This is a genomic window from Pseudomonas sp. C2.3V, from assembly GCF_058536325.1.
Window position 1 is genome coordinate 3386982 of record NZ_JBZUBN010000001.1, and the last position, 57671, is coordinate 3444652.

Annotated in this window: 47 protein-coding genes (2 of these 47 cut by a window edge); 14 read left to right on the forward strand and 33 right to left on the reverse strand. The window is 57.8% G+C overall.

Annotated elements, in window-relative coordinates:
* The 18 genes from AC4LF3_RS16215 to AC4LF3_RS16300 all read right to left on the reverse strand — a co-directional run.
* Positions 1–356 carry the 5' end (the start) of a type IV pili methyl-accepting chemotaxis transducer N-terminal domain-containing protein gene (locus AC4LF3_RS16215; RefSeq protein ID WP_010795628.1) on the reverse strand. It extends 424 nt beyond the left edge of the window, so the window shows 356 of its 780 coding nt (coding positions 1–356); the start codon lies at positions 354–356; its stop codon lies off the left edge, out of view.
* Between the two features lie 303 nt (positions 357–659).
* A complete protein-coding gene (locus AC4LF3_RS16220) occupies positions 660–899 on the reverse strand; it encodes a hypothetical protein (RefSeq protein ID WP_019364850.1) in 240 nt (79 codons plus the stop codon).
* 155 nt (positions 900–1054) lie between these two features.
* On the reverse strand, positions 1055–2077 hold the full coding sequence (locus tag AC4LF3_RS16225; protein WP_019364849.1) for an ABC transporter permease: 1023 nt from the start codon (positions 2075–2077) through the stop codon (positions 1055–1057).
* Positions 2078–2178: 101 nt separating this feature from the next.
* Positions 2179–3747: a sugar ABC transporter ATP-binding protein gene (locus AC4LF3_RS16230; RefSeq protein ID WP_425281463.1), complete on the reverse strand. Its 1569-nt coding sequence runs from the start codon at positions 3745–3747 to the stop codon at positions 2179–2181.
* Between the two features lie 62 nt (positions 3748–3809).
* Positions 3810–4721, reverse strand: coding sequence for a sugar ABC transporter substrate-binding protein (locus tag AC4LF3_RS16235; RefSeq protein WP_491835798.1), 912 nt, complete (start codon positions 4719–4721; stop codon positions 3810–3812).
* A 581-nt stretch (positions 4722–5302) separates the two neighbouring features.
* On the reverse strand, positions 5303–5437 hold the full coding sequence (locus AC4LF3_RS16240) for a hypothetical protein (RefSeq protein ID WP_475256848.1): 135 nt from the start codon (positions 5435–5437) through the stop codon (positions 5303–5305).
* A 291-nt stretch (positions 5438–5728) separates the two neighbouring features.
* A complete protein-coding gene (locus AC4LF3_RS16245; RefSeq protein WP_491835800.1) occupies positions 5729–6664 on the reverse strand; it encodes a sugar ABC transporter substrate-binding protein in 936 nt (311 codons plus the stop codon).
* A 100-nt stretch (positions 6665–6764) separates the two neighbouring features.
* On the reverse strand, positions 6765–6890 hold the full coding sequence (locus tag AC4LF3_RS16250) for a hypothetical protein (RefSeq protein WP_269669590.1): 126 nt from the start codon (positions 6888–6890) through the stop codon (positions 6765–6767).
* Positions 6891–7113: 223 nt separating this feature from the next.
* Entirely contained in the window at positions 7114–8136 is a 1023-nt protein-coding gene (locus AC4LF3_RS16255; RefSeq protein WP_491835802.1) for a Gfo/Idh/MocA family protein, read from the reverse strand.
* A gap of 141 nt (positions 8137–8277) precedes the next feature.
* Positions 8278–9135, reverse strand: a complete 858-nt coding sequence (locus AC4LF3_RS16260) for a sugar phosphate isomerase/epimerase family protein (RefSeq protein WP_122041734.1) — start codon at positions 9133–9135, stop codon at positions 8278–8280.
* Between the two features lie 62 nt (positions 9136–9197).
* Entirely contained in the window at positions 9198–10208 is a 1011-nt protein-coding gene (iolG, locus tag AC4LF3_RS16265) for a bifunctional inositol 2-dehydrogenase/D-chiro-inositol 1-dehydrogenase (RefSeq protein WP_491835805.1), read from the reverse strand.
* A gap of 95 nt (positions 10209–10303) precedes the next feature.
* Positions 10304–12241 (reverse strand): 3D-(3,5/4)-trihydroxycyclohexane-1,2-dione acylhydrolase (decyclizing), encoded by a 1938-nt coding sequence (gene iolD, locus AC4LF3_RS16270; RefSeq protein ID WP_491835806.1) that lies wholly within the window; start codon positions 12239–12241, stop codon positions 10304–10306.
* 90 nt (positions 12242–12331) lie between these two features.
* Complete coding sequence (locus AC4LF3_RS16275) at positions 12332–13174, reverse strand: TIM barrel protein (RefSeq protein ID WP_491835807.1); 843 nt, start codon at positions 13172–13174, stop codon at positions 12332–12334.
* A gap of 50 nt (positions 13175–13224) precedes the next feature.
* Complete coding sequence (locus AC4LF3_RS16280; RefSeq protein WP_491835809.1) at positions 13225–14727, reverse strand: CoA-acylating methylmalonate-semialdehyde dehydrogenase; 1503 nt, start codon at positions 14725–14727, stop codon at positions 13225–13227.
* 76 nt (positions 14728–14803) lie between these two features.
* Positions 14804–16270, reverse strand: coding sequence for a sugar porter family MFS transporter (locus AC4LF3_RS16285; protein WP_239382571.1), 1467 nt, complete (start codon positions 16268–16270; stop codon positions 14804–14806).
* Positions 16271–16414: 144 nt separating this feature from the next.
* Entirely contained in the window at positions 16415–17224 is an 810-nt protein-coding gene (iolB, locus tag AC4LF3_RS16290) for a 5-deoxy-glucuronate isomerase (RefSeq protein ID WP_491835811.1), read from the reverse strand.
* 11 nt (positions 17225–17235) lie between these two features.
* On the reverse strand, positions 17236–18147 hold the full coding sequence (gene iolE, locus AC4LF3_RS16295; protein ID WP_122041727.1) for a myo-inosose-2 dehydratase: 912 nt from the start codon (positions 18145–18147) through the stop codon (positions 17236–17238).
* 53 nt (positions 18148–18200) lie between these two features.
* Positions 18201–20144, reverse strand: coding sequence for a bifunctional 5-dehydro-2-deoxygluconokinase/5-dehydro-2-deoxyphosphogluconate aldolase (locus tag AC4LF3_RS16300; protein WP_491835813.1), 1944 nt, complete (start codon positions 20142–20144; stop codon positions 18201–18203).
* 320 nt (positions 20145–20464) lie between these two features.
* Between AC4LF3_RS16300 and AC4LF3_RS16305 the strand changes: the two genes are divergently transcribed.
* A complete protein-coding gene (locus tag AC4LF3_RS16305) occupies positions 20465–21610 on the forward strand; it encodes an acetyltransferase domain-containing protein (RefSeq protein ID WP_491835815.1) in 1146 nt (381 codons plus the stop codon).
* Between the two features lie 58 nt (positions 21611–21668).
* Here AC4LF3_RS16305 and AC4LF3_RS16310 read toward each other — a convergent pair whose 3' ends face one another.
* Entirely contained in the window at positions 21669–22184 is a 516-nt protein-coding gene (locus AC4LF3_RS16310) for a dihydrofolate reductase (protein ID WP_010795645.1), read from the reverse strand.
* Positions 22185–22290: 106 nt separating this feature from the next.
* Here AC4LF3_RS16310 and AC4LF3_RS16315 point away from each other — a divergent pair, with 106 nt between their 5' ends.
* Entirely contained in the window at positions 22291–23688 is a 1398-nt protein-coding gene (locus AC4LF3_RS16315) for a DUF2868 domain-containing protein (protein ID WP_491835817.1), read from the forward strand.
* A 72-nt stretch (positions 23689–23760) separates the two neighbouring features.
* Positions 23761–25140, forward strand: coding sequence for a DUF3482 domain-containing protein (locus AC4LF3_RS16320; RefSeq protein ID WP_150346677.1), 1380 nt, complete (start codon positions 23761–23763; stop codon positions 25138–25140).
* Positions 25141–25143: 3 nt separating this feature from the next.
* On the opposite strand, the gene AC4LF3_RS16325 is transcribed toward AC4LF3_RS16320, so the two are convergent.
* Positions 25144–26097 (reverse strand): LysR family transcriptional regulator, encoded by a 954-nt coding sequence (locus tag AC4LF3_RS16325; protein WP_074822273.1) that lies wholly within the window; start codon positions 26095–26097, stop codon positions 25144–25146.
* Positions 26098–26260: 163 nt separating this feature from the next.
* Between AC4LF3_RS16325 and AC4LF3_RS16330 the strand changes: the two genes are divergently transcribed.
* Both AC4LF3_RS16330 and AC4LF3_RS16335 read left to right on the forward strand, forming a co-directional pair.
* Positions 26261–26413 (forward strand): hypothetical protein, encoded by a 153-nt coding sequence (locus AC4LF3_RS16330; protein ID WP_156913089.1) that lies wholly within the window; start codon positions 26261–26263, stop codon positions 26411–26413.
* 64 nt (positions 26414–26477) lie between these two features.
* Positions 26478–28682, forward strand: a complete 2205-nt coding sequence (locus AC4LF3_RS16335) for an FUSC family protein (RefSeq protein ID WP_491835820.1) — start codon at positions 26478–26480, stop codon at positions 28680–28682.
* Between the two features lie 5 nt (positions 28683–28687).
* Here AC4LF3_RS16335 and AC4LF3_RS16340 read toward each other — a convergent pair whose 3' ends face one another.
* Complete coding sequence (locus AC4LF3_RS16340) at positions 28688–29581, reverse strand: DMT family transporter (protein WP_491835822.1); 894 nt, start codon at positions 29579–29581, stop codon at positions 28688–28690.
* Between the two features lie 179 nt (positions 29582–29760).
* Complete coding sequence (locus AC4LF3_RS16345) at positions 29761–30555, reverse strand: thymidylate synthase (RefSeq protein ID WP_010795651.1); 795 nt, start codon at positions 30553–30555, stop codon at positions 29761–29763.
* A 386-nt stretch (positions 30556–30941) separates the two neighbouring features.
* Here AC4LF3_RS16345 and tkt point away from each other — a divergent pair, with 386 nt between their 5' ends.
* From tkt to AC4LF3_RS16365, 4 genes are all read left to right on the forward strand, one after another.
* Positions 30942–33035 carry a transketolase gene (tkt, locus tag AC4LF3_RS16350; RefSeq protein ID WP_312509480.1) on the forward strand — a complete coding sequence of 698 codons (2094 nt, stop codon included), beginning with the start codon at positions 30942–30944 and terminating at the stop codon, positions 33033–33035.
* The gene (locus AC4LF3_RS16355; RefSeq protein WP_491835825.1) at positions 33035–35857 is read left to right on the forward strand and encodes a bifunctional transaldolase/phosoglucose isomerase; all 2823 of its coding nucleotides are present in this window, start codon (positions 33035–33037) and stop codon (positions 35855–35857) included. The genes tkt and AC4LF3_RS16355 overlap by 1 nt, the downstream gene beginning before the upstream one ends.
* A 25-nt stretch (positions 35858–35882) precedes the next feature.
* Positions 35883–36860: a phosphogluconate dehydrogenase (NAD(+)-dependent, decarboxylating) gene (gene gnd / locus AC4LF3_RS16360; RefSeq protein WP_010795654.1), complete on the forward strand. Its 978-nt coding sequence runs from the start codon at positions 35883–35885 to the stop codon at positions 36858–36860.
* A gap of 90 nt (positions 36861–36950) precedes the next feature.
* The gene (locus tag AC4LF3_RS16365) at positions 36951–37763 is read left to right on the forward strand and encodes an HAD family hydrolase (RefSeq protein WP_491835828.1); all 813 of its coding nucleotides are present in this window, start codon (positions 36951–36953) and stop codon (positions 37761–37763) included.
* Between the two features lie 46 nt (positions 37764–37809).
* On the opposite strand, the gene AC4LF3_RS16370 is transcribed toward AC4LF3_RS16365, so the two are convergent.
* From AC4LF3_RS16370 to AC4LF3_RS16405, 8 genes are all read right to left on the reverse strand, one after another.
* Complete coding sequence (locus AC4LF3_RS16370) at positions 37810–38703, reverse strand: ABC transporter permease subunit (RefSeq protein ID WP_010795656.1); 894 nt, start codon at positions 38701–38703, stop codon at positions 37810–37812.
* The gene (locus tag AC4LF3_RS16375) at positions 38700–39596 is read right to left on the reverse strand and encodes an ABC transporter permease subunit (protein ID WP_010795657.1); all 897 of its coding nucleotides are present in this window, start codon (positions 39594–39596) and stop codon (positions 38700–38702) included. Before AC4LF3_RS16375 ends, AC4LF3_RS16370 begins: the two co-directional genes overlap by 4 nt.
* Positions 39593–40747 carry a polyamine ABC transporter ATP-binding protein gene (gene potA, locus AC4LF3_RS16380; protein ID WP_074822258.1) on the reverse strand — a complete coding sequence of 385 codons (1155 nt, stop codon included), beginning with the start codon at positions 40745–40747 and terminating at the stop codon, positions 39593–39595. Before potA ends, AC4LF3_RS16375 begins: the two co-directional genes overlap by 4 nt.
* A gap of 175 nt (positions 40748–40922) precedes the next feature.
* A complete protein-coding gene (locus AC4LF3_RS16385) occupies positions 40923–41993 on the reverse strand; it encodes a polyamine ABC transporter substrate-binding protein (protein WP_051370210.1) in 1071 nt (356 codons plus the stop codon).
* A gap of 450 nt (positions 41994–42443) precedes the next feature.
* Entirely contained in the window at positions 42444–43541 is a 1098-nt protein-coding gene (locus AC4LF3_RS16390) for a polyamine ABC transporter substrate-binding protein (protein ID WP_010795661.1), read from the reverse strand.
* A gap of 217 nt (positions 43542–43758) precedes the next feature.
* Positions 43759–45129: an aspartate aminotransferase family protein gene (locus tag AC4LF3_RS16395; RefSeq protein WP_491835831.1), complete on the reverse strand. Its 1371-nt coding sequence runs from the start codon at positions 45127–45129 to the stop codon at positions 43759–43761.
* A 46-nt stretch (positions 45130–45175) separates the two neighbouring features.
* Positions 45176–46534: a glutamine synthetase family protein gene (locus AC4LF3_RS16400; RefSeq protein ID WP_010795663.1), complete on the reverse strand. Its 1359-nt coding sequence runs from the start codon at positions 46532–46534 to the stop codon at positions 45176–45178.
* 86 nt (positions 46535–46620) lie between these two features.
* The gene (locus tag AC4LF3_RS16405) at positions 46621–47373 is read right to left on the reverse strand and encodes a gamma-glutamyl-gamma-aminobutyrate hydrolase family protein (RefSeq protein ID WP_010795664.1); all 753 of its coding nucleotides are present in this window, start codon (positions 47371–47373) and stop codon (positions 46621–46623) included.
* A gap of 279 nt (positions 47374–47652) precedes the next feature.
* Between AC4LF3_RS16405 and AC4LF3_RS16410 the strand changes: the two genes are divergently transcribed.
* The 5 genes from AC4LF3_RS16410 (at position 47653) to AC4LF3_RS16430 (ending at position 53231) form a co-directional block, all read left to right on the forward strand.
* A complete protein-coding gene (locus tag AC4LF3_RS16410; RefSeq protein ID WP_074822246.1) occupies positions 47653–49029 on the forward strand; it encodes a glutamine synthetase family protein in 1377 nt (458 codons plus the stop codon).
* A 143-nt stretch (positions 49030–49172) separates the two neighbouring features.
* On the forward strand, positions 49173–50228 hold the full coding sequence (locus AC4LF3_RS16415; RefSeq protein ID WP_491835834.1) for an extracellular solute-binding protein: 1056 nt from the start codon (positions 49173–49175) through the stop codon (positions 50226–50228).
* 137 nt (positions 50229–50365) lie between these two features.
* Positions 50366–51028, forward strand: coding sequence for a TetR/AcrR family transcriptional regulator (locus AC4LF3_RS16420; protein ID WP_491835836.1), 663 nt, complete (start codon positions 50366–50368; stop codon positions 51026–51028).
* A gap of 219 nt (positions 51029–51247) precedes the next feature.
* Complete coding sequence (gene aguA / locus AC4LF3_RS16425) at positions 51248–52357, forward strand: agmatine deiminase (protein WP_010795668.1); 1110 nt, start codon at positions 51248–51250, stop codon at positions 52355–52357.
* Between the two features lie 193 nt (positions 52358–52550).
* Positions 52551–53231 (forward strand): type 1 glutamine amidotransferase domain-containing protein, encoded by a 681-nt coding sequence (locus tag AC4LF3_RS16430; RefSeq protein WP_491835837.1) that lies wholly within the window; start codon positions 52551–52553, stop codon positions 53229–53231.
* A 99-nt stretch (positions 53232–53330) separates the two neighbouring features.
* On the opposite strand, the gene AC4LF3_RS16435 is transcribed toward AC4LF3_RS16430, so the two are convergent.
* The 3 genes from AC4LF3_RS16435 to AC4LF3_RS16445 form a co-directional block, all read right to left on the reverse strand.
* A complete protein-coding gene (locus AC4LF3_RS16435; RefSeq protein WP_491835838.1) occupies positions 53331–54641 on the reverse strand; it encodes an OprD family porin in 1311 nt (436 codons plus the stop codon).
* Positions 54642–54967: 326 nt separating this feature from the next.
* The gene (locus AC4LF3_RS16440) at positions 54968–56284 is read right to left on the reverse strand and encodes an OprD family porin (RefSeq protein ID WP_491835839.1); all 1317 of its coding nucleotides are present in this window, start codon (positions 56282–56284) and stop codon (positions 54968–54970) included.
* Between the two features lie 276 nt (positions 56285–56560).
* Positions 56561–57671, reverse strand: partial view of an OprD family porin gene (locus AC4LF3_RS16445; protein WP_407362286.1) — the 3' portion only. Its footprint extends 239 nt past the window's final position; the window shows 1111 of its 1350 coding nt (coding positions 240–1350); its start codon lies beyond the right edge, outside the window; it ends in the stop codon at positions 56561–56563.

Below are 57671 nucleotides of genomic sequence, written 5' to 3' on the forward strand. Positions count from 1 at the left end.
ACGCCCAGCATGGCGACGGCCTGATCCTTGTCAGGATTAGCCTGAACCAGCTGCTTGTATTCCTGCCAAGTCTTCTCTATCTCGCTGAGTTTGCTGCGAATTTCAGTATTCGGTGCGAACTCGACAAGTAATTTGTGATGGTTGTCGAACAGTGTAACGGTGTCCTTGAGCTGCTTGGCTGCAACGTCTACGCGAACACCGGACCCCATCATCAGGTAATCTTTGGCCATGCGTTGGCCCAGCGTGCGCTGAAGGCCAGCCATGTTCATCGCTTCTTCAGGGGTAATGGCCGCCCAGCAAGAGGCACTAACAAGACTGACGCCCAAAACGGCTACACGCAAAAAATCCTTTAGCATTTACTTCTCCAAAAGGGCTATTCGCTGGCCAGGCAAAGCGGGGCCTTTTTTAGAAACAGCAAGGCGCCGCGAATAGTTAAGCTCCGCGGTTATCGATTTAATTAGTGCGGGATGTGGTATGAAGGCGAATCGTCATGACAGCTGATGTCATAACGCCATCGAATCATAAGGCCGCTATTGTAGCGTCTTGAAAAGTCAATAGGACGTTTTTACTAGGACATAATGTCGCCCCTGCCCAGAAGCGTGACAGCGACAGCACCTCCGCTGGAACAAGGGCACATTGGAAGCAGGCCGCTTACATGATCAACCGCTAACCCGCAAAGGACCGCCAACCGGAACGTACTCAACAGGTGTCTCACCTGGGAGGTCTTGGACAGGGTCGTCCTGATAGCCGAACCCTTCCTCCTTCAGGTTGATGGAGTGTGTGCTGTGTTCTCGGGCACTCGTATTGCTCAGCTTGGTAAACAGGCGATCATCATCCTGCAAGGTGAAGCGGTCTCCTGGGCAAAGCTGTGCGAAAGTAATCGTGGCGGCGGTACTCATCAAGCAGTCTCCTTATAACCGTTGAAGTCTCTTATGAATGGAGAGTTTCCGGTCGATCAAGGTTCCGAACAGCGACCGGAACTGACTTGCAGAGCACACATTGCAGAATAAAAAAGGCTCGCCTGGAAACGACGAGCCAAGACGTGGAAAGCCGTTTAGCGCTTAGCCTTGCGCTTATTTCGGTACTGGTCGATGACAACGGCCACCACAATGATGATGCCCTTGATGATGTCCTGGATGTAGGCGTCGACCCCGAGGAAGGTAAAGCCGCTGGCCATGACGCCCAGAATCAGGGCGCCGATGACCGTTCCGGTAATACGTCCTACGCCGCCCGCCAGGCTGGTACCGCCAATCACGGCGGCAGCAATCGCATCCAGCTCGTAGGACATCCCCATCCCCGCCTGACCTGTAGCGGCTCGGGCCGAGGCAACGACACCAGCGAGGCCTGCTAGAAGGCCAGCGATGCTATAGACGATGATCAGATGGCGCTTGACGTTGATGCCCGAGATGCGAGCCGCCTGCATGTTGCCGCCAATGGCATAGGTGTACTTACCGTATTTGGTATACCGCAGGGCGATATGAAAGATGACAGCCACGACCAGAAAGATGATGACCGGCATGGCACCGCTGCCAATGGCGGTGTACGAGTCGGACAGCATGCTGATGGGCTGACCTTCGGTGTAATAACGCGCCAGACCGCGGGCCGACACCATCATGCCCAGCGTGGCGATGAAAGGAGGAATGCCGGTAGCGGCAATAATGCTTCCGTTAATGACGCCGGCCAGCAGTCCCACGCCTAATCCGGCCATGATCGGCACCCAAACCGGCATGTCGGTCAATGAGGGGAAGACCGCTCGGCCAAAATCGGACGTTTGCGCCAGACTGGCTGCAACCATTGCAGAAAGCGCGAGCACGGAGCCTGAAGACAGATCGATTCCTGTGGTGATAATGACTTGGGTAACGCCAATGGCTAGAAGACCAATGATGGAAACCTGGAGAATCATCAGCACCAGGCGCTGGGAGTTCATGAGAAAGCTCTGATCACGCATGACCCAGCCGAACAGCTCGAACACTAAGCCAATACCCAATAGTACGAGCAGAATACCCACTTCAGTAGGAATACGCCGCTTGGTCTTCCTGGGTACCTCAGCTGTTTTGTTTTCAGTGATAGCATTCATAGTGATTTCCTCTTCTCCTGCTTTCGCCCAGGCGAACGTGCCCGCTGACTACTGCCAGGCCGCTATGCGTATCGATATGCGGAGAAAACCTCCGCCCCTACTCAGTGAATCGCTCTGATTCCGGATGCGTGATGCATGATCCGTTCTTGCGTGGCCTCGTCGCGGTCGAGCACGCCAGTCACTTCCCCTTCATGCATGACCAGGATGCGGTCGCTCATGCCGAGCACTTCAGGCAGTTCGGACGAGATCATGATGACGGCCATGCCTTCACTGGCCAGCAGAGAGATCAGCCGGTAGATCTCAGCCTTGGCACCTACGTCGATCCCTCGCGTCGGCTCATCCAGAATGAGGACACGCGGGTTGGTCATCAGCCACCGTGCCAGCAATGCTTTTTGCTGATTACCACCGGACAGGTTGGCAATGCACTGCTCCAGCGAAGGCGTTTTGACGCGCAGCTTCCTGCACATGTCTTCGCAGAGGTCGCGCAGTGGTTTTTGCTGGACAAAACCGCTACCGCTATAATTCGGCAGGACCGCGACCTCCATGTTCTCCAGAACCGACAGGCATGGAAAAATGCCGGTGTCCTTCCGGTCCTCGGTCAGGAGCGCCAGTCCTTTCTGAATGGCCAGACAGGGGTCGCTCATGGTGATTTTTTCACCGTCCAGGTAGATTTCCCCGCTGGTGGCTGGCGTGACACCAAACAGGGTTTCGGCTACGTTGGTACGCCCTGACCCCATAAGGCCGGCGATGCCAAGGATTTCACCCGCATGCAGGTCGAACGATACGTCTTTGAAGATACCGTCCAGGGACAGGTTGCGTACCGAGAGCATGACCTTGTCGGTCGGAGCGGTACGTTCGGGAAACAGCTGAGTCAGCTCACGGCCTACCATCATGGAGATCAGGCTGTCGCCATCCATGCTTTCCGCACGCTGCAGGCCGATGTAGGAACCATCCCGGAAGACCGCGACCTCATCGGCAATCTGGAAAACTTCATCCATCTTGTGCGTGATATAGATGATGCCCTTTCCCTGCGCCTTAAGGTCAGCAATGATCGAGAACAGGTGAGCCACTTCTTTTTCGGTGATGGCTGAGGTGGGCTCGTCCATGATGAGGATATCGGAGTCGTAGGAGACCGCCTTGGCAATCTCGACCATTTGCCGGCCAGCAATGCTGAGGTTGCCGACCGGCTCTTCAGGATCGAGATCAATCCGCAGGCGCGCCAGCAGCGCTTCGGTATTACGGTGCATGGCACCATGATCGACCATGTGCAGGGCGTTGAGCGGTTCACGGCCCAACCAGATGTTTTCAGCAATGGTCATGTGGGGCATCAGGTTGAGCTCCTGATGGATCATGGCGATGCCTGACTGCAGGGCGGCCAGCGGCGTTTCGAACGTCACGGGCTTGCCACGCAGGCGAATCTCGCCACTGTCGGGCTGATGAATTCCTGCAATGATCTTCATGAGGGTGGATTTACCCGCCCCGTTTTCTCCCATCAGCGCCAACACAGTGCCTGGACGAACACGGAGCTGCACATCGGATAGAGCCACAACGCCTGGAAAGCCTTTGCTGACGTTCAGGATTTCCAGCAGGTACTCCGTACCCATGGGGTCGGCTTCGTAATTGATCTGTTTGTAGGTTGAGGGCGTTACAGCAGTAGTTGAGCCGAGCATCTTATTCTTCTCCTCGGAACGTTCGTGAGCGCCAGCTGAAGCAGGGCGCTGGCGTCTGATCGTTATTTACTCTGGAATTGCTGATAGTTCTCGGGGGTAACCAGCTGCACCGGAACCCAGATGTCGCCTTGCAGGTTTTCCTTGTTGACGAGGCGGACAGCGGCATCTACCGAGCCGGCCCCGATACCGACGGTATCGCGGTACACCGTTACACTCAGCAGTCCGCGCTTGATGGCAGCCAGGCCATCGGCCGTGCCGTCGACACCGCCTACCATGACGTCCTTGCGACCGGCCTGACGCAGTGCCATGGCTGCACCGATACCCATCTCATCGTTATTGGCCGCAACAGCATCGATCGCCTTGCCGGACAAGAGCCAATTGCTCATCAGGTCCATACCCTTGTCACGTTCCCAGTTGGCGGATTGCTCTTCCACCACTTTGATATCGGGGTATTTAGCCAGAACATCCTTCACCCCAGTCGTGCGCTTGCGCGTATCGTCATGGGCCAGTCGGCCAAGGATGATGGCGAGGTTTCCCTTGCCGCCCATCTTTTCGGCGAGATACTCCATTTGCATCTGGCCAATGCGACGCTCATCCGTGCCTACAAACACGACACCTGCCGTGAAACTGTCTACTTCAGGGCGGCTGTTGAGATAAACCAGCGGGATACCCGCCTGGGTAACGCGCTCAGTGATCTTGCGGGTCGCGGCCGTATCAGCCGGGTTAACGATGATGGCATCAACTTTCTGGCTAATGAAGTTTTCAACCTGCCCTAGCTGACGCACTACATCACCACCCGCATCCTCAAGTTGCAGGGAGGCGCCACCGGGTGTCTCTTTGGCACGCGCCTGCATGGCCTGAACAAGGTAGGCGATGTAGTTATCGTACTGTGCGACCGCCACACCGATTTTCATATCGGACCAGGCCAGCGGAGAGATAAGCAGGCAGAACAGCAAACCCAGACAGCGCTTCATGGTGGCTCCTTAAGCCCTATGCACCAGCATCATGCTGACATCGAAAAAGGCAAACCCCGACGCGGTAGAGCGCCGAGCCGAAACGGTTCTGTTCGGAGTGCGACGTGAGCAGGACGAAGGGCCATGCTGGTTGCACGATAGGACATGTGCGCTGAGCAAGCTGAGGCTCGAAGCGAGTACGCGACGGTCTACGGCTGGTAGACCGCTCGGAGTCGTCCTGTAAGGAAGAGAGGGTTTCATCGACAGTACCTGTTTGTTCTTGTTGGTGTGCACGCCTCCTGTGGAGGAGGTGCGTTACAGTCGTCAACCTTGGATCAGAATCTACTAGAATAAATTTTCCATTACAACGCAATTTCCGAATTTATTTTTCATTATATAAATAACCCGCTCTACCATAAGCGTTCCAGCTGAACACCTATATGAGCGCTGTGCCGGTCAGCGCCAAAGACACCTGTGCTCGATAATGCCGAGCCGGGTGCCAGAGGATTAGCAGCCCGTTGCTCACCACGGCTCCAGACGGCGTAGGTCACGTAGAAATGCACCTCAGGACGGGCCTTGCGAAAGGTGGGGCCATTAGGCGATTAGATAGGCGCAACGGTCAGCTTGGTCAGCGTACGGGGGTCGTCATCAACATTGATCCGGTCATGGTCGATCTCCGTGGCGAACTCCCATTGCCGGTCAGTCCATACACGGTGCGCCTGCCAATGGAATACCATTGCTATGTGCCATCGAAACGGCGTTTGTCACGCGGATATATCATCTGGAACTGGCTGCCAAAGCACTGGGCTACCTGCCAGTCGAAAAACTCAACAACCCGGAAACTGACGCTGCCCTTGTTATAACCTGTCGGTCCTGTAGACCCTAGCGCCATACCTGGCTCCGTACTGGACTGCCAAGGTGTTGCCGCTGCCCCACTCTATGCACAGCAGCAAAAGCGAGTCCATGGCGCGTACTGGAATCAGTGAAGGAGTAGCGCCGCAGAACGCGGCGCAAAAGACAGTGTTGCGTTAGTGCTTGATGCGGCTCTGGAACGAATCCACATTCTCGGGCGTGATCAGCTCATAGGGAATCCAAACGTTTTGCTCAACCGGCTCCTTTTTTGCCAGCTTTACGGCTGCTTCCACAGCGCCATCAGCCTGCCCTTTGGCATCCTGGAAGACAGAGGCTGCCAGCATGCCGCGCTTGACCGCGGCCAGACCATCCGGCGTGCCGTCAACGCCTCCGATCAATACCGAGCCCTTTGCCTTGCCGGCCTGCTGTAGCGCCATGGCCGCGCCAATTGCCATTTCATCGTTGTTGGACGAAACCGCATCGAACTCCTTACCTGACAGGAGCCAGTTGCTCATCAGGTCCATGCCCTTGTCACGCATGTAATTGGCCGTCTGCTCTTCTACTACTTTGATCTCGGGATACTTGGCCAGAACCTCCTTTACCCCCTTGGTGCGGTTATGCGTGGAGTTGTTGGCCAGATCGCCCAGCATGATGACCAAGTTCCCTTTCCCGCCCATTTTATCGGCCAGGTACTGCATCTGCAGACGCCCGGCTTCCAGGTCATTGGATGCCACTGTGACTACGCCTTTTGGCAGACTTTCCTCATCCGGACGACGATTGACATACACCAGTGGAATTCCGGCCTTTGTCGCCGCCTCGGTGATATTACGGGTAGCTGCAGTATCGACCGGGTTGACGATAATGGCGTCGACCTTCTGGCTTACAAAGCTTTGTACCTGGTTGAGCTGCTTGACCACATCGCTGCGGGCATCCTCGAATTGCAACTGAACGCCTTCATCCTTGGCTTTCCTGGCCATCGACTCGCGCAGGTACGTCAGCCAGTTGTCGTCAAACTGCGCCATGCTGACCCCGACCTTGATATCGGCTGCCATAGTGGTTGTAGCCATGAACAGCGACAGGGCTGCGGCGGCGATTCGTTTGCTCATCTGCATGATGAATGACTCCAGATATTGTGAGTGTTATGGGTGGAAGTGCATCACGATCAAGCAGAGCCCCAGGGCGGGACTCCCCTTTCTTACGAACAGGAACGCGTCATTCTTGGCGATTACCCAGGCAAGCCAGAAGGCAGCAGGAACCAGTCAGGTAAAAGACCGAGTAGGAAAAGCGAGGCGGCGCGGCCAGAAAGGCCGCTTGAGCGCAGAGAGGATTATCGTTCATCGACGGCACCTTTTTGTTTTTATCGGCCTGCCCGTACAAGCCCTGTATGGGTCGTGAAATCGTCAATCTGATTCAGACTGTATTGGAATTTAATTTCCAAAACAACAACATATAGAATTATCTTTTTTATCGCAGCAGTGGCAGAAAATGGCAGTTTGCAGACGTTGTAAAGCCGGGAAGCAATTCTCGGCTCCAGGCTTCTATAAGGATGAGAACGAGATGATCAGCCCAGCGTAATAACCTGACCCTGCTGAGCACTGCGGCGGGCGGCATCAAGGATGCGTGTGGTTTCCAGGGCGTCTTCCAACGAAACAGGCAGTTCGCCTTTTCCGCTCAGGGCAGCTGCCAGGTGCTCATAGAAGAGGTCCCAGCGGCCCCGCTCGGAGGGCACTAGCTCACGCTCTTCGCCATGCTGCATCCAGCCCCAGCGCAGGTGGTCCTCAACGCCCCAGCGGTCCCGCTCGGTCTTGGGTGAACGTCCCGCCAGGAGTGCCTGATCCTGCCCATCCAGGCACTCTATCCGATAGCAGCCTTCGGTGCCGTTAACCTTGAGTCGAGGCCCTGGATTATGCTGAATCGTACTGCCCCAGAGACGTGAGATGACACCATTTTGATGGGTAAGCGACAGGAAGAAGTCCTCATCGAGTTGCTGCTGCTCATCCATGAAACGGACCTCGGCATAGACCGAGCGTACCGATCCGAACAGCCAGAGCGCCTGATCGACCAGATGACTGCCCAGATCCCGCAATAAACCTCCACCACTGGCGTTACCCCGAGTGCCGGATACAAAGGTTTCCACACGCGATTCGAATGTAAGGACTTCGCCCAACTTGCCTGACGTAATCATCCGGCGAGCGGTACGGATGTCCGAGTCCCAACGGCGGTTCATGTAAACCGTGAGTGGTACGCCACCTTCGCGGGCGGCTGAGATCAGTAGTTGAGCACGCGATTCGTCCAGGGCAAACGGCTTGTCGCTGACGACGGGAACGCCTCTGGAGACAGCCTCCAGAATCATGCCTTCCCGGATTTCGGGCGGCGTGGAAATTACCACAGCATCAACACCGGCATCGATCAGCTCGGCTAGCGTGTCGTAGGCGGGTACGCCGGGATAATCCTGTTGCAATTCGGCGCGGCGATCGGGTGAACGTATTACGACACCCACCAGGGCGATAGGTGACACTGACGTGATCAGGGGCGCATGGAAAAACCGTCCGCCCTTACCATAACCCACCAAACCAACACGCATAAAACCTCCGAGCAATAACAGGCCTACCCTGTGTCCGACAACGAAGCGCGTCAGGGTCCTTTTTTAGTAGGGGAAATAGCCGTCTTGCATGACGGCTGCGCAAGCCGGGAGCCTGCAAACACTCCCGGCCAGAAGGGCGTATTAGCCGAGTTCCTGCTTGACGCGCTCCAGCATGAAGCGGCTCGACTCATCGGCCCGGTCTTCAAAACCGAAGACGGCGACGGTAGCGATACCGTCGAATTTCATTTCCCGCAACGTAGAAAAGAAGGCCTCCCAGTCCACTTCGCCTTGCCCGATATCCAAGTGCTGGTGGACGGTGGCGTTGACGCCTGGTGGGTTGACGATATAGCGCAGACCCGACGAAGCTCGATGATTCCAGGTGTCGGCAATGATCACGTGGGTCAGTTTGTCCCCGGCGTAATGCAGCATCGAGGCGATATCGCCCTTGCCGTCATCGTAGAAAAAGGTGTGTGGCGCAGCGTACAGGTAGTTCACGAAGTCTTTGTCGAGGCCACGGATCAGGTCGACCGACTCGTTGTTGCGCTCGCTGAAGTCATAGGGATGCGCCTGGATGTCGAGCTTGATGCCTTCGCGTTCGAAAATTGGCAGGAGCTCTTCCATGGACTTCATGAACTGGTTTTCGCACACCAGCGGCTGGTCCGACTGACCACTGAATTCGGTGTTCATGAGATCGCAGTCCATTTCTACGGAGATCTCGATAGCGCGCTTCCAGTTACGAACCGCTGCCTTGCGCAGCTCCTCGTCCGGTGCAGCCCAATGATAGACCGGTAGCAGCGAGGACAGCTTTACACCGGTATCGCTCAGTGCCTTTCTGAATTCACGGATCCGAGCCTTGTCGACGCGTGGGTACTTGTAGAACGGCAGGAAATCGTCCCGCGGGGACAGCTCGATGTATTCGTAACCCAGCTCCGCTACTTTATCCACCATCTTGGGGATGGGCAGGAAACGGTACATGTTCGGGTCCAGACAAATACGCATGATCTGTTCTCCTGTGGCGGCCCCTCCCCTGAAGGAGAGGCCTTTTATCTGTTATGGGAGGCTTACTCGTAGAAGACAGGACGCTGTGGCAGGCGGATCGGCTCGATAGCGCCGCTGCCCTGGGCAGCCACGCAGGCATCGGCGGTCACGGCGGCGGTGTAACCATCCCATGAGGATGGACCGGTGATCTTGCCCGCCTTGATACCGTCAATGAACGCCTGCAGCTCCACGTCGTAGGCATCGATGAAACGCTGCTTCCAATCCATGAGGATTTCAGTGGACAACTTGGCACCGCTGCGCAACTGAACGGAAGCAGGCTCCGGCAGCTTGGCAATGCCACGCTCGCCGACGACTTCGCACTGGATGTCGTAGCCGTACTGGCAATTGACGAAGACTTCCACGTCGATACGGGTGCCCTTGGCAGTTTCCAGCAGGACAATCTGTGGGTCCTTCAGATGAGCAAATGCCTGGGACGTCTTTCGGGGATAAATGACCTGGGCTGACACATACTGATCGTCCAGCAGCCAGCTCAAGACATTAATCTCGTGGATCAGCGTGTCGACGATGGCCATCTCGGTGGTATAGGACTCGCCTACCGTCGGGTTGCGGTGCGCCGCGTGGATCATCAGCGGCTCGCCGATCTTGTCGCTGTCGATCACGGCCTTGAGCGCGCGATAGCCCTGATCGTAAGGACGCATGAAGCCGACCTGTACCAAACGCTTGCCATGCTTCATTTCAGCTTCGACAATTTTCTTGCAGCCTTCTGCCGTAACCGCCAGCGGCTTTTCGCAGAAGACCGGCTTGCCGGCTGCAATGGCCGACAGCACGAACTCTTCATGACTTGGCCCCCAGGAGGTGACGAGAACGGCGTCCACCTCCGGTGCATTGATCAGATCGTGGCCGCTGGCATAAACCTCGGCTTCAATGCCCTGCTGTTGTACGACCTTGGCGGCCTGCTCCTGATTGATGTCGTTGACCGCCACGACTGTACTGCCCACCAATGCATGACTGCACCGGCGAATGTGATCCTGTCCGATAGCCCCTGTTCCGATTACGCCGATACGCAGTGTCATGGTCATTCTCCGTTTGGAATTCTTGTTCGAAAAACGTTGGGGTAATACCGGGCGTGATAGGTATCGTTGCATTCAACCCATCGCCACCCTGCAAATCAGTACTGTCGGGCTTTGGCGGTGTTCTCCTTGAGCATGCGTGACACCGCCTGGACCTTCTCGCTGGTGGAGACTTCGGCACCACCGACGCGCCACCAGGAGAGGTATTTGTGAATCATGGTCTTGGGCAGGACCTTGATGTCGATCAGCGTGGAGACCGTCTGCCGACGCGCGTCTTCCAGCGCGGCGTGCAGTTCGTCCAGCGTTTTTACACGATAAGTCTTGCAGCCATAGGCGGCGGCGCTCATGGCGAAATCCACGGGGACAAAACCACCATCGAGCTTGCCGGTTTCTGGGTTGCGATAGCGGAACTCGGTACCAAAGCTGTCCATGCCGTGCTCCATCTGCAAGTTGTTGATGCAGCCGAACGTCATGTTGTCCAACAGGATCACGTTGATCTTCTGGCGTTCCTGAATGGACGTTGCCAGTTCGGAGTGCAGCATCATGTAGGAGCCATCGCCGACCAGGGCATAGACTTCGCGTTCGGGCTCGGCCATCTTCACGCCTAGGGCTGCGTTGATTTCATAGCCCATGCAGGAGTAGCCATACTCCAGGTGATAGGTGTTGGTGCCTTTGCTGCGCCAGGCCCGCTGTAGATCGCCTGGCAGGCTGCCGGCAGCGGCAACAATGATGTCTTCGTTGGCCAGGGTTTCGTTCAGCGCACCCAGCACGCGGCTCTGGGTCAGGCTGGAGCCGGTCAGCTCGACAAACTCTTCGAGCACGGCACGTGGCAGGTGATCATCGATCTCGGGTACAAAATTTTCGGTGCCGTATTCAACGCTGTAGACACGGTCGATTTCCTCCTTGAGCTTGGCGCGGGCCTGCTGCGGTGCATCGCCCCATTGCGCCTTGTAGCCGGTACGACCCAAGACTTCGCCTAGCGCTTCCAGCCCTACCCTCGCATCCGCAACGATCTGCACGGCATCGAGTTTGTAAGCATCGAAGGCACTGGCGTTGAGGTTGATAAACTCGACGTCCGGGTTCTGGAAAATCCACTTGGACGAGGTGGTGAAATCGGTGTAACGCGTGCCGACGCCAATGACCAGGTCGGCTTCCTTGGCCAGCATATTCGCTGCCAGGCAACCCGTTTCGCCGATTCCCCCCACGTTCAATTCATGGGCCGAGACGATGGCGCTCTTGCCCGCCTGGGTCTCGGCGAACGGAATTTCGAAGCGCTCGGCAAAGCGCTGCAGGGCTTCGGCTGCGCCGGAGTACTTGACCCCACCGCCACAAATCAGCAGCGGCTTGCGCTTGCTCTTGAGCAGCGCCACGGCATCGTCCAGCATGGCCTTAGTGGCTGGGCGGCGGTCGATGCGGTGCACGCGCTTCTGAAAAAAGTAATTCGGGTAATCGTAGGCTTCGCCTTGCACGTCCTGCGGCAGGGCCAGGGTTACGGCACCGGTTTCGGCCGGGTCGGTCAGCACGCGCATGGCATTGATGGCAGCGGTCATCAGTTGCTCGGGACGGGTGATGCGATCCCAGTACTTACTGACGGCCCGGAACGCATCGTTGGTGCTGATGGAGAGATCGTGGGACTGTTCGATCTGCTGTAGCACCGGATCAGGCTGACGGCTGGCGTAGACGTCCCCCGGCAGGAGCAGCACTGGAATGCGGTTGGCGGTTGCAGTGGCTGCCGCCGTGATCATGTTGGCCGCCCCCGGGCCGACTGACGATGTACAGGCATAGATCTGACGACGCAGCTTCTGCTTCGCATAGCCCACGGCGGCATGAACCATGCCTTGCTCATTGCGGCCTTGATGGACGATGAGCTCACCCGGGTCCTGTTCCAGTGCCTGTCCAAGCCCCAGCACGTTGCCGTGACCAAAGATGGTAAAGATGCCTTTGACGAACTTGGTTTCAACCCCATCGACGCTCACGTACTGGTTATCGAGAAACTTCACCAGCGCCTGGGCCATGGTCAGTCGTGTTGTACTCATGTTGTCACCCTTTCAATTCCACGCCTGGGGTCGAGTACAGGGCGACATGTGCCGCCCTGCCTTGCCCTTTGTTATAGGTACTGTCTCTGCTTAGGCCGCCTGCCCTTTGGCAGCGTCTACACGTGCTTTCAGATGCTGCATGCTGGCTAGCAATGACGGCTGAATATCCGTCAGCGCATGGACGCTTTCGGCGAACGGCTCGAACGACAGGTGGCCGTTATAGCCCAGCTTGAGCAGCTCACGAACCTGTGCGGCATTGCCCAGGATGTCGGCCTCGCCCACCAGCACGCGGTGGCCATCACGGATGGTGTTCAACGGCAGCGCACCGTCCTCCACACCCGAGATGTGCACCAGACCGGTCATCTCCGGGAAGAACTCCTGCTCACCTGCCAAATGATGGTGGAAGGTGTCATGCACGACACGGAACACATCGCGCCCGCCTACGGCATTGATAGCGTCTACGGCATCACGCTTACGGCGCAGCGAGCATTCCTCAAAGCCCAGCGGCTCCACAAAGCCCAGGATGCCGTGCTCACGCAGGATAGGCGCCAGTTCGGTCAGCGCCATACGCAGATCACGAGCGCGTTCGGCTTCGCTACGCGGGTCTTTGGGATCATTGAGCGGGCACATGACCAGACCCTCTGCGCCACAGTCGCGGGCGTAGGCGGCCAGCTTTAACGTCTGGGCACGACGCTCGTCATTCCACACATCGAAGGGATACAGCGCATTGATCGACAGCACACGGATGCCCTTCTCCTGGCACAGCTGACGTACGCGTGAAGCGGGAGTGCCATCCTCTATTTCGATGCCTTTGAGGTCGTTGCGGATCTCAATGGCATCCGCGTTAAGCGTGATAGCAAGCGAAATGAACTCTTCCAACGGCAGGCGTGGGGCAACCATGCGGTTAAGGGCAAAACGTAAGGGCTGGCTCATCTTGTTGTTCTCCAGGATTCGATAAACGCAGTGCTGGTTTGGGGTATGGGTTATTTAGCAGTCGGCATGCTGAATTCGGCACCCTTGGCGATGCTGTCGGGCCAGCGCTGCATGACGCTCTTGTAACGGGTATAGAAACGGATGCCTTCTTCGCCATAGGCATGGTGGTCGCCAAACAAAGAGCGCTTCCAGCCGCCAAAGGAATGCCAGGCCATGGGGACGGGAATCGGTACGTTGATACCTACCATGCCCACCTGAATGGAGCGCGCAAACGCACGGGCCACGCCACCGTCGGTGGTAAAGCAGGACACGCCATTGCCAAATTCATGGGCATTGATCAGCTCGACGGCCGAGGCAAAGTCCGGCACGCGCACGATGCCCAGCACCGGGCCGAAGATTTCGTCCTTATAGATGGTCATCTCGGACTTGACCTGATCAAACAGGGTTGCGCCAACAAAGAAGCCATTCTCGGCACCCGGCACCTTGAAGTTGCGACCGTCGACGATCAGTTGCGCACCCTCTTCAACGCCTTTGGTGATGTACCCCTCGACCTTGGCCTTGTGCTGGGCAGTCACCAGCGGGCCCATGTCGGCCTCGCCTTCCATGCCGTTGCGTACACGGAGGTTGTCGATGCGGGGCAAAAGCTTTTCGATCAGCTTGTCGCCTACATCGCCTACGGCCACGGCGATGGAAATCGCCATGCAGCGCTCACCGGCGGAGCCGTAACCGGCACCGATCAAGGCATCGGCCGCCTGATCCAGATCGGCATCCGGCATGACGATCATGTGATTCTTCGCGCCACCTAGGGCCTGGACGCGCTTACCGCGGCGGGTGCCTTCCTGATAAATGTATTCGGCAATGGGTGTGGAGCCTACAAAGGAGATAGCTTCAACGTCCGGGTGTTGCAGCAGTGCATCCACCGCTTCCTTGTCACCCTGTACGACGTTAAACACGCCATCGGGTAGGCCAGCCTGCTTGAGCAGATCCGCCATGAGCAGGCTGGCGGAAGGATCGCGCTCGGAAGGCTTGAGAATAAAGGTATTGCCGGTGGCCAGTGCCATCGGGATCATCCACAGCGGCACCATGACCGGGAAATTGAACGGCGTGATCCCGGCACAAACGCCCAGCGCCTGACGCATGTTGTAGTTGTCGATGCCACCACCGATGTTGTCGGTGAATGCCGTCTTCATCAGATGGGGCGCACCGCAGGCAAACTCGACAACCTCGATGCCGCGGGTGACTTCACCCATGGCATCAGACAGGACCTTGCCGTGCTCGGACGTGATGAGCTGCGCCAGCTCCTTGTGGTGCTTGTCCAACAGCTCCTTGAACTTGAACAGGATGCGCGAACGGCGCAGAGCCGATTGTTCGGACCAGGCCGGAAACGCGGCCTTGGCGGCTGCGACAGCTTCATTCACCGTTTGGGTGGTCGCCAGCGCCACGCGAGCTTTTACTTGCCCCAGCGCCGGGTTGAACACATCGCTGTAACGCTCGGTGCCCGCTTCCTGGACCTGACCATTGATGTAATGGCCGATAATTGTTTCTTGACTCATGTCGAACTCCTTCGGGGCCGCTCGAAGCACGGCGTAGCTAACAAAACCAATGGATCCTTACCGCGATCCGCTCTTATCAAATGGGCTTGGATGACAAGGCCCGACCGGTTTTCCGAGTACTGGCCGGCATGGGCTGGCGACGAATCTTGGCCAGCATCACGCCTTCCATTTTTTCCAGCGATACACCACGGGTTTCAGGGACGAAACGGATGACGAACCAGTAGCTGAACACGCCAAAGCCTGCGAACAGCCACATCGGGAAGGCACCATTGAATGTGCTCATCAGGTAGGGATGGTCATTGATCATCGGGAACGTCTGGGTCACCAGAAAGTTGGCGATCCACATGCTGCATACGGCCACACTCATGCCCAGCGAGCGCAGACGATTCGGGAAAATCTCGGAGATCAGAACCCAGGTGCCGATCCCCCAGGACAGCGCATACAGCAGCATGAACAGGAGCATCCCGAACAGCGTCAGGTAGCCGTCCTGATGGGTGTACATGGCGTAAGAGGTGATCAGGAGCCCGCTGACCGAGCCGATGGTGCCGTACTTCATCAGCGGAATCCGGCCGACGCGGTCGATCAACCAGGCGCCGATCAGCGTGCCCACTAGCTGCATCACACCAATCCAGATGGTCTGGAACAACGCGGACTCGGTACTGGCGGTGACGCCTTTGAGTACCATCGGCGCGTAATACATCATCACGTTCACGCCGCTGATCTGCTGAAGCATGGCCAGCATGCACCCGACAAACAGGATCACCCCTAAGCCGGATTTGCACAGCTCCACTTTTTGCGGGCAGCCCTGGCGGTCCTGCTTCAATGAGTCCTTGATCTCCGCCAGGAGATGCCCGGCATGCTCGGCGTTGGAAATACGTGTCAGCGTCTTCAGGGCCTTATCGTCCTGACCGACCATCACCTGCCAGCGGGGCGACTCCGGAATGGTGAATACCATGATGCAGAAGAGAATGCAGGGCACAACTTCGGAGCCGATCATCCAGCGCCAGCCGTAGTCGACCAGCCACTCCGCCGCTACATCACGGGCAATCAGGTAGTTCACAGTAAAGACAATCACCTGGCCAGCGACGATGGCAATCGACTGCATGCCAAGCGCACGGCCCCGCATGTTCTTGGGCGAGACCTCAGACATGTACATGGGCGAGACCGTAGCCGCCAGCCCCACGGCCAACCCGCCAATCATGCGGTAGATGACAAACCAGACGAAGCTGTCGACCACCGCCGCCCCTACTGCTGAAACGGTAAACAGCACAGCGGCCAGAACGAGCGCCTTCTTACGACCCAGACAGCCGGCTACCCAGCCTGCGCTCAAGGCACCGACGACGCAGCCGATGACCACATTGGAAACCGCCCAGCCGGTCTCGGCCGCAGACAGGGAAAAATACGCACGCAGCGAGTCCACAGCGCCGGAAATGACAGCAGTGTCATACCCGAACAGAATGCCGCCTAACGCCGCCACGGCGCAGATTCTCAGCACATAACCGATGTCATGGCGATGTGCATGGGTGGAAGTAGGGATCGTCATATCGCTCGCTCTGGTTCTTGTTCTTGGGTTTCCAGAAGTCAGCTACTACGAAGTTGCTTCTGATCGTGTATTCGGCTCGTGCACTCCCTGAGACGCGTTGTTGTAGCCCCGCCAGCCATGGCGGGAGTTCGGTGTTGAAGCGGATCAGCCCTGAAGCAACCACTCGTGGGCCGGGTCGTTATGGAATTTCCAGACACGCTTGGGCCCGGCCATTACGTTGAGGTAGTAGGAGGTGTATCCCCAGGGTACGGAAACCGGGTGGTAGCCCTTGGGAACGAGTACCACATCGTTGTTTTCCACAGTCATCGCCTGGTCGATGCTGCGGTCGTCGGTGTAGACACGCTGGAAGGCAAAGCCCTGGGGCGGATTCAGACGGTGGTAGTAAGACTCCTCCAGAAAGCTCTGTGCCGGCAGGTCATCCGTGTCGTGCTTGTGGGGCGGATAACTGGAGGAATGACCAGACGGCGTGATCACTTCCACCACCAGCAGCGAATGCGCCTCGGCCGTGTCCGGCAGGATGTCGCAGACGTAACGGGTGTTGGCGTCCTTGCCTCGGGTTGAACGCTTCATGGTCGCCGGCTCGATCAGCCGGGGCGGCAACGTTTCTTCTGGATTGCCCGGCGCCAGACATACAGCAATTTCCGCATCACCGTGGGCTACCACCAGGGCTTCGGTAGCGGGCGGCAGATAAGCTGCATAGGGTGACTTGTCCTCGAACACGCTTTGGCGATCGCCAATGTGTTTCCAGGCAAACGCACCCTTCTGCGGGTGGTTCGCCTTGATGGTCGCCTTGCCGGTCAGCAGTACGATGCACACTTCCCTGTCCTGTCCGTTCACAGGCAGCTCATCGCCATCCTTGAGCTTATGGGCCGAAAAGCCCACGTATTCGAGTGCATTGTCGGGTACCTGGACCAGCGTGCGGCGTTCAGCGGAGCCTTTGACGAGCAAATCCATACAACCTCCTCTTAATAAAGGGTGAGTCGAGCGTTGGCGCGGGATACCAGTGCGCGCAGCGTTTCATACCCTTTCTGGGCGTAGAGATAACTGGGCGCCACGGCCGGATCCTGTTCGGCCTCCACTACCAGCCAGCCGCGGTAATTGGCGGCATACAAGGTGTCGAGCAGTGGCGCAAAATCGATATCGCCATCGCCGGGCACCGTAAAGGTGCCGTTGACGATGCAATCCGGGAAACTCCATTGGTTGTTACGGGCCAGCTGCACGACATTCTTGCGAACGTCCTTGAAGTGCACATGGCAAACGCGGTCGATATGTTTCTTCAATACGGCCAGCGGATCGCCACCGCCCATGTAACAGTGACCAGCATCGAACAGGAGCCCGACCTCCTCGCCAGTCACCTCCATCAGCCGATCAATGTCCTCGGGGGACTCCACATAGGCACCCATATGGTGGTGGTAGGCCAGACGCACCCCCTGGGACTGGGTGAAGCGTGCCAGAGCCGTCAGCTTGTCGCCGTAAACCTTCCACTGCTCGTCTGTATAAAAGCGTGGACGCTCAACCAGAGGGACCCGCTTGCTCTGAATGGAACCGGCCACTTCGCCATATACCAGGACCTTGGCGTTATTTTCGGCCAACAGGCGGCAATGCTCGGCAATGCCCTTGATTTCATCTTCTGCGCTGCGATGCGCCATGAGGCTTGAGTACCAGCCGGACACCAGCTCCAGCCCGTACTCGCCCAGCACGTCACGCACGCCTTCAGGCGTTTTGGGAAACTTGCCGTTGAGCTCAAACCCCTGGTAACCGATCTCCTTACCCTCACGCAGTGCTGTGCTCAGCGGGGTTTCGCCGCCCAGCGAAGGGAGGTCGTCATTGCTCCAGGAGATCGGATTGATCCCGATCTTGACCGGTGAATTCGTCATGGTTGCCACACCTAATCTTGTTGTTGTCTGGTAGTGCGAAAAGTCGAGACGTATCAGCCCAGGCGGCGAGCCTCACGCCAGGACTTGATCAGGAACTCGAAAGTCGATTGCACTCGGCTGATCAACGCTTCGTCATCGATCTCACCGGCAAGCCAGGCGCGGCTCGGCTCCTGAAAGATCGTCCGGCCAACGGCAAACCCGCGACAGGTCTTGCTGGCACTGGCATGACGGAACCCTTCAGCCAGCTCTTCGGCCGGTGCATTGAGTCCCAGCAGTACAACCCCATGGCAATACGGATCGCGCTCGGTGATGAGCTCATCCAACTTTTCCCACACCGCCTCAGGCTGGGACTCGATCTTCCACCAGTTGGGGTAGATTCCGATGTTGTAGAGCCGCTTGATGGCGCGGTAGAGCACATCCGGCTGATCGGAGGTGTGGTTCTTCGGCGGAATCACCTCCAGCAGCAGCTCATGCCCGCTGACCTGAGCCGCTTCGTATAACCCCTTGAGCTGAGCTTCCTGCTCAAGGCGAAGCTCAGGCTCATCGTCCGGGTGAAACTGCACCAGACACTTGATGATCTGCTCCTGAGGCCACTTGATGAGATTGCTGCCAATGGAACGGCCATGCTCGAACGCCAGGGGACGCGATCCCTGCAATTCCACCGGACGGGCAATCCACCAGCCACGCCCCGTTGCCGTATTGAGGGCATCCTGGCCGAAACGCTCATCGGCCAGCAAACCAACATCGCCCTGCACGCCGTTCTCCCTCAGATCCGCCTCCACCCGCTCGATGGCACGGATGAACAGCTGCTTCAGCTCGGGAATGGCCTTGAGGTCGCGCCCGGCCTGCTGCGCCAGCTCCACCAGCTGACCGCGGTGATCGAAGGCAAAGATGTACAGCGGTTGCCATGTCTTGCGCGGCACGCTTACCTGATGCAGGCGGTTGAGCGCAGGGTCCAGATCCGGTCGGGTAATCGGTATCGGGCTGTTGAAGAAATAATCGAGCTCCGCCAGGGTAGGCATGGCCGGTGCACAGGCATGACGGGAGACGACCAGACCACCACAGGCATTGGCCAGCTGGCAGCAGCGCTCATCATCACCGCCGGTAAGCCACCCGCGCAGGAAACCGGACATGAACGCGTCACCTGCGCCCAGCACGTTGAGCACTTCCACACGGATGCCCTGGTAAATGCTGCCGTCTTCCAGGCGCTCGGGAATCTCGCCATGAATCACGGTGCAGCCCAGCGCGCCCAGCTTGACCACCAGTGTCGCCTCGCTGACTTCACGCATCTTGCGAAGGGCAGTCAGCAGATCATCCGAGCCGCCGGCAATCATGAACTCTTCTTCAGTTCCGACGACCAGATCGAAACGCGGCAGGATACGCTGAACGTGGGCGCTTACCTGTGCATTGGCAATAAAACGGGTCTCACCATCCGCCTTACCGGTGAGACCCCAAAGTACCGGACGATAGTCAATGTCCAGTACACGCTTGACGTTGTGCTTTTCGGCATAGTCCAGCGCACGGCTGCTCGCTTTGTAGACGCCCTCGGTGGAGAAATGCGTACCGGTGATGAGCAAGGCCTTGCTTGAAGCGATGAAGGATTCGTCGATGTCTTCCTCGCGCAGCGCCATGTCGGCGCAGTTTTCGCGATAGAACACCAGAGGAAAGGTTTCACGGTCCTTGATTCCCAGCAGGACCATGGCGGTGAGCCGCTCAGGATCGACTTTGATGGCCCGGGTATCACAGCCTTCCTTGTTCAGAGATTCCACCAGGAAGCGGCCCATATGGTCATCGCCGACGCGGGTCAGCATGGCGGACTTCAACCCCAACCGGGCGGTGCCGAAGGCGATGTTGGCGGATGAGCCGCCCAGGTACTTGGCAAAACTGCTCACATCTTCGAGCCGTGCCCCGATCTGCTGTGCATACAGATCGACGCCAAGGCGCCCAAGACAGATGACATCCAGCTGACGTCCATTGGCAAAGGTTGTGTCGCCCATGGTGGCTCCTATTTATTTTTATCGGCCTGCGGTCTTTCGCACCGGGGGTGCTGAACGAGTTGAAGTCAGCCTAAAACGTCTTCACGCATTAATCAAACATTTTTTCCATGTTTTCTATTTTGGAATTTTATTTCCACAAGCGAAGCGAAAAAGTCCTTTTGGCTTGAAGGTAGAAAAATCAGGATCCTGAGCGTTATTCAGATAATCACAGGGGTCAGCCAAACCGTAACCAAATGTGGCAGAACCAGGGATATACCATTGAAATAAGATAACATTACAGATTGCACTATCTGCTGATGTGTCTCATGGAACGACCTTAAATGACCTCAACGTCCCACCGCCTCAAAAGCATCGATGCCCTGCGCGGGCTCGTGATTGTATTCATGCTGCTCGATCATGTTCGCGAAACGTTCTTCCTGCATCGGCAGGTCATCGACCCCATGGATGTCGCCTCGACCTCACCTGACCTGTTCTTCAGCCGGATTGCCAGTCACCTATGCGCACCGGTCTTCGTCTTCCTGACAGGCCTGGGTGCCTTTCTTTATGGCGCAAAGCACAATGATCGGGCTGCGGTTTCCAGCTTCCTGTTCAAGCGCGGGCTATTTCTGGTCATTCTGGAATTTACGCTGGTCAGCCTGGCCTGGTCGTTCCAGCTCCCACCCAAGGTGATCTATCTGCAAGTAATCTGGGCCATTGGCCTGAGCATGATCATGCTGTCGGCACTGGTCTGGTTGCCCCGCGCAGCGCTGATCGCCATCGGCCTCGTGCTGGTAGCCGGGCACAATCTGTTGGACGGGGTGCATTTTCCGGCAGGCTCGCCCTTCCATGTCCCATGGGCGATATTGCATGACCGCGGCTGGATCGAATTGGGCGAAAGCCTGCGGCTGCGGACGTCCTATCCGCTTCTGCCCTGGATTGGCGTGATTGCGCTGGGCTATGCCGTGGGTCCGTGGTTTACCCAGCTGAACCCGTCCGAGCGCCAGAAGCGTCTGTTAGGCTGGGGGATTGGCGCCCTGTTGCTCTTCCTGGTATTGCGGATGATCAATGGCTATGGTCAGGCGCAGCAGTGGGTCACCGGAGAAACACCCCTGCTGACGGTGATGAGCTTTCTGAACATCACCAAGTACCCCCCCTCCCTGCTATTCCTCTCGCTCACACTGGGCCTGGGCCTGTTATTACTCGTGCTGTTCGAGCGCAAGCCGGAAAGCCGTCTGCTGCACTGGTTTACCGTGTTTGGCGCGGCACCGATGTTCTTCTACATCCTGCATCTATACGTGTTGGGCGTGCTGTACCGGATTGCCGTTGCCTTGTTCGGCCTCAATCAGGGAACGTACTTCGGCTTTGATCATGTCTGGGCCTTGTGGATCAGCGCCATCGTGCTGGCCTTTGCGCTCTACTGGCCGGTTCGCTGGTTTGCCCACCTCAAGGCGCGCCGCCGCGATATCACCTGGTTGAAGTATTTCTAGAACGAAACGGGGCGCCTGATAGGCGCCCCGTTTAACAGGTAATCAACATGAGCAGCGCTTAGCGCTTGCGTTCCCACACTTCCAGCGCATATGCCGGACGGCCATCCTCGGACGGGTGCTCGTCACGCGATACCCGCTGCCACTGCTGCTCATCCCATTCGGGGAAATACACATCCCCTTCCGGCTCCAGTGCTACACGGGTGAGGTAGAAGCGATCCGCATCAGGCAGCGCCTCGATGAAGAGCTGCGCCCCGCCGATCAGCATAACCTCACTGGCACCCTGCTCCCTGGCCCAGGACTCGGCTCGCGTCACCGCATCATCCAGCGATGTAAAGGTTTCGGCACCTTCGAGCGTCAGATCGGTCTGACGGCTGACGACCAGATTCAAACGCCCTGGCAATGGACGACCCAGCGAATCCCAGGTCTTTCGACCCATGATCACCGGCTTGCCCAAGGTCACGGCCTTGAAGTATTTGAGTTCTGCCGGCAAGTGCCAGGGCAGACGATTTTCGTGGCCGATCACGCCATTGTCGGCGACCGCCACGATCAAGCTGAGAGGAAGTGTCTTGTTCATAGCCGCGCAGCATAGCAGAGCACAACCGCCTTGCCAGTGGCTTGCCAGTTAACACGCCGGATGCCGACCCGTTATTCTCCGCGCATCCCCAGGACGAGTTTGACGAGTGACCGAACCCACTACTGCCCCTTCCGATTCCACCCTTGATGCACTCTGGCTGACCGAAGCCGTCCGCCTGACCGAGGAAGAAGCCGGTCCGCTGGAAGACAGCGAGGCCAACCGCCGCGCGCGCGCCGCCGGCGGCAGCTTCATGCAGCGCCTGAACCTGCGCGCCCATCTGTTAGGCCAGCGTGACGGCCTGATCGAAGCCCGTCGCCACTGGCGTCAGGGTGCCACCCTCGCCTTCTGGCTGCTCGCCTTTCTGGCTGTATTGTCCGGTGCCGGCCTCGGCTTTGGCGCTCTGGGCGATGGCATGCGCCCGGTCAATGTCTTCTGGGCCCTGGGCAGTCTGTTGGGCCTGCACCTGTTGACCCTGCTGTTATGGCTGATCGGCTTTTTCGGCGGTGGACGCAACGCCAGTGTGTTGGGCCGCCTCTGGCTGTGGCTGGCCGGCAAGCTGGCCCGGGATGCTCGCGCAGCCCAGCTCGGCCCGGCACTGCTTATTCTCCTCGGTCGTCAACGGCTGGTGCGCTGGGGGCTGGGCACACTGGTGCATGGGCTCTGGCTGCTGGCCTTGAGTGCAGCGCTGGGCATCCTGCTTGCCCTGCTGGCGACCCGCAGCTACAGCTTTATCTGGGAAACCACCATTCTGAGCAGCGATACCTTTGTCACCATGACTCACGCGCTGGGTGCGCTGCCTGCATTGCTGGGTTTTCCCATGCCGGATATCGAGACCATTCGTGCCAGTGGCAACGCGGCACAGGGGCTTGAGGCGGCACGTCATGCCTGGGCCGGTTGGCTGGTAGGGGTGCTGATTGTCTATGGTCTCATTCCCCGCGCGCTTCTCTTTGCCCTCTGCCTCTGGCAATGGCAACGCCGCCGCCAGCAACTGACGCTGGATATCGAGCAGCCCGGCTATGTGCTGCTGCGTGAAAAGCTGATGCCTACCACCGAGCGTCTGGGCGTCAACGACGCTGCGCCTGAGCAGCTGCCGGAGCCGTCTGCCGGTAACCTCGAAATTGCCGGTGAAAGTGCTGTGCTGGTCGCGATTGAGCTGGACGACACACAGGCCTGGCCACCCGCGCTGCCGGACACCGTGCGCAACGCCGGTGTACTGGACGACGGACAGCAGCGCCGCCGCTTGCTGGAGCAACTCACCCGTTATCCGCCCGTACGCCTGGTGATTGCCTGCGATCCCCGTCGTTCACCGGACCGGGGCACCCTGTCCTTGATCGGCGAACTAGCCCGCTGCGCAGGTACTACCCGCGTCTGGCTGCTACCTGCGCCTGCAGACACCCAACTGGATGCCGACCGCCTCGATGATTGGCGCCAGGGGCTGGATCGAATGGCACTTCCCCATGGAGAACGGTCTCCGCTGGAATGGTTGGAGACTGGACATGAATAAGTGGCGTTTGAACGCGGTTGGAGTAAGCAAGGCGATGCCCAACAACGCCTGCTGCGCCTCAGGAGAACGCCCATGACCCAACCGCTCGTATTGGCTGTTGTGGGCCATACCAATGTTGGCAAGACGTCCCTGCTGCGAACACTGACACGCGACATCGGATTTGGCGAGGTTTCCCATCGCGCCAGTACCACGCGTCATGTAGAGGGTGTCCGGCTTTCCGTGGACGGCGAAGCCCTGATCGAACTCTACGATACGCCGGGTCTGGAAGATGCCATCGCTCTGCGGGATTACCTTGATCAGCTCGAACGCCCCGGCGAGCGCTTGGATGGCCCCGCTCGCGTGGAGCGTTTCCTCGATACCGCCGAGGCCCGCAACCGCTTCGAGCAGGAGGCCAAGGTACTGCGCCAGCTGCGCAGCTCGGATGCCGGGCTCTATGTCGTCGATGCCCGCGAGCCGGTACTCGCCAAATACAAGGATGAACTGGCCGTGTTGGCCGGGTGCGGCAAGCCGCTGCTGCCCGTCTTGAACTTTGTGGCAGCCGAGCAGCATCGCGAGGAAGAATGGCGCACCGCACTGGCACGCCTCGGGCTGCATGCCCTGGTGCGCTTCGACAGTGTTGCTCCGCCTGAAGATGGCGAGCGCCGTCTGTATGAAAGCCTGGCCTTACTCATCGAGCCGGCGCGCCCTCAACTGGAGCGGCTGATTGCCGATCACGAGGCTCAGGCAGTGGCACGCCAGCACGGTGCTGGACAGCTTATTGCCGAATTACTGATCGATGCTGCTGCCTGTCGTTATGTAGTGCCGCCAGAGGACGACGCGGTAAAGGCCGCGACTCAACGCCTGCGGGACGATCTGCGTAAGCGTGAGCAGCGCTGCGTGGAGGACTTACTCAAGCTGTACGGCTTTCGCTCGGGCGATGCACGCGCCGCTGACCTTCCATTACTGGATGGCCGCTGGGGCGATGATTTATTCAATCCCGAAACCCTGCGCATTCTGGGTATCCGTCTGACCGGGGGTGTTGCTGCCGGTGCTGCGGCAGGTGCCGGTATCGACCTATTGGCGGGTGGCTTGATGCTGGGTGCTGCAACAGCGTTGGGCGCCCTGGCAGGCGGGCTGCTGCAAACCGGTGGTCATTATGGTCAGCGCCTGCTCGGCAAGCTACGCGGCCAGCGGGAGCTGACCGTGGATGATGCCGTGCTACGCCTGCTCGCCCTGCGCCAGCGTCAACTGGTCAAGGCACTCGATGCCCGCGGTCACGCAGCCATGAAGGCTATCGAAGTGGAAACACCTGAGGATCAGCGCTGGCGTGAGGGCAAGCTTCCTGCCGCCCTGAATCACGCCCGTGCCCATCCGGAGTGGTCTTCGCTCAACGCTTCCCACAAGTTACGAGACGCCAACCGCCGCGAGCAGATCGAAGACCTGGCCGAGCAATTGGCGCAGCAGCCTGACTAATCATCAGGCGCTGACCGGGCCTTCTTCATACAGCCGCTTCACAGCCTGCTCGTCGGCCTTTAGAAGCCCCGGCAAGGTATCGCGCAGGAAGTCCACCAGCGTCCGGATCTTTGCATCCAGGTACTGGCGAGAGGGATACAACGCATAGACATTAAGTGGATACAGGCTGTGGTTTGGCAGGACCTGCTGCAGCGTCCCGTCCTTGAGCCCCTTGACGGCGGCATAGATCGGCAGCGCCCCGATGCCCATGCCAGAAGCAATGGCCTCCATCAAGGCATCCGCCGTGTTGACCTGAAACAGGGTCTGGTCAATTGTTACCAGCTCCTCGCCTTTTGGGCCTTGAAACAACCATTTATCCAGTGACATAGCCTTGTTCACCAAACGCAGGCAACGATGTTGACGCAAGGCAGCCGTCGTCTGGGGGGTGCCGTATTTTTCCAGATAAGCCGGCGATGCGCACAGAATGCTATGAGTACTGCCCAGTCGCTTGGAAAAGTAGCCTGAATCCTTAAGCTGGGAGGCCAGGATCACGGAGACGTCGTAGCCGTCCTCCAGGATATCGGTAAACGTGTTGGTCAGCCGCAGGTCGAAGTTCACCTCAGGGTATTGCTCGCAGTAACGGGCAATCGTCTTGATCAGGTAATGCTGACCCAAGCCGGTCATGGTATGAACCTTGAGTTTGCCCACCGGATGCGCATGGGCATGGCTGGCTTCGGCCTCCGCCTCTTGAATGTAGGCGAAGATCTGTTGGCAACGCTGTAGGTAACGTTCCCCCGCCTCGGTCAGCGCGATCCGACGGGTAGTGCGGTGAAGTAAACGGGTTTGAAGGTGTGTTTCCAGATTGGTGACCGCCTTGGAAACGTAGGCGGTGGTAAGCTCAAGGCGTTGGGCCGCCGCAGTAAAGCTGCCGGCTTCCACAACACACATGAAAGCACGCATGTTAAAGAGATTGTCCATCGTACTCCTCTCAGAGCGGCAAATTCTGGCACAACTCCCTACCCTTTGATTACTCGCTTTACAGTTAATAATCCTTCACGATTTTCCTGCTTATTCCCGCCACCCTGCTCTACATAGAATGGATAGCGCTCGTCTGAGCTAGTGACTGTTTGAGTAGGCCACCGTGCTGCAACTGTTTCGGAAAACGCTTCCGCTTCCCGCTCCGCCTTATCTGATCGTAACGCCCCTGTCAGCCAGTCTGTTCAGGCCGCTGTCTCGTCTGTTCAAGAAGATCTTGCCGCCGCTTCACGGCCAGTGCGCTATCGCCCTGCGCTGACTGCAACGCTGTTTTTCACCCTGACCGATTCACTCCGTGCGCCCTTTGAGCGTCGAGGTTACCGTTGCGCGCTATTTCTCTTGCCAGTCGATTACCGAGCCGCTCGGCCTGGCACCGTGCCCTGCTGGAATGGGCCCGTACCGATGGCATTACCTGGGCCTTCATTTTCAAGGCGCTGCTGACAGCACTGATTGCACTCTGGCTGGCCTACCGGTTGCAGCTACCCCAACCCAGTACGGTACTGGTCACCGTCTTTATCGTCATGCAGCCTCAAAGCGGACAGGTGCTGGCCAAGAGTTTTTATCGCATCATCGGAACGCTGGTCGGCCTGAGCGTAATGGTGCTGTTCATTGCCCTCTTCGCCCAGGAAAGGATCCTGCTGCTCGGCTCGCTGGCCATGTGGGTAGGCCTATGTACGGCGGGCGCTGCACGTTATCGCGACTTTCGCGGTTATGCCTTTCTACTGGCCGGGTACACCGCCAGCCTGATCGGCTTGCCAGCCACGAGCCATCCGGAAAATGCCTTTATGCAGGCCCTATGGCGTGTACTGGAGATTGGCCTGGGCATCTGCTGCACCGGTGCAGTCAGCGCTATCGTCCTGCCGCAGACGACCCGCACCGTGCTGCGCAATACGCTTTCCCTGCGCTTTCGTGACTTCGCCCGCATGGCCCATGAGGGTCTGAGCGGCACGTTGACCCGCGAACAGTTCGAAACCCTGGCGGCACGCTTTGCGGCCGAGTCCGTAGGCTTTGAAAGCCTGCGCAGCGCCAGTGCGTTCGAAGACCCACACCTGCGTCAGCGCAGCGGTCGGCTGGCCAACCTGGGCAGCCAGTTCATGCAGCTCAACACCCGCTTCCATGCCTTGAACCAACTGCTGACCCGGATCCGCCAGCGCCCGCTCCTGCTGGACGCCTTCTCGCCCTGCGTTTCGGAGATCACCACATTGCTTGCACCGTTCGGGGAGCGGCTGACCACCGAGACTGACGCGGCCCGTCTGGCAGAAAAGCTCGCGCTACACCGTGAGCCGCTGATGCAGTCTATTCGCGAGGGCCGAACGCAGCTTCAGGATCAACAGGTTGGAGACGGCGACCTGCTGGACTTCAACACGGCCGCCGAACTGCTCTACCGCTTTGCCGAAGACCTCTACAGCTACTGCCTGGCCTATGCCACTCTGAATGGTCCCAAACCGCCCAAGACGCCGCCCCCCGAGAGTTTCACTCCCGTGGCCAACCCCATGGCAGCGGCCATTTCCGGTGTTCGTAGCGCCCTCGTGGTTCTCGTGCTGGGGCTGTTCTGGATCGAAACCTCCTGGCCCAGCGGTGATACCTGTGCGCTGGCAGCCGTCCTAATCTCGGCGCTTTCGTCTACCTCGCCCAACCCACGCCGTTACTGCCTGCAATTGGCCGTCGGGACATTGGCCGGCTCGTTGGCCGGCTTTTTTCTGGTGTTCTGGGTGCTGCCCCAACTGGATGGCTTTCCCCTGTTGTTCTACGCGCTGTCGCCGGTGTTTGCCATTGGCGCATTTTTCATCACCCGTCCCCAGTGGGCGGGTTACGGCACAGGGCTGATGGTGTGGTTCTGCTCGGCGGCCTTGCCGGCCAACGTCACGCTGTATGACGCCAATATCTTCTTCAACCAGTACCTGTCCTATCTGCTCGCCGCCTTTATTGCCGCGGTCGCCGCTGCGGTGCTCATGCCGCCCAATCGCCCATGGCTATGGGGACGTCTCGAGCAGGATTTACGCATGCGGGTCGTCTATGCCATCAGCGGCAAGCTCAAGGGGTTGGCATCAGGCTTCGATAGCAGTACCCGCGACCTGCTCAACCAGGCCTATGTACTTTCCACCGGTCATACCGCCGTGCAGCGCCAGCTTCTGCGCTGGATGTTCCTGTCATTGGAAATTGGTCATGCCATCATCGAGTTGCGCTACGAACAGGAAAACCTGCCCCTGCACCCCTGCTATCAGGAATCGCGCCCCTGGCGACAGGCTATCCGCATCATGGGACGCGCCCTGATCCGCCTGTTCGTGCAACCCAGCCCCAAGCATATGGAGCGGGCCTTGTCGGCAGTAGACCATGCCATCGAGACGGCTCAGGCCGCCCAGATTCATCAGGAGCCCAACTCGGGACAGTTCGAACGTTCGCCGCTACGCCGCGTGTGCAGCTACCTGCACTTCATCCTAACCTCGCTGCTGGACCCTAACTCGCCATTGAGCAAGCATAACCGAGGCTTCACGCAGACACGCTCTACCAGACTGGATGAACTATAGGTGTGCTATACGGCAGCGCTACGTAACCGCGTTGCCCAGATAGCAGTCGCTACAATCAGAAAACCACCGATCCAGCCTTGAACCGACAGGCTTTCCTGCAGCCACAAAACCGCGAACAGGGCACCAAACACCGGTTCGGTTCCCATCAGAAGTGAAATACGGGTTGGGCTGGAATAGCGGATGGCCTGGATCTGGACCACAAAGGCAAACAGGGTGCAAAAGACAACCAGGTATCCCGTGGCTAGCCAGAATGTGTACGTGGCTGGCAAGGCAGGTAATCCCGCCGGCAGCAGGCAGGCCATTACAAGGCAGCCCAAGCCAGCCACCGCAGCCTGCACAGCAGTAAGCGCAAGGGCAGGAATAGCCTGTGTGCTGAAGTAGCGCTTCGTCACGCACATCATGAGCGCGCGAAGAGCAGCTGCTGCCACCATGAGTGCATCACCCAGATTGAACTGTAGCTCGCCTGCGCCCTCTCCCGTCAGCAGCAGAATACCCAGCAGAGAGACGGCCGCAGCTAAAAAGGCTCCCCGCGCAGGGCGCTGACCTAAAAGCACCCACTCCAATAGTGGTGTAAAAATCACAAACAAGCTGATTAGGAATGCTGCCTTGCTCGCTGTAGTCTGTGCCACTCCAAAGGTCTCGCACAAAAAGATCGCTAGCAACATCAGGCCCAGCGGTAGCCCTGGCCGGATTGCTTTTCGCCCCTCGCCCCGTAATTGAGGCAATAGCAGCAGCGCCGTCAGGCAAAACCGGATAGCCAGAAAACCAAGCACGGGATAAAGCAGTAAGGCTGTTTTGGCAACGCTGTAACTGGAACCCCAGACCACCGCCACCAATAGAAGACTAATGTCGGCTAGCCAGGCGGGGCGCTGGGCAAGATGCCAACCATGCGACAACATGAGAAGCATGCTCCAGGAGATAAGGCCGCTTAGTATGACGGCATGACCGAAATGACATAAGCCAGCGAGCCTGCACAGGAATTGTTCCCTGGACGCACGAATCGTCAGCGCTGACGATTACTGGGAACAAGATCAACCTGCCTGGACGCTGCGCATGAGCACAGCATCCAGGCAAAGCATCAAACAGCGACGGGTGCCTTGATGTGGGGGTGGGATTCGTAGCCGACCAGCTCGAAGTCATCGAACGTGAACTCGAACAGGTCTTTGACCGCTGGGTTGAGCTTCATGGTAGGCAGGGGCAGCGGCTCGCGGGTCAGTTGCAGGTCCGTCTGCTCCAGATGGTTGGCGTACAGGTGGCTGTCACCGCCCGTCCAGATAAACTCGCCCGGCTCGTAACCCGTGACCTGTGCCACCATCATGGTCAGCAGCGCGTAGCTGGCAATATTGAAAGGCACACCCAGGAAAATGTCCGCCGAGCGCTGGTAGAGCTGGCAGGAGAGCTTGCCATCTGCCACATAGAACTGGAACAGCGCATGGCACGGCGGCAGGGCCATCTCATCCACCAGGGCAGGGTTCCAGGCGGAGACGATCAACCGGCGCGAGTCGGGATTCTTCTTGATCATCTCGATAACGTTGGCGATCTGGTCGATATGACGGCCATCCGGCGCGGGCCAGCTCCGCCATTGATAACCGTAGACCGGGCCAAGGTCACCGTTCTCATCGGCCCACTCATCCCAGATGGAAACGCCGTTTTCCTTGAGGTAGGCGATATTGGTCGAGCCTTTGAGAAACCACAGCAGCTCATGAATGATGGAACGCAGGTGCAGCTTCTTGGTGGTGACCATGGGAAAACCATCGGCCAGGTTGAAGCGCATCTGATAGCCGAACACGCTGTAGGTGCCGGTGCCGGTGCGGTCGCTTTTGAAGGTGCCGTGCTCACGCACGTGTCGCATCAGGTCTAGGTACTGTTTCATGCTGGGCTCGGTGCGGCGCCCCGAAGGGCGCAGGAGAAAAGTCAGCGCCTATGATAACGAAGCTGGCTGTTTGGATCACGTGCCCGGTCGTCGCGTGTCGGCCTGATACCTTTAAAGACCTTCAACGCACTCTCTCGCAAAATGAGAGGAACAAACGCCCGCCTGAAAGCTCACACCTCCTAGTACTGTTCCGTCGCATGCGAATTAGCTGTCGAGAAGTAGCTTAACGCCAGCCTATCGGCCGGATCGCCAGCCCTGGCCCTGCGCCTGGATAACCCGCATGCCCGGTCAGCCGAGCTGCTGTTCTTGCCTATCGCCTGCACCATGACGAGCCGCGAGACGGCATCCCGGCCATTCGCTTCCACGCTCCAATCGAGGAATCCGCAATGTGCTCTGCCAACACCACTTTTTCCAACGACCCCAACATCGAGCGTGACCAGCTGTGCGTGAACACCATACGCACCCTTTCCATGGACGCCGTGCAGAAGGCCAACTCAGGCCACCCAGGCACGCCCATGGCCCTGGCACCTGTGGCGTATACCTTGTGGAGCAAGTACCTGCGCTACCACCCTGAGCATCCAGACTGGCCCAACCGCGATCGCTTTGTGCTGTCTGTAGGTCATGCGTCAATGCTGTTGTATTCACTGCTGCATCTGGCCGGTGTGACCGAGATCGACGAGCATGGCCAGCCCTCCGGCAACCCGGCCGTCAGCCTGGATGACATCAAGCAGTTCCGTCAGATGGATTCGAAGACGCCCGGCCACCCCGAATACCGCATGACTACCGGCGTAGAAACCACTACCGGCCCGCTGGGCCAGGGGTGTGCTAATAGCGTTGGCATGGCGATGGCCCAACGCTGGCTCGGACAGCGCTTCAACCGTGACGGCGCTACCCTCTTCGATTACAACGTCTACGTGCTGTGTGGCGATGGCGACATGATGGAAGGTGTCAGTGGTGAAGCGGCTTCGGTAGCCGGGCACCTGAAGCTGTCCAACCTGTGCTGGATTTACGACAACAACACCATCAGCATCGAGGGCCACACGGACCTGACATTCAGCGAAGACGTTGGCGCACGTTTCAAGGGTTATGGTTGGAACGTGGTCCATGTCAAGGACGCCAACGACGCCCTGACCTTTGGCCAGGCCATCGAGTTTTTCCAGGCCCATGACGATGCGCCAACCCTGATCATCGTCGACAGCATCATTGGTTATGGTGCACCCAACAAGCACAACACGGCCGCCGCCCATGGCGAGCCACTGGGCGCTGATGAAATCCGTCTCGCCAAGAAATCCTATGGCTGGCCCGAAGACGCTGACTTCCTGGTGCCGGACGATGCACGAACCTGGCTGCGCGACCAGATGGTTGAGCGCGGGCAAAGCCAATACGAGCAATGGCAGGCAGCGCTGAAAACGCTTGAGCAGCAGGAGCCTACCCTTGTAGACGAGCTCAACCGCATGCGCGCCGGTCAGATGCCTGAAGGCTGGATGGATGCACTTCCAGAGTTCGAAGCCAACGCCAAGGGCGTGGCAACCCGTGAATCCGGTGGCAAGGCACTCAACGCCTTCGCCAGCAAGATCCCGTGGCTGATCGGCGGTTCGGCGGACCTGGCGCCCTCTACCAAGACCAAGCTGACCTTTGACGGCGCTGGAAGCTTCTCAGCGCAGACACCCGCCGGTCGCAACCTCCACTATGGCGTACGTGAACACGCGATGGGCGCTATCGCCAACGGCCTTGCCCTCTGCTACCTGCGCTCCTTTACGGCGACGTTCCTGGTGTTCAGCGACTACATGAAGCCGCCGATTCGCCTGGCCTCGATCATGGAGCTGCCTGTGGTGTTCGTCTTTACCCACGACTCCATCGGTGTTGGCGAAGACGGGCCTACGCACCAGCCCATCGAGCAGCTGGCTCAGCTCCGGGCAACCCCCGGTCTCCTGACACTGCGTCCCGGTGATGCCAACGAAGCCGTCCAGGCTTGGAAGGTTGCGCTCGAGCAGACCAACCGCCCCTCCTGCATCGTCCTCTCCCGCCAGCCCATGCCGACGCTTGACCGCACCCGCTACGCCTCAGCGGAAGGTACGGCGCGTGGTGCGTATGTCGTGGCGGATGCCGAAAACGGCAAGCCGGATGTCATTATCATGGGTACCGGCAGTGAGGTCGGCCTGTGTGTCGAGGCTTATGAGCAGCTCAAAGCAAACGGTATAGCGGCGCGTGTCGTCTCCATGCCGTGTTGGGAACTGTTCGAGCAGCAGGACGAAGCCTACAAAGAAAGCGTGCTGCCTGATGACGTAACCGGTCGGGTTGCCGTCGAGCAGGCTGGCCCGATGGGGTGGGAGCGTTACGTAGGCCGCAAGGGCGCCATGGTCGTCATGAACAGCTTTGGTGCCTCTGCACCAATCGGCAAGCTGCAGGCGAAATACGGCTTTACGGTTGAAAACGTTGTCAAACTGGCCACTGAACAGGCGAACGCCGGGAGGTCATGATGAGCAGCCTCTTGCGAGAGTTGGGTATGGCCGGTCAGGCCGTCTGGCTGGATTTCGTCAGTCGGGAATTTTTGCGCAAGGGTGAGCTGCAGACGCTCATTGAGCGGGATGGCCTGACCGGCGTTACCTCCAACCCATCCATCTTCGAAAAGGCCATGGGACACGGTACGGATTACGATGAATCGCTAGAGCGCTTCCTCAACCGTGCCGATGCCTCACCGGTCGATGTATATGAATATCTGGCGGTCGAAGACATTCAACAGGCCGCCGACATCCTGCGGCCTGTCTATGACCGTTTAAACGGCAAGGACGGCTACGTCAGCCTGGAGGTATCGCCTTATCTGGCCATGGATACCGAGTCCACCCTGATAGAGGCACGTCGACTCTGGAAAGCTGTCGATCGACCGAACCTGATGGTCAAGGTGCCTGGTACCGAAGCGGGCGCAGCAGCCATCCAGCAACTGATTGCCGAAGGGATCAGCGTCAACGTGACACTGCTGTTTTCCCGGGAATCCTATCGCGCTGTTGCCGAGGCCTACATGGCTGGGCTGGAGACGCGTATTCAGGCTGGAGAAGACATCAGCCGCATAGCCAGTGTTGCCAGCTTTTTCATCAGCCGGATCGATTCGGAAATCGAGAAAAAGATCGATGAACAGCTGAAAGCCGGGAATGACGACGCAACGCTCAAGTCCCTCAAGGGTCGGGTTGCCATTGCCAACGCCAAACTGGCCTATGCTGATTATCAGGCCATGATAGCCAGCGAACGTTGGCAAGCCCTGGCCGCCAAGGGCGCTCAACCTCAGCGACTGCTATGGGCCTCTACCGGCACCAAGAATCCCGACCATCCCGATACACTGTACGTCGATGAGCTGATCGGACCGGACACCGTTAATACCATGCCGCCCAAGACCATGGATGCCTTTCGTGATCATGGCACGGTGAAGGAAACCCTCACTACAGGGTTGGATGAAGCCCGCGCCACACTCGAAGCCACCGAGCGGTTCGGGCTGGATCTGCCGGGCATAACGACAGACTTGGTAAAGGCAGGCGCCAAACTTTTCTCCGATGCAGCTGACGATCTGCTCGGTGCTGTGGGTGCCAAGCGCGTCAAACTGCTGGCCGGTAAACTCAACCAGGCTAAGTTCAGCCTGCCAGAAGACCTGTCCCAAGCCGTCGAGCAGCAGCTTGAGCAGGCCCGCCGCGAAGGTTGGTCACGTCGGCTATGGCACATGGATGCTTCCCTCTGGACCGGTCAGGACGAAGCGAAATGGGGCGGCTGGTTGAAAGCTGCTACTGAGCCGCATATCAATACCTCCGCTCTGGTCATACTGGAGCAATCGCTCAAAGCCGAAGGCTATACCACTGCCGTTCTGCTGGGCATGGGTGGCTCCAGCCTGGGACCGGAAGTGCTGGCGAAAACGCTGGGCAACACACCTGAAGGCCTGCGCCTGCTGGTGTTGGACTCTACCGATCCGGCTCAAATTGCCGCCGTGGAGCAGTCCATTGATTATGCCTGCACGGTCTTTCTGGTATCGAGCAAGTCCGGCTCGACCCTGGAACCTGAAATTCTCAACGCCTACTTTTTCGACGCTGCCTGCAAAGCGCTCGGAGAGGATCAGGCCAGCCATCATTTCATTGCTATTACCGATCCCGGCTCCAAGCTCGAGGTCAGCGCCAAGGCGCAGGGCTATCGCACCCTCTTCTATGGCGATCCGACCATTGGCGGGCGTTACTCGGTGCTCTCGGCCTTTGGGCTCGTACCGCTGAGCCTGCTTGGACACGATGTAGACAGCCTGTTCGAGATTACCCGCCCCATGGTGCTGGCGTGCGATCCCAGTGCACCGCCTGCGATCAATCCGGGCGTTTATCTGGGTGTGGTCATGGGTGAAGCCGTCAAGGCCGGGCGGGACAAGCTGACCCTGTTAGCCTCGCCCCAGATCGCCAGTATCGGTGCCTGGCTTGAACAACTGCTGGCGGAGTCCACAGGCAAACAAGGCAAAGGCATCATTCCGGTCGACCTGGAGCCCCCGGCTGACCCCTCCCATTACAGCAATGATCGTTTATTCGTCTATCTGCGTGCAGATAATGACGGCAGCGAACTGGATGCTCAGGTCGAGGCATTGGAAAAAGCCGGCCAGCCTGTAATCCGCATAAGCCTGATGCGGCCTGATCTTATCGGTCAGGAATTTTTCCGCTGGGAAGTGGCTACCGCCATTGCAGGTGCCGTGATAGGCATCAATCCTTTCGATCAGCCTGACGTCGAAGCCAGCAAGGTCAAAACGCGCGCGCTAACCGATGAGTATGAAAAAACCGGACAGCTTTCCAGCGGAAATCCCTTCTTCACCGATGGCGAGCTGGCGTTCTACAGCGATTCCCCCCTGAGCGGCGATTCGGCCGAGCAGGTTCTTCGGGAGCATTTTGCTCGCCTCAATCCGGGCGATTACGCTGCCGTGCTTGCCTATATCGAGCGTAACGCCGCCCACGAAACCTTGATGACGCGGCTGCGGGCCCTGCTACGGGATCGTTACCGTGTCGCCACCGTTGGCGGCTTCGGCCCCCGTTTTCTACACTCCACAGGCCAAGCCTACAAAGGGGGACCAAATAGCGGGGTTTTCCTGCAGATTACCGCCGAACCCCAGCAGGATCTGGCCATTCCCGGACGCAAGGTAAGCTTCGGCATCGTCGAAGCCGCTCAGGCACAAGGGGACCTTTCCGTGCTCGCCGAGCGAGGTCGTCGACATTTACGTATTCACATTCAGCACGGCAATAGCGAAGCAGGGCTGCAACGTATCGTACAATTAGTCGAGGCGGCTATCGCCTGACGTAAAAGCTCGTGGAGGCAACAACATGCAACTTGGCATTATCGGACTGGGCCGGATGGGCGGAAACATTGCCCGCAGGCTGATGAAAAACGGGCACGAGGTCTTCGCATACGACCGCAGCGCCGACTCCATCGAGACGCTGGCCAAAGAAGGCGCCAAAGCAACAACCGGTCTTGAGGACATGATCCAGCAGATGGCTAAGCCACGCGCGCTGTGGGTCATGCTTCCGGCGGGTGACCCGACCGAACAGACCATCAACACCCTGGGCCAGATGCTGGAGCCGGGCGACACCATCATTGATGGTGGCAATACTTACTACAAGGACGACCTGCGCCGCGCCAAGGCGCTGGCCGAGAAAGGTATCCACTACCTCGACGTGGGCACCTCTGGAGGCGTCTGGGGCCTTGAGCGCGGCTACTGCATGATGATTGGCGGCGACAAGGAAACCGTGGACCGTCTGGATCCCATTTTCGACACCCTGGCCCCTGGCTACGGCGACATCGAGCGCACCCGCGGTCGCAATGCTCCGGACGAGCGTGCCGAACGTGGCTATATCCATGCAGGCCCGGCTGGCTCCGGTCACTTTGTGAAGATGATTCACAACGGTATCGAATACGGCATGATGCAGGCGTACGCCGAAGGCTTCGACATTCTCAAAATGCGCGGCTCCGAAAATGTACCGGAAGAAGAACGCCTGCAGCTGGATTTGGCAGACATCGCTGAAGTATGGCGCCGTGGCAGTGTCGTTTCCTCCTGGCTTCTGGACCTGACCGCTCAGGCACTGGCTCAGGATGTGGAGCTGGAGAAATTCAGCGGATTCGTGTCCGACAGTGGTGAAGGTCGCTGGACCATCGAGGCCGCTATCGAGGAAGCCGTACCTGCCCCGGTACTGACGTCCGCACTGTATGCCCGTTTCCGCTCACGCCAGAAGGCGACCTATGGCGACAAGCTCCTGTCGGCCATGCGCTTCGGCTTTGGTGGGCACGTAGAAATCCCGCAGTAACGCTTTCCGAGCAGGCTTGGAGGTAGCGCATCGAGGCGTACCTCCAGGCAGCCTGTCGCTCTTTTCTACTATGGCTCGACAGGAACGATAATGACGAACCACCCGTATCAACTCATGCTGTCGGATGTCGATGGCACCCTTTTGCGTACCGACAAGCAATTAAACCAAGCCACGATCGAGGCCGTACAGCGCCTGCGTGAGGCTGGAATCAACTTTACGCTGGTCAGCAGTCGCCCGCCACGGGCCATGCATTGGCTGATCGAAGCGCTTGATCTTACCCTCCCCGTCGGCGCCTTCAACGGCGGCACCCTGCTCAAGCCGGATGGCACGCTCTTGCAGGCACACCGTATACCCCGGAATGCCGTGGACAGCGTGTTTGAGCAGCTTGAGGACGAAGACCTGGATATCTGGCTATTCGCCGATAATGAATGGATCATTGCCAATCCAGACAACCACTACATCGGCCATGAGAAAAGAGCCCTGGGCTATGATCCGCTGATCGTCGACCGCTTTGACGACTACCTTGACCGGGTCGACAAGCTGGTAGCTGTCAGTAAGAACCATGATCGCCTCGCCAGCCTGCAACCCGAGCTGGATCAGAAGCTGGGGCAATACGCCCACACCGTACGCTCCCAACCCTACTATCTGGATATTACAGCCGCCCAGGCCAGCAAAGGCCATGCGCTAGTGGCACTGGCGGAGCATCTGAGCATTCCACTCACGCGTACCGTCGCCATTGGAGACGGTGAAAACGATATTTCAATGCTCAAGAAAGCCGGGCTCTCCATTGCCATGGGACAAGCCGAGGAAGACGTCAAAGCTCACGCCATGCAGATCACCGCCGAAACCGACAGGAACGGTCTGGCCGAGGCCATACACCGATTCATTCTGGCAACAGGCTGATCCACCCCAGGCATAAAAAAAGCCACCTTTCGGTGGCTTTCTTGTATCAGCTATTGGTAGGCGGCGCGGTGAAACGCTCAACGTCCCGCTCATTGGCAGTTTCCGTCACCGTCGACTCCATGGCCTCCTTCAACCCCTGCAGCCGCTTCTTCTCAGCCCGACGCGTGAAATACCACGCGAGGAAGGTAAACAGCGAGACCGCCAGCAGAATCAGGCTGGCAATGGCATTGATCTCCGGCTTCACGCCCAGGCGCACAGCGGAGAACACCTCCATTGGCAAGGTGGTTGAGCCAGGGCCGGACACGAAGCTTGCAAGCACCAGATCATCCAGCGATAGCGCAAAGGACATCATTCCACCCGCTGCCAGAGAAGGCGCAATCATCGGGATGGTGATCAGCATGAACACCTTCCAGGGACGCGCGCCCAGGTCCATGGCGGCTTCCTCGATAGACAGGTCTAACTCGCGCAGACGCGCCGACACTACTACCGCTACGTAAGACGCGCAAAAGCTGGTATGGGCGATCCAGATCGTGACGACACCCCGATCCTGCGGCCAGCCGATGAACTGTGCCATGGAAACGAACAGGAGCAGCAGCGACAGACCGGTAATCACCTCAGGCATGACCAGCGGTGCAGTGACCAGACCGCCAAACACCGTACGCCCGCGAAAGCGAGGAATACGCGTCAGCACGAACGCCGCCAGCGTTCCCAGGATGACCGAGGAAATCGCCGTGTAGAACGCGATTTCCAGGGAGCGCCCTACGGCGCCCATCAGCTGGTTATTGTCCAGAAGCCCTGCATACCAGTGCACCGACCAGCCGCCCCAGACAGTCACCAGACGCGAGGCGTTGAACGAATAGATCACCAGGATGACCATCGGCAGGTAGATGAACAACAGGCCCAACACCAACATCAGGTTTGTGAACTTCAGGCTTCTCATAGCTTGCCCTCCAGTTCCTTCGCCTGATTCCTGTTGAACAGGACAATAGGCACGATGAGGATGATCAGCATGACCACTGCCAGAGCCGAAGCCACCGGCCAGTCGCGGTTATTGAAGAATTCCTGCCACAACACACGGCCAATCATGAGCGTTTCCGGCCCGCCCAGCAGTTCCGGAATCACGAACTCGCCTACTGCAGGGATGAAGACCAGCATGCAGCCCGCGATAATGCCGTTCTTGGACAACGGCACCGTGATACGCCAGAAGCTGGTAAAACGACTCGCTCCCAGGTCGGATGCCGCCTCCAGCAGTGTCAGATCATGCTTCACCAGATTGGCGAACAGCGGCAGGATCATGAACGGCAGGTAGGAATACACAATCCCCAGATATACCGCAAAGTTGGTATTGAGCAGGCGCAGCGGCTCGTGAATCACACCGATAAACATCAGGAATTCATTGATCAGGCCGTTGGTGGACAGAAGCCCCATCCAGGCATAGACCCGGATCAGAATGGCCGTCCAGGTCGGCATCATGATCAGGAGAAGCAATACCGTCTGCACATCCTTGCGCGCCCGAGCGATGGCATAGGCCATCGGATATCCGATCAGAAGACAGATCAGCGTACTGATGCCAGCGATCTTGAGCGAACCAAGGTACGCGTCCAGGTACAGTGGATCGTCCGTGAACATCAGGTAATTCCCGAAATTCAGGGCAATATCCAGCTGCTGGTCGGCATAGGTCAGCAGTTCGGTATAGGGTGGAATCGCGACGTCCGCGATGGCGAAACTGATCTTCAGCACAATGGCGAACGGCAGCAGGAAGAACAGGAACAGCCACACGAACGGGACGCCAATAACCAGGCGGCGGCCGTCGAACAGTTTCTTCAGACTCATGATTGCAGTACCACGCCGCTGTCATCTTCCCAATACACCACTACCGGATCGTCCCACGTCGGGCGTTTGCCCAGGCGCACGGCGTTGGCGATGAAGCACTGGACCAGTTGCCCGGACTCCAGCTTGATGTAATACACCGAATGCCCGCCCAGATAGGCGATGTCATGCACGGTCCCGCTTAGCCAGTTGTAATTGGGGTGTTCATGGTCTTCCGGCAAGCGGCTGGCCATCAGGAGCTTTTCCGGGCGAATCGCATAGGTCACGCGCTTGTCTTCAGCGCGGGTGCTAATCCCGTGGCCCACGTAGATATGCCGCTCGAGCTGCGGCGAGGCAATGATGGCGTGATCCGCATCGTCCTCGATCAGTTCACCGTCGAACAGGTTCACGTTGCCGATGAACTCACAGACCAGGCGGCTGGCCGGCGTTTCATAGATGTCCATCGGGCTGCCCACCTGAGCGATCCAGCCCAAGTGCATGATTGCGATGCGCTGAGCCATGGTCATGGCTTCTTCCTGGTCGTGCGTCACCATTACACAGGTCACGCCCACGCGCTCAATGATCTCCACCAGTTCCAGCTGCATCTGCGAACGCAGTTTCTTGTCGAGCGCCCCCATCGGCTCGTCGAGCAACAGAAGCTTGGGCCGCTTGGCTAGTGAGCGCGCCAGGGCCACCCGCTGACGCTGCCCACCAGAGAGCTGATGCGGTTTACGCTTGGCATACTGTGTCATGTGCACCAGCTTGAGCATTTCGGCCACGCGCTGGTTGATCTCTTCTCTGGGCAGCCTGTCCTGCTTCAAGCCGAACGCAATGTTCTGCTCGACCGTCATGTGCGGGAACAAGGCATAGGACTGGAACATCATGTTGATCGGCCGGTCATACGGCGGAATATTAGTGATGTCCTGCCCGTCCAGGAAGATCCTTCCCTCGGTGGGTTGCTCAAACCCCGCCAGCATGCGCAGCAGCGTGGATTTACCAGAACCGGAGCCACCAAGCAGCGCAAAGATCTCGCCTTTGTTGATGGTCAGTGAAACATCATCAACTGCCACCGTTTCATCGAATTTCTTGGTTACCCGATCGATCTTCACCAGCACTTCTTTGGTCTGCTGAACACCGGTCACGGCTTTTTTAAAGGCACCGGAGGCTATCGCCATTATTTACTCCCCAGGGGTCTTGAAATCCTGCCTGACAGCTACGGCATGAGGTTCTAGAGTCGGTGCGGAAAACCCCTCCGCCCTTCTTGCCCTAGCGCCGACCGTGCCTCTTTTCGCCTTGCTGTCAGCCAGGCATTCAGCCTGACTCAACGGTCAGGCTATCGAATATGGAACGCTATTTACCGGATTTGATCCGGGTCCAACTGCGTGTACTGATCCGCAATATCTGCGGAGGCAGTTCCGCCATCACATACAGCTTGTCCATCACCTCTTGGGGTGGATAGACCGTTTCATCCTGGCGCACCTTCTGGTCCATCAACTCGCCTGACTTGGGGTTGGGGTTAGCGTAACCAACGGAGTCGCTTACCTTGGCAATCACCTCAGGCCGCAACAGGTAGTTGATGAACGCATGTGCCTCTTTCGCATTGGACGCATCCTTGGGGATGGCCAATAGATCAAACCACAGGTTCGCTCCCTCCTTGGGAATGGCATAAGCGATCTTGACGCCCTTTCCCGCCTCCTCGGCACGTGACGCTGCCTGGAAAACATCACCCGAATAGCCAAAGGCCACACAGATATTGCCGTTGGCCAGATCGGAGATGTATTTCGAGGAGTGGAAATAAGTCACGTACGGGCGAACCTGCAGGAGCTTCGCCTCGGCTTTCTTGTAATCGTCAGGATTTGTGCTGTTGGGGTTGAGCCCCAGGTAGTTCAGCATGGCCGGAATGACTTCATCCGGCGAGTCCATGAAGGAAACACCGCACTTGGTCAGCTTCTTGATGTTTTCCGGCTCGAACAGCACTGCCCAGGAGTCGATCTTGTCGGTGCCAAGCACCTCCTTGACCTTGTCGACATTGTAACCGATACCGTTGGTTCCCCATAGGTAAGGCACGCTGTGCTCGTTACCCGGATCGTTGGTCTGAAGCTGCTTGAGCAAAGCAGGGTCCAGGTTCTGCCAGTTGGGCAGCTGGCTGCGGTCCAGCTTCATGAACGCGCCAGCCTTGATCTGCTTGCCCAGGAAATGGTTGGACGGCACTACCACGTCATAGCCGGTCCGGCCGGCCAGAAGCTTGCCCTCGAGGGTTTCATTGGAGTCGAATACGTCATAGACCGGCTTGATTCCGGTTTCCTTCTGGAAATCTTCCAGCGTGGTCTCACCGATGTAATCGCTCCAGTTATAGATGTGCACGACTTTCTCGGCATGGGCCAATGGTGTAAAGGCCAGCGCAGCGGCAGTGGCAAGCAGCGTCTTACGAAGGGAAAGAAACACTCGGTCGTCCTCTTGGTTAGTGGCCAGTCCATACCTGACTGTGCGGCCGATTTCCTTGTGAAGAATCTATGAATGAATACAGGTTTAACGCGACGGCCCTACCATAGGGCTCTTACCTAACCCTGGAACGCATCCGGCAACGGCTAATATGGCCCGCACATGCACGGTTGCAGACATGCGAATTCCCGGCGGCTACCGCCAGTGGCAATAGTGCCTTCACCTGCTTACCGTACGGCCTGCCTGATAACGGGCCGCGTTGATACAGGATGAGCGTGGAAATGTCACGGATAAACTGATTTTTCGTATCGGTACAGCTCACCGAAGCTGCAATCAGATTCGAGCATGGGTCGGATAATCGCTGCGTTGTATACATGCCCTATCCTTCCAGAAAGCCCCTCCAACAGCTGCCGGAGGGGCCTGCATCACTTATTTGCCGGACTTGATCGTTGTCCAGGCACGGGTCATCGCACGCTGCACCTTGGCCGGCAGGTCCGGGAAGGCGTACAGCTTGCCCATCGTCTCCTGAGTCGGGTAGATGCCCGGGTCGTTGCGAATCTCGTCGCTGACCAGCGGTGTCGCTTCCTTGTTGCCGTTCGGGTACTGCACGTAGTCGCTGATCTCGGCAATGATCTCCGGCTTCATGATGAAGTCGATGAACTTGTAGGCGCCCTCGGTATTGGTAGCGTCCTTTGGAATGGCCATGGTATCGAAGAACGTACCGGCACCTTCCTTGGGAATGTTGTACTTCACCGTCACGCCATTCTTGGCATCAGCGGCACGGGCCTTGGCCTGGGCAATGTCGCCGGAATAGCCGACCGCCACGCAGACGTTGCCGTTGGCCAAATCAGAGATGTACTTGGATGAGTGGAAGTAGGTGATCGACGGACGAATCTGCATGAACAGGTCCTGCGCCGCCTTTAGCTCTTTAGTGTCCTGGCTGTCAGGCTTGTAGCCCAGGTAATGCAGACCGGCAGGAATGATCTCGGTTGGCGAGTCCAGCAGTGCGACACCACAGCTCTTGAGCTTGGAAATATTTTCCGGCTTGAAAATCAGGTCCCAGGAGTCCACCGGGGCGTTGTCGCCCAGTGCAGCCTTTACCTTGTCAGGGTTGTAGCCAATACCGATGGTACCCCACAGGTAAGGAATGGCGTACAGGTTACCCGGATCGCTGACCTCCAGGGTCTTCATCAGCTGGGGATCCAGGTTTTTCCAGTTGGGCAGCTTGTTCCTGTCCAGCGTCTGGTAGACACCGGCCTTGATCTGCTTGGCCAGGAAAGAGTTGGAGGGGACAACCACATCATAGCCCGACTTGCCCGCCAGCAACTTGGCTTCGAGTACCTCGTTGCTGTCATACACGTCATAGACCACCTTGATGCCCGTTTCCTTTTCAAACTTGGCAATGGTGTCTTCAGCGATGTAGTCGTTCCAGTTGTAAACGTGCAGAACCTTGTCGTCTGCCATCGCGTGACCGGCGAAGGCGCCAGCCAGACTGAGTGCGAGCAGTGTCTTGCCAAAAGCTTTCATGCGGAAATGCTCCTAAACAGGGTCGTATAAGTATTCCGGAGGAGGCTTTTCAATCCTCCCCTGGTGCGTCTGGCCAACGCACCGGCGCAGTCTGGCAAGGTCCGGCGCGCGGCTCAAGAGTGCGCCACCATTCCTTTTGATTTTTGCCATCATCCAAGGGTGCTGTTATGTCAGACAAACACCCCTGGACGCTCGTTCTGCTCGCGACTCGTCTTCACTACCGATGCAGGTCAGCAGCCGTCAGGTCCAGGCACTTGCGCACCAGCACCATCAGCTCATCGATCTGCGCGGGCGTGATGACCAGCGGTGGCGAAATGATCATGGTATCGCCCACAGCCCGCATAATCAGGCCATTGCGGAAGCAATGTTCCCGACAGATCATGCCTGCCTCGCGTCCCGTAAAGCGCGCCCTTGTCCGCTTGTCCTGTACCAGCTCCAACGCGGCCACCAGGCCCACACCCCTCGCCTCGCCTACCAGTGGATGATCGGCCAGCGTCTGCCAGCACTTCTGCAAGTAAGGTGCCGTTTCGCTTTTGACTCGCTCGATAATGCCCTCGTCGCGCAGGATACGGATATTCTCCAACGCCACAGCGGCCGCAACCGGATGCCCCGAGTAGGTGAAACCGTGGTAGAACTCGCCGCCCTGGTTGAGCACCTCGACGATCTCGTCCCGCACGATCACACCTCCCATGGGGATATAACCGGAGGTCAGCCCCTTGGCGATGGGCATGAGGTCTGGCGTCATGCCGTAGTGCTGACTGCCGAACCATTCTCCGGTACGCCCGAACCCACAGATAACTTCATCGGAGATGAACAGAATGTCGTATTTCGCCAGTATTTCGCTAATCCGCGGCCAATAGGTATCCGGCGGAACGATTACACCTCCAGCCCCCTGGATCGGCTCGGCAATAAAGGCCGCCACCTTGTCCTCGCCGAGCTCAAGAATCTTTTGCTCCAGCTGATCGGCCACTTGAATCCCGAACTCATCCGGACTCATATCGCCGCCCTCGCCATACCAGTAAGGCTGGTCGATGTGCTCGATTCCCGGAATGGGCAGATCGCCCTGCTCGTGCAAGGCCTTCATGCCGCCCAGGCTCACGCCGGCCACGGTTGACCCGTGATAACCATTCCAGCGGCCGATGATAATCTTCTTCTGTGGCTGCCCCTTGGTCGCCCAGTAATGACGAACCATGCGCAGGACAGTATCGTTGGACTCCGAGCCCGAGCCGGTAAAGAACACGTGGTTCATGCCGTCGGGTGCGATATCTGCAATCGCCTTGGCCAACTCGATAGCTGGCGGGTGCGCAGTCTGGAAGAACAGGTTGTAGTAAGGCAGTTCGCGCATCTGCCGGGTAGCAGCCTGAACCAGCTCTTCACGGCCATAGCCGACATTCACACACCACAGTCCGGCCATCCCATCGAGGATGCGATTGTCATCGCTGTCCCAAAGATAGATGCCCTCGGCACGCGTGATGATGCGCGAGCCCTTTGCATTGAGCTGCTTGTAATCCGTAAAGGGCGGCAGGTGATGGTTCCGGCTGAGTGCCTGCCAGTGCGCGGTACGCTCGCTGACGGTCCTGTCGTTCATAACACCTCCTGGGTTGGAATGCGCCAGCTGTGCTGGCGCGATCAGGTCATACGCTCATCAACAGGAACTCGCGCTCCCAGGAACTGATGACCCGTTTGAAGTTTTCATGCTCGGCGCGCTTGACGGCCACATAGCCCCGCGTGAAGCGTGTGCCCAGGTATTGCTCAATGGTCACAGACTGCTCCATGCGCTCCAGGGCTGCTTCCAGTGTCAGCGGCAAGCGCAGGTTACGACGCTCATAGCCTCGTCCCTTGACAGGAGCGCTGGGTTCGATGCCTTCGATCATGCCCAGATACCCACACAGAAGGCTGGCGGCCAGCGCCAGATAGGGATTGGCATCCGCACCGGCCAAACGGTTTTCCACACGGCGATTCTGCGGGTCGGAATCCGGCACCCGAAGGCCTACAGTGCGGTTCTCTTCGCCCCACTCCACGTTTACCGGAGCAGAGGTGTCCGGCAGGAAGCGACGAAACGAGTTCACATTGGGCGCAAACAGGGGCAAGGCTTCGGGGATGTATTTCTGCAACCCACCGATGTGATGACGGAACAGCTCGCTCATCGTGCCGTCGTCTTCCGAGAACACCGTCTTGCCTGTCTTCAGGTCCACGACGCTCTGGTGCAGGTGCATCGCGCTGCCGGGCTCACCGGTCATGGGCTTGGCCATGAAGGTAGCCGTGACGTTGTGCTTCAGAGCGGCCTCGCGCATGGTTCGCTTGAATACAATGATCTGGTCCGCCAGATGCAGGGCATCGCCATGACGGAAATTGATTTCCATCTGGGCCGTGCCTTCCTCATGAATCAGCGTATCCAGATCCAGCTTCTGAAGCTCACACCAGTCGTACATGTCTTCAAAGAGCGGATCGAACTCGTTGGCGGCATCGATCGAGAACGACTGGCGACCCGTCTCCTGGCGACCGGAACGGCCTACCGGGGGCTGCAGGGGATAATCCGGGTCATCGCTACGCTTGGTGAGATAGAATTCCATCTCAGGCGCAACGATCGGCTTCCAGCCTTTGTCGGCATACAGCTTGAGCACCTTCTTCAGGATATTGCGCGGAGACAGCTCGATCGGGCGACCCTGCTTGTCGTAGGTGTCGTGGATGACTTGCGCCGTGGGCTCGATGGCCCAGGGCACGAGGAAGACAGCGTTCTCGTCAGGCCGGCAAAGCATGTCAATATCGGCCGGATCGAGAAGCTCGTAATAGATATCATCCTCGACATAGTCTCCCGTCACACTCTGCAACAGAACGCTCTCCGGCAGGCGCATGCCTTTTTCATTGATGAATTTCGAGGTGGGCGAGATCTTGCCGCGGGCGATGCCGGTCAAATCGGAAATCAGGCATTCGACTTCGGTGATCTTGTGTTCTTTCAACCACTGGGTGAGCTGGTCAAGCTGGTTAGCCATAAAGACCTCAAGGTTTTGAAAAACCTGCCCGGAAGGCATATGGACTTACCGTCCAGGCAGGATGATACGGCGGTCAAGGACCGCCGTCAGCGCTGCCCGGCCCGCTGTCGGCAGGCATCGCCAAAGGCGTTGAAAATCGCTAGATAATTCGAATTGGAGCGTACCTGCCATTCAGGGTGCCACTGCACCCCAACGGCAAAGACAGAGGCGCCCTCTACGGAAAACGCTTCCACCAAGCCATCCGGCGCCAGAGCCTCGGCCCGAAGACCTGGTGCGAGACGCTCGACGCCCTGCCCATGCAGGGAATTGACCTGGAACTGCTCGGGCAACCCCAGGCGCTCGAATACACCGCCCGGCTGAACATGAACGGCATGACTGGGCGCATACTGCACGTCAAGCGGATCATCCGGTCGCTCGCGGTGGTCGGCAAACGGGCCGGCCTCATGCACCTTCTGATACAGGCTGCCGCCCATTGCCACGTTCATCTCCTGAAATCCGCGGCAGATACCGAGCACAGGAACACCTGCATCCACGGCCGCCCGAATCAGCGGCAGAGTAGTACGGTCGCGATCAGGATCATGGGCGGTGCCCGGCGCACTGGGAGGCCCTTGGTAGTGATGCGGCTCCACGTTGGAAGGCGAGCCGGTAAACATCAATCCATCGAGACGTGCAAGCAAGGTGGGCTGGTCAAGCAGGTCAGCCAGCGCGGGAATGACGAGTGGCAGACCACCCGCTCCGGTCACGACGGCACGCAGATACTTGTCGCCGGCGATGTGGAAGGTATGCAAACCGATCTGCTTGGTGCAGGCGGTCACGCCGATCAACGGCAGGCACGACATGGGACACCCGTTACGTTTGCCATGGTTGGATGAATTGGAGAGTAGTCTTGTTCATTTTTTTCCACAACCGTTCTTTCAAGACCGCTCATGCGGTTCGCACATTCTCTTTCAGCCGGCGTGTTACGGGGTCTCAAGCGAAGCCCTGTGCCCCAATGAAAGGCCTTGATGAGGCCTTCGAGCACCAATAACGAGCAAAGTTGACTTTAGGTCCCCTTTCGGATTGACTCCTAGGTGAAGTCCCCGCTGATTGATATTTTTAACAACTATAGGTGTTGCATCATGTCGGTACCCCCGCGTGCCGTTCACTTGAATGAAGCGACCGACTTCCTCCAGGCACATCCTGAAGTGCAGTTCGTCGACCTTCTGATCTCGGACATGAACGGCGTGGTGCGTGGTAAACGCATCGACCGAAACAGTCTGCCCAAAGTCTTCGAAAGAGGAATCAATCTACCCGCCTCACTCTTCGCTCTCGATATCACCGGCTCCACCGTAGAAAGCACAGGCCTCGGCCTTGATATCGGTGACGCCGACCGCGTCTGCTATCCCATCGCCGGTACGCTCTCCATGGAGCCCTGGCAGAAACGCCCTACCGCACAACTCCTGATGACCATGCACGAAATGGAAGGCGCGCCATTCTTCGCCGATCCTCGCGAAGTGCTGCGTCAGGTCGTTGAACGCTTTACCGAGATGGAACTGACGGTCGTCGCGGCCTTCGAGCTTGAGTTCTATCTGATCGATCAGGAAAACATCAACGGCCGGCCCCAGCCGCCCCGCTCGCCTATTTCCGGCAAGCGCCCGCAGTCCGTTCAGGTCTACTCCATCGATGATCTCGACGAGTACGCCGATTGCCTGCAGGACATCATCGATGGTGCCCGCGCCCAGAATATTCCTGCCGATGCCGTCGTGGCCGAGTCGGCTCCCGCGCAGTTCGAGGTCAACCTCAATCACGTGGCTGACCCGATCAAGGCATGTGATTACGCAGTGCTGCTCAAGCGGCTGATCAAGAACATCGCCTACGACCATGAAATGGACACTACCTTCATGGCCAAGCCCTATCCGGGGCAGGCAGGTAACGGTCTGCATGTGCACATTTCGCTGCTGGACAAGAATGGCAACAATATTTTCACGAGCGAGGATCCCGAGCAGAACGCCGCGTTACGTCATGCCGTCGGCGGTGTGCTCGAGACCCTGCCCGCCTCGATGGCCTTTCTATGCCCCAACGTGAATTCCTATCGTCGCTTCGGCTCGCAGTTCTACGTACCCAATGCACCGAGCTGGGGGCTGGATAACCGCACCACGGCGCTGCGCATTCCGACTGGCACGCCCGATGCCGTACGCATCGAGCACCGTGTGGCGGGCGCTGATGCCAACCCCTACCTGCTGCTGGCAGGCGTACTGGCAGGAATCCATCACGGTCTGACTAATCACGTCGAGCCGCCGCCGGTGACCGAAGGCAACTCCTACGAGCAGCACGAGCAAAGTCTGCCGAACAACCTGCGTGATGCCTTGCGGCAACTGGATGACAGCGAAATCATGGCGCGATACATCGATTCGAAGTACATCGATATCTTCGTGGCTTGTAAGGAGCATGAACTGGAAGAATTCGAGCACTCCATCTCGGATCTCGAATACAACTGGTACCTGCACACCGTCTAGCACGTCGGTTATAGACAACGTCCGTTCGTCCTCGCCGGGCGGCCGTTGTCTGTTTACGAGAACGCCGTCACACTTTGCAGCTTTTCGTACCGTCCTGGCCTTAGCTCCACGGAAGGTCCCATGATGGAACACAAGGAGTTTCCATGCGAAAGCTGCTCATGGCGCTGGCCATTCTGCCCCTGCTCGCACAGGCCGAAGAGGTTGTGCACGTCTATAACTGGGAGGACTACATTGACCCTCAGGTCATCAGTGACTTCCAGAAGGACACCGGCATCCGTGTCGACTACCACACTTTCAGCACTTCTGAGGAGGCAAATGCCCTCTTGGATGGCGACACGCCGATCGATGTGTATGCGCCTTCCCATGACGAGCTCAAACGACTCATCCGGGAAAACAAGCTGCAAAAACTCAACACCCAACAGCTGCCCAATACCAGCAAGCTCGATCCCTATGTTTCGGGCATTCTGAACTCCGTGGATCCGGGCAACCATTATGCCGTCCCCTATCTATGGGGCGCAGTAGGTCTGGCAATCAACGTTCCCAAGGCGCAGGAAGCCTTTGGCGGTCCGCTGCCGGAGAGCTGGAGCGTGCTGTTCGATCACGAGCAGATCAAGCGCCTTTCCAAGTGCGGCGTCAATCTGCTCGACGATCCCATCTATGTCTCATCAATCATGATGAACTATCAGGGCAACATTCCCGAGCGCAGCTCTCCCGCGCAGATGGAGAAAATTGCCAAGGACCTGATGAGCATTCGCCCCTATGTTCGCTCCATCGATAACGACGCCACGGTTGATGCATTCAAGAATGGCCAACTATGCGTAGCAATGGTGTACAGCGTAGGCGATGTAATCAATACGCGTAAGACAGGCCAGCCGGTCAGCTATGTCGTACCGCAAGAAGGCACGTATGTCTTTGTGGATACGCTGGCTATCCCCAGCAAGTCGCGCAATGCGGAACTGGCGCATCGCTTCATCAACTATGTGATGAGTGCTCGTTCCCTGGCCCGCATTACCGAAGAGACGTCTTATCCAAACGCCAACCCTGACTCGATGAAGTTGCTTTCGCCTGAGCTTCAGAAGGAAAATGCGCTTTACCCCAACGGAGCGTTGCGCCGTCGCCTGTTTGCTCTGGTTCCGCCACCTGCCGAGACTCGCCAGACATTTGAAGGTCTCTGGCAGACATTCAAGCAGGCTCACTAAGTTTTCAGAGGGAATCAACAGGCAAGCTACCCCTGGATGGGCCGTATCAGGTTCTGACAAGGCGAGGTAATACGGCGTGTCCGGACAGGCATTGTCAGAACCTCATCACCTTTGCGACCCAGGATACTGGTAGAGTCATGGCCCGAACCCCAAGCCCACGCAAGGCGCGCAGCAGCAGCCGCCAGCGCATCGAGCAGATTCTGACAGCGGCTCGGCATATGCTGATAGATCAAGGGCCTGCACGCCTGAGCATCTATGGCATCGCCGAAAGGGCGGGCCTTCCGCCTTCCTCGGTCTATCACTTCTTCCCCAGCGTTGCCACATTGCTCGAGGCCCTTACTCAAGAGGCTCATGCAGCGTTTCGCGCCTGTCTTCAGACTTCCGTCGACCATGACAGCCTTAACGACTGGCGCGATCTATCGCGGATCGTCGAGGCACGCATGCTGGAAGTATATGAACAGGATGCCGCGGCCAGGCAATTGATCCTGGCCAATCACGGCCTGACCGAAGTAGTCCAGGCCGACCGACAGCATGACACCCGGCTGGGCGAGCAGCTTCAGGCCCTGTTCGCAACCCATTTTCATCTGCCGCCTCTGCCGGACGATATCGACGTCTTCGCCCTTGCCATGGAACTGGGTGATCGCGTCTACGCAAGATCCGTACAACAGCACGGCGTTATTACGCCTCGCTGGGCAGCAGAAAGCCATCGGGTTTTCGATGCCTACCTTAGTCTTTACCTTCCGCCCTATTTGCCCAAGCGAAACACGTACCTGCCAAACGATCTAACAGTTGCCCAATAAACCGATAGTTATCCGTCCAGTTATCGCATGCTGTAATGGTATTGCTTAAATTCATTTTTAAGTCGGATATTTATCCGTTATAAAGCACGCCTTTGCCTGTCGGCATAACGGCCAGCCAGTAATGGCGCTCGAATCTGCTACCGTTAACGGGATGTCCTGCTCATTCGCGACCGTTGCCTGAACCTGTACGACCTACCCCTTCGATGGAGAATTGCAATCATGAGTCTGCTCGCCTCGACACCCCGTGCTGAAGGCTTCCGTATGCCCGCGGAGTGGGAGCCCCAAAAGCAGGTCTGGATGATCTGGCCCGAGCGTACCGATAACTGGCGCCTGGGTGCCAAGCCAGCCCAACTGGCCTTTACCGAAGTCGCACGAGCCATTGCACGCTTCGAGCCGGTCACCGTTGGTGTTTCTGCTGCTCAGTTCGACAATGCCTGTGCACGACTCAACCACCCGGCCATTCGTGTCGTCGAGATCAGCAACGATGATGCCTGGGCGCGTGATACCGGCCCGACTTTCGTCATCAACGATCAGGGGGAAGTGCGCGGTGTGGACTGGACCTTCAACGCTTGGGGCGGGCTGGTTGGCGGGCTGTATTTCCCCTGGAAGCGGGACGATCAGGTCGCCAGTAAAATCCTGATGATGGAAAGCTGCCCCCGCTACCGCACTGAGGATTTTGTGCTGGAAGGCGGTTCTATCCATGTCGATGGCGAAGGCACGCTCATTACTACCGGCGAGTGCCTGCTCAACCGCAACCGCAATCCGCATCTGTCCCAGCGTGAGATCGAGGCGATCCTGAGTGATTATCTGGCTGTGGATAAGGTTATCTGGCTGCCAGACGGTTTGTATAACGACGAAACCGACGGTCATGTGGATAACTTCTGCTGCTACGTGCGTCCTGCCGAAGTGCTGTTGAGCTGGTGCGACGACGAAAACGATCCGAACTATGCGCGGTGTCGCGCGGCGCTTGAGGTATTGGAAACCAACACGGATGCCAAAGGCCGCAAGTTCACCGTCCACAAAATTCCAACGCCCGGCCCGCTGTACGCGTCGGATGAAGAATACGAAACCGTAGATGCCTCAGTGGGTAGCCAACCGCGTAAGTCGGGCGAGCGCCTGGCGGCCTCGTATGTCAACTTCCTGATCGTCAATGGCGCCATCATCGCACCAACGTTCGATGTCCCGGAAGATGCCGAAGCCCTGGACGTTCTTCAGCGCTGCTTCCCCGAGCGCGAGATCGTACAGGTCCCAGGCCGCGAGATCTTGCTGGGGGGTGGCAATATCCACTGCATTACCCAGCAGCAGCCTGCCCCCAGAGCGCGAAACTAAGCACCACGCGTACTGTGGAATAAAACCGGAGCCTCCCGCCAGGCTTCGGTTTTTTGTGAACATGTCAGGCGGTTCATATACAAACCGCCATCACGCATGTGATAACGCTGAATTGTCCTCTCGGATGTGCTGTCCATACCCCTACCGCGCTCCATAAGGAGCTTATCGGCAACTGGATCGGTGGCCCCATCATATGAATATCCTTCTCGTACTGACGTCCCATGACCAACTAGGCAATACCGGTAAAAAGACCGGCTTTTGGCTGGAAGAGTTTGCGGCACCTTATTATGTCTTCAAGGACTCAGGCGCTACGCTGACCCTGGCGTCACCCAAAGGGGGCCAGCCGCCTCTGGACCCGAAGAGTGATGAGCCGGAAGCGCGCACCGAGGCGACAGAACGCTTCCGTAATGATCCCGACGCACAGGCGGCTCTCGCCAATACCGTGCCGCTCGCGAGCGTCAAGGCGGATGATTACGACGCTGTTTTCTATCCCGGAGGCCATGGGCCGCTCTGGGATCTGGCTGAAGATCAGGATTCCATTGCGCTGCTGGAAGCCTTTTATGCAGCAGGCAAACCTACTGCCCTGGTTTGCCATGCACCCGGCGTGCTGGCCAAGGTCAAGACTGCTGACGGTGAGCCTCTAGTCAAGGGCAAGCAGGTAACCGGTTTCACCAATACCGAAGAGGAAGCGGTTCAACTCACCGACGTCGTACCCTTCCTCGTGGAAGATATGCTCAAGGCCAACGGCGGCCTGTACAGCAAAGGGGCTGACTGGGCGCCTTACGTGCTGACTGAAGGTAATCTGATAACAGGCCAAAACCCCGCCTCTTCGGAGCCTGCGGCCAAGGCCGTGCTGGAACAGCTCTCTCGCTAAACCCGTGGAGCCTTCTGCAAAAAGAAAATGCCGCCTTCCCGAAAGGGAGGCGGCATTTCCAGTCTACGTACCATCGTAAAGGATGGTCTTATTCACGTCTTAGAGCAGCGGAATCGAATAGCTCAGCATCAGACGGTTTTCATCCTGATCGCGGGTGTTGGCGACATCGTTACGCCATACCGCGTTACGCCACTGAATGCCCAGCCCTTTCAAGGTTCCGGTAGGCACGGTATAGCCCAGGGTAAAGTCCCGCTCCCACTCGCTCGGATTGCTGCCAGCCGCCTCGATATGGTCTCCCTTCAGATAGACCACACCTGCCGTCAACCCCGGCACGCCCACTTGGGAAAAGTCATACGCGTAGCGCACCAGCCAGGTCCGCTCACCGGCACGCGTAAAGTTCTGATTCTGCGAGAAGGTGATTAGGTATGGCGTAGCACCATCTCCCTGGTTCAGGAAGGGAAAGTTACTGTCCCCGTTGATGACCTGATAGCCACCGCCAAAGGTATGGCCGGCCACGCTGTACAGGAACTGACCGCTGTACAAATCGTTATCGATCTTACCCTTGGTTACGCCGCTGCCGTAGTAGCCATTGGAGTAGTAGTCCGGATTATGTCCATTGGCACCATCGTCGGTACTGTGGAAATAACGCAGGTCACTCTTAAGCACACCCGGACCGATCTGCCAGTCATGCACCAGACCCAGGAAATGCTGCTTGTAGTAATCTTCAAGGTTGGCGTAGTAGTAGCTGACCGTCAGGTCCTTGGTCAGCTTGTAGTCACCCCCCGCAAAGTAGAACGCGTTGCTGCGCTCGGTGCCGCCGAGAATGCGCAGGCTGTCCATGTTTGAAGAGTTACGCGCCTTGGAATGCTCCAGGCGACCGGCATTCAAGGTCAGGCCTTCGATTTCCCTGGAGGTGATCATGCCGCCTTCAAAGGTCTGTGGCAGCATGCGGCTGTCATTGTAGGTCACCACCGGCAGCGTTGGCATAAGTGTGCCGTAACGCAGCTCGGTCTTGGAGATACGAACCTTGGCGGTCAGTCCCAGCGTTGAAAAGTTATCAACGCCAGTGCCGTGCCCGTTATCCGGGAACACACTGTTGGCATCAGTCCCGTGCGTCCCCTTGCCCGAGTCAAGCTTGAGACCCAGCATCCCCAGGGCATCAACGCCAAAGCCGACCGTACCCTCGGTGAAACCGGATTGATAGTTGAGCATAAACGCCTGCCCCCACTCCTCTGCCTTGGAGGCAGACTTGGGCGCAGCCGAGTCACGGTTATCCTGATTGAAATAGAAGTTACGTAACGTAAGGGTAGCCTTGCTGTCTTCCAGGAAGCCCGCGGCATGGGCAGCGCTGTTCAGAGTCAGGCCAAGGCAGCCGGCAGCAATGGCTGCGGCGAGAGGTTTTACGTTCAAAAGATGCTCCACAACTAACAACAACAAGAGCGGCTGTTAAGGCACACGTACGGCCGCACGGCTAGGCCGGCAAGAGAGCGGGTAGATCGAGGTTGGCTTTATAACGCCTTGTGTCTCCACTCCCTGGAAGATAAGGTCGTTCACTGACGCGTCCCTTGTCGGCGGCGCAAAACTAAATGTAAAAAAGTGTTTCGTCTATAACAAAGTGCCATCATTTCAGGCAAAACACTTTTTCACCGTTAGGCTTGAATATTCAGAGAAATTCTTTCCTGCCAGGTCCAGGCTTGATAAGGCTTGCCGTGTAGCGACAATCCCCTCCAACCTCATCAGAGCAGTGGAATGGAGTAGTTGATAATAACGCGCGTTTCATCCTGATCACGCTGCCCGGGAAAGCCCGGCCGGTACATGGCATTTCTCACCGTAAGACCCACACCCTTCAAGACTCCTCTGGGCACCGTATACGATACGGTAAGATCACGCTCCCATTCGCTTCTGTCACCTGTTTGATAACGGGCATTATCACCATGCCAGTAAGCAACACCGGCATTGAGCCCTTGTACACCTACGTTTCCAAAGTCGTACGCGTAACGGACATGCCAGGTATCCTCACCCGCGTGGATAAACTTGCCAATCTGGGCATTGGTGATGGTGTACAGGGTTTTGCCATTACCTTGCTCAAGGTAGGGGAAGTCACTGTTACCTTCCGAGCCCTGATACCCCGCACCCAGCGTATGCCCCGCTACGCTATAGCTGAACATGGCACTGTACAGGCGGTTGTCGATTTTACCCTTTACAGCACTTCCGCCATCGTAATACCCGTTGGCATAGTACGCAGGCTCATGCCCATTGGCGCCGTCGCTACGGCTGTCGAAATACCGTAGATCCGTTTTGAGCACACCAGAGCCTAGCGGCTGGCTATGTAGCGCGCCCAGGAAGTGCTGTTTGTAGAAGTCATCCAGGCTGCCATAGTAATACTGAAGTGTCAGGTTTCTGGTGAGCTGGTAATCAGCCCCTGCATAGCGAAACTGGTTGCTGTCCGCTTTGGATCCGGCAATGGAAACCGACTCATAATTGCTGGAGTTGCGGTCCTTGACCTGTTCGATTTGGCCTGCAATCAGCGTGAGGTTATCAAACTCTTTCGAAGTGATCTGTCCACCCTCGTAGGTTTGTGGCAACAGGCGCCCATCGTTGTAGTTGACCACAGGGAGCTTGGGCATCAGCGTGCCATAGCGCAGCTCAGTCTTGGAAACACGAACCTTGGCGGTCAATCCCAGGCTACTGAAATCATCCGTGGAAGCGCCATCGCTTTCGCGGGGAAACATGGTTCCTGGCTGGCGACTGCCTTTGCCGATATGACTGCCAGAGTCCAGTTTCAGACCCAACATACCTATCGCGTCTACTCCAAAACCTACCGGCCCCTGTGTGAACCCGGACTGATAGTTGAGTATGAACGCCTGTCCCCACTCCTCGACCTTGGAAGGGTCCGTTGCCTTGCCGCCGCCGCTTCGGTAGTCGGAGTTGATGTAGAAGTTACGCATGGACAGCGTAGCCTTGCTGTCTTCGATAAAACCGCCTGCTTGTGCGGCCGTATGCAAGGAAAGCAGCCCGATGGCAGTCGCCAGGACAAAGGGAGAGGTATTCAAGGAGTGCTCCAACGCAATAACAACTTCTTGCAGCACCGGAGCGCTACAACGCTTAGAGCAAGAGGTTGGTATTGGATGGGCTGCCTTACCTCCTGCCGGAGGCGGCAAAACTAAAGTCAAACGTCTGGAGCGTCTACCTTTCAATGCACTCTTTTGGGGCAAAACACTTTTAGCCAAGTAGCGCTTTTTAGGCCGCTCACCTGTCGATACAGTATCCGCCGTGAGCACGCACAAAAAAGCCCGCCATAAAGGCGGGCTTTTTTCCGAACCGCTCTATTAGAGCAGCGGCAACGAGTAGCTGACGATCAGACGGTTTTCGTCCTGGTCGCGCTGGGTAGGGAACTCAGAACGATACACGGCGTTTTTCCATGTAAGGCCCAGCCCCTTGAACGTGCCTTCAGGAATAACATAAGCAACGGAGATATCACGCTCCCATTCGCTCTTGTCACCCGTAGAGTGTCTGGCATTGTCAGCGTTCAGGTAGGTAACACCTGCCGTCAGGCCTGGTACACCAACAGTTGCGAAGTCATAGGCGTAGCGAACCTGCCAAGTGTCTTCGCCAGCCCGGTTAAATTTAGCAATCTGGGAGTCCGTGTTGATATATGCAGAAGCGCCCTCACCCGTATTGATGAAGGGAAAGTCGCTGTCACCATTGGTGATCTGGTAGCCAGCAGCTACTGTGTGACCGGAAATGGTGTATGCAAACAGTGCGCTATAGAGTTGGTTGTCTACTTTACCGCGGGTACGGCCGCTGCCGTAGTAGCCAGTAGAGCCATAAAGACCAGTAGTGTCAGAGTCTTTATTGTTGCCGTTACCTTTGCTGTTGAAATAGCGCAGGTCGGTTTTGAACGTGCCGTCGCCCAGCTTGACACTGTGGCCCAGCCCTAGGAAATGCTGGTTGTAGAAATCTTCCAACTGGCCAAAGTAGTACTGCAGCGTCAGGTCTTTGGTAACAGCGTAATCAGCACCTGCGAAACGGAACTGATTAGAATCACGCGCTGTACCGCCAGTGTTGGAACCAGCAATCGAAAACTCTTCATTGCTACTGGAGCCACGAGTCTTGGTATGCTCAAGCTGACCAGCAATGAACGTTACGCCATCAATTTCCTTGGACGTAATTTGTCCACCCTGGAAAGTTTGCGGCAGCAAGCGACCATCGTTGATGGTTACAACCGGAAGCTTTGGAGAAAGCGTGCCGTAACGCAGCTCAGTCTTGGAAAACTTAGCTTTAGCAGTCAGGCCCAAGCTACTGAACTCATCTACATAGCTGCCATCGCTTTCAAGCGGAAAGCTACCGCTAGTACTAGGGCGACGGTCACCTTTATCAGTACGGCCGCCACCATCCAGACGCAAGCCCAACATACCAACAGCGTCAACACCAAAACCA

Bases quoted from the DNA above. Each gene is read 5' to 3' on its own strand.
- AC4LF3_RS16325 (WP_074822273.1), bottom strand. From the start codon at position 26,097: ATGGACAATCTCTTTAACATGCGTGCTTTCATGTGTGTTGTGGAAGCC.
- AC4LF3_RS16220 (WP_019364850.1), bottom strand. From the start codon at position 899: ATGAGTACCGCCGCCACGATTACTTTCGCACAGCTTTGCCCAGGAGAC.
- AC4LF3_RS16355 (WP_491835825.1), top strand. From the start codon at position 33,035: ATGAGCAGCCTCTTGCGAGAGTTGGGTATGGCCGGTCAGGCCGTCTGG.
- AC4LF3_RS16405 (WP_010795664.1), bottom strand. From the start codon at position 47,373: ATGTCGTGCCTGCCGTTGATCGGCGTGACCGCCTGCACCAAGCAGATC.
- iolG (WP_491835805.1), bottom strand. From the start codon at position 10,208: ATGACACTGCGTATCGGCGTAATCGGAACAGGGGCTATCGGACAGGAT.
- AC4LF3_RS16420 (WP_491835836.1), top strand. From the start codon at position 50,366: ATGGCCCGAACCCCAAGCCCACGCAAGGCGCGCAGCAGCAGCCGCCAG.
- AC4LF3_RS16305 (WP_491835815.1), top strand. From the start codon at position 20,465: ATGACCTCAACGTCCCACCGCCTCAAAAGCATCGATGCCCTGCGCGGG.
- AC4LF3_RS16370 (WP_010795656.1), bottom strand. From the start codon at position 38,703: ATGAGAAGCCTGAAGTTCACAAACCTGATGTTGGTGTTGGGCCTGTTG.
- tkt (WP_312509480.1), top strand. From the start codon at position 30,942: ATGTGCTCTGCCAACACCACTTTTTCCAACGACCCCAACATCGAGCGT.
- AC4LF3_RS16280 (WP_491835809.1), bottom strand. From the start codon at position 14,727: ATGAGTCAAGAAACAATTATCGGCCATTACATCAATGGTCAGGTCCAG.
- AC4LF3_RS16390 (WP_010795661.1), bottom strand. From the start codon at position 43,541: ATGAAAGCTTTTGGCAAGACACTGCTCGCACTCAGTCTGGCTGGCGCC.
- AC4LF3_RS16320 (WP_150346677.1), top strand. From the start codon at position 23,761: ATGACCCAACCGCTCGTATTGGCTGTTGTGGGCCATACCAATGTTGGC.
- AC4LF3_RS16375 (WP_010795657.1), bottom strand. From the start codon at position 39,596: ATGAGTCTGAAGAAACTGTTCGACGGCCGCCGCCTGGTTATTGGCGTC.
- iolE (WP_122041727.1), bottom strand. From the start codon at position 18,147: ATGACGAATTCACCGGTCAAGATCGGGATCAATCCGATCTCCTGGAGC.
- AC4LF3_RS16245 (WP_491835800.1), bottom strand. From the start codon at position 6,664: ATGCAGATGAGCAAACGAATCGCCGCCGCAGCCCTGTCGCTGTTCATG.
- AC4LF3_RS16275 (WP_491835807.1), bottom strand. From the start codon at position 13,174: ATGAGCCAGCCCTTACGTTTTGCCCTTAACCGCATGGTTGCCCCACGC.
- AC4LF3_RS16285 (WP_239382571.1), bottom strand. From the start codon at position 16,270: ATGACGATCCCTACTTCCACCCATGCACATCGCCATGACATCGGTTAT.
- AC4LF3_RS16300 (WP_491835813.1), bottom strand. From the start codon at position 20,144: ATGGGCGACACAACCTTTGCCAATGGACGTCAGCTGGATGTCATCTGT.
- AC4LF3_RS16345 (WP_010795651.1), bottom strand. From the start codon at position 30,555: ATGAAACAGTACCTAGACCTGATGCGACACGTGCGTGAGCACGGCACC.
- iolD (WP_491835806.1), bottom strand. From the start codon at position 12,241: ATGAGTACAACACGACTGACCATGGCCCAGGCGCTGGTGAAGTTTCTC.
- AC4LF3_RS16230 (WP_425281463.1), bottom strand. From the start codon at position 3,747: ATGCTCGGCTCAACTACTGCTGTAACGCCCTCAACCTACAAACAGATC.
- AC4LF3_RS16235 (WP_491835798.1), bottom strand. From the start codon at position 4,721: ATGAAGCGCTGTCTGGGTTTGCTGTTCTGCCTGCTTATCTCTCCGCTG.
- AC4LF3_RS16365 (WP_491835828.1), top strand. From the start codon at position 36,951: ATGACGAACCACCCGTATCAACTCATGCTGTCGGATGTCGATGGCACC.
- AC4LF3_RS16250 (WP_269669590.1), bottom strand. From the start codon at position 6,890: ATGAACGATAATCCTCTCTGCGCTCAAGCGGCCTTTCTGGCCGCGCCG.
- potA (WP_074822258.1), bottom strand. From the start codon at position 40,747: ATGGCGATAGCCTCCGGTGCCTTTAAAAAAGCCGTGACCGGTGTTCAG.
- iolB (WP_491835811.1), bottom strand. From the start codon at position 17,224: ATGGATTTGCTCGTCAAAGGCTCCGCTGAACGCCGCACGCTGGTCCAG.
- AC4LF3_RS16310 (WP_010795645.1), bottom strand. From the start codon at position 22,184: ATGAACAAGACACTTCCTCTCAGCTTGATCGTGGCGGTCGCCGACAAT.
- gnd (WP_010795654.1), top strand. From the start codon at position 35,883: ATGCAACTTGGCATTATCGGACTGGGCCGGATGGGCGGAAACATTGCC.
- AC4LF3_RS16255 (WP_491835802.1), bottom strand. From the start codon at position 8,136: ATGCGTGTTGGTTTGGTGGGTTATGGTAAGGGCGGACGGTTTTTCCAT.
- AC4LF3_RS16260 (WP_122041734.1), bottom strand. From the start codon at position 9,135: ATGCGTATTTGTCTGGACCCGAACATGTACCGTTTCCTGCCCATCCCC.
- AC4LF3_RS16340 (WP_491835822.1), bottom strand. From the start codon at position 29,581: ATGTTGTCGCATGGTTGGCATCTTGCCCAGCGCCCCGCCTGGCTAGCC.
- AC4LF3_RS16430 (WP_491835837.1), top strand. From the start codon at position 52,551: ATGAATATCCTTCTCGTACTGACGTCCCATGACCAACTAGGCAATACC.
- AC4LF3_RS16415 (WP_491835834.1), top strand. From the start codon at position 49,173: ATGCGAAAGCTGCTCATGGCGCTGGCCATTCTGCCCCTGCTCGCACAG.
- aguA (WP_010795668.1), top strand. From the start codon at position 51,248: ATGAGTCTGCTCGCCTCGACACCCCGTGCTGAAGGCTTCCGTATGCCC.
- AC4LF3_RS16395 (WP_491835831.1), bottom strand. From the start codon at position 45,129: ATGAACGACAGGACCGTCAGCGAGCGTACCGCGCACTGGCAGGCACTC.
- AC4LF3_RS16410 (WP_074822246.1), top strand. From the start codon at position 47,653: ATGTCGGTACCCCCGCGTGCCGTTCACTTGAATGAAGCGACCGACTTC.
- AC4LF3_RS16240 (WP_475256848.1), bottom strand. From the start codon at position 5,437: ATGGTATTCCATTGGCAGGCGCACCGTGTATGGACTGACCGGCAATGG.
- AC4LF3_RS16225 (WP_019364849.1), bottom strand. From the start codon at position 2,077: ATGAATGCTATCACTGAAAACAAAACAGCTGAGGTACCCAGGAAGACC.
- AC4LF3_RS16400 (WP_010795663.1), bottom strand. From the start codon at position 46,534: ATGGCTAACCAGCTTGACCAGCTCACCCAGTGGTTGAAAGAACACAAG.